The organism is Endobacterium panacihumi (assembly GCF_050847465.1).
Taxonomy (GTDB): Bacteria; Pseudomonadota; Alphaproteobacteria; order Rhizobiales; family Rhizobiaceae; genus Neorhizobium; species Neorhizobium panacihumi.
In genome coordinates, this window is record NZ_JBOZRA010000007.1 from 227,411 (window position 1) to 276,608 (window position 49,198).

Genomic DNA, 49,198 nt, shown 5'->3' on the forward strand with positions numbered 1-49,198 from the left:
GACGCCCTTGTGGTAAGCCCACAGGTCGAGGTCTCGCGAAATGAATTCACTGCCATTATCGACACGGATCGATGCAGGATACCCGACCTGGCGGCACACCCGCTCGAGCGTCTGAACCACATCCTCGCCCTTGTAATTGAAGCGTGCATCGACCGTCGGCGAGAAGCGCGAGAAGGTATCGACGACCGTCAGAACCCTGATCTTGCGGCCGGTGGCCAGTTGGTCATGAACGAAATCCATGGCCCAGACATGGTTCGAATGCGTCGGCTCCGTGCGGTCGGCCCGCAGCTTCGCCTTCACGCGGCGCTTGGGAACCTTGTTGCGGAGCTGCAAGTCCATCTCTTTGTAAAGGCGATAGATTCGCTTTGGATTGACGGGCCATCCGTCGCGCTTGAGCAGGACATGGACGCGACGGTAACCGTAGCGCACACGTGTCTGGCAGATGTCCTTGATCTTCAGCTTCAGTTCGGCCTGCTCGCCGCGCCTGGCCTCGTAGACATAAAGCGACCGGTCGATCTTCAAAACCGAACAGGCACGCCGGATCGAGACCTTCCAATCAACCTTGATCGTGTCGACAAGCTTGCGCTTTCGAACAGGCCTCAAAGCTTTTTTGACAGCACATCCTGCAGCATGGCCTTGTCCAAAGACAGGTCAGCCACGATCCGCTTCAGCTTGGCGTTCTCGTCTTCGAGCTGCCGCAACCGCTTCATCTCCGAAGGCATCAGCCCCGCGTATTTTTTGCGCCAGTTGTAGAAGGTCGCATCGGAAATCCCGGCCTTGCGGCAAACCTCGCCGATCGGCGTCCCATCCTCTGCCTGCTTCAACACAAACGCTATCTGCGCTTCTGAAAACTTCGAGGCCTTCATCGAATTCTCCTCTTCTGCCCAGCGGGATCATAAGTGGAAAATTCCAGTTCCAAATGGCCTAATTCACAGGGAGCACGTCACAGCACTAAACCGTTTTTCGGTAGGGCTCCAAAGCCGATTTGATCAGTTGTCCGAAACAATACGTCACGGCCGTTCAATATTGTATACGCAGAAAATACAATTCCCTTGACGACCGTCATTTTCTCCATCAGTCTTGCCTACAAGAAGGCCACAAGGCTGCAGTGCACGAGCACGGGGAACATTGATGAAGAACGGGAAGAGCAGCCTCTACGAAGAGCTGAAGCGCGCCATCCTGACGATGGAGCTCAATCCGGATGAAGATCTGGATGAGGCCAGTCTGAGCGAGCGCTATGGTCTGTCGCGAACACCTGTCCGCGAGATCTTTCGCCGGCTTGCAGGCGAAGGTTACATCGACATTCGCGAGAACAGAGGTGCTCGCGTAGTGCCGATGAACCATTCCACGCTGAGGAATTTCTTCCTCGTTGCGCCCATGGTTTATTCGGCGATCGGACGTTTGGCGGTGCAGAATTTCAAACCGCATCAGCTTGCGGATCTGAAGGATACGCAGGAACGCTTTCGCAAGGCCAGTCACGAGATGGACGCTTTCGCGATGGTGCTCGAGAACAATCGGTTCCACGAAATCTTCGGCGAAATGTCGGCCAACGTCTATCTCCAGCCGAGCCTCAGCCGCCTGCTGATCGATCACGCGCGTATCGGCCATACGTTCTTTCGCCCGCGCAGCGACGACATGAAGCGGCGCCTGCATCTGGCCGTCGATCACCATGATGCCTTCATCGATGCCTTGTCCGCCCACAATGAGGATGCCGTGGTCGATCTGGTGTTCGAGCACTGGGAACTCTCGCGCGAAAACATGGAAATGTTCATCGCGCCACACGGCATGAAGTCCGACGCGCAGATCGGTGCGCCCGTCACGCAATCACTGGAGAAGTCATCGTGAAGTTCGAGGGTATCTATACGCCGGCGATCACGCCGCTGGACCAAAATGGCGGGATCGACCGGGCAGCCTTTGCCGATGTGCTCGAATCTCTGGTCGAGGCGCGTGTGCACGGCATCATCATCGGCGGATCGACCGGCGAATATTATGCCCAGACGGCGCAGGAACGTTTCGATCTGGCATCCTATGCCAAGGATGTCATTGGAGCGCGCTTGCCGCTCATTGTCGGTACCGGCGCCACGCGGACCGAAGATTCCGTCGAATACGCCAAAGCCGCCAAGGAAATAGGCGCGGACGCCATTCTCGTCTCCAGCCCACCTTACGCACTGCCGACGGAACGTGAAAACGCTGTTCATGCACTGACGATCGATCGCGCCGCCAATCTGCCGATCATGCTCTACAACTATCCGGCCCGCATGGGCGTGGTGATGGGCGAGGAGTATTTTTCCCGCGTCGGCCGATCGAAGAACGTCGTCGCGATCAAGGAAAGCTCCGGCGACATGGGCAACCTGCATCTGCTCGCTCGAAAATTTCCGCATATCGCGCTGTCCTGTGGCTGGGATGATCAGGCGCTGGAGTTTTTCGCCTGGGGCGCACGCAGCTGGGTCTGTGCCGGTTCGAATTTCCTGCCGCGCGAACATGTCGCGCTCTACGAGGCCTGCGTCATCGAGAAAAATTTCGACAAGGGTCGCGCCATCATGACGGCCATGCTGCCGCTGATGGATTTCCTCGAATGCGGCAAGTTCGTCCAGTCCATCAAGCATGGCTGTGAACTCATCGGCCTGAAGGCGGGTGCCGTCCGCGCGCCGCTGCGACCGCTGAATTCTGAAGAGAAACGCGGTCTCGAAACCGTCTTTACCGCTCTGAAGCGCACCGTTGCCCAGATCACCTCGGGAGCCAATCATGCATGATCCATTGACCGCCGCCGAATACAAGGCGATTGCCGCTTCTCTCCAGTTTCCGGCCAACGCTTTCATTGATGGTGCATTCCGGCCTGCCGCTTCTGGCAAGACGTTTGCGTCGACCAATCCGGCAACCGGCGACCTGCTTGCCGACATCGCGGCCTGCGATACCTCGGATGTCGATTATGCCGTCGGCAAGGCCCGTGCCGCATTCGACAATGGCCGTTGGCGGCTGCGCTCTCCCGGCGAGCGCAAGGCAGTTCTCTTGAAATTTGCCAGGCTGATTGAGGAAAACCGTCATGAACTGGCGGTGATGGAAAGCCTCGACAGCGGCAAGCCGATCCGCGAATGCCAGACTGTCGATATCCCGGATACCATTCATACCATCCGCTGGCATGCCGAACTGATCGACAAGCTTTACGACAATACGGCCCCGGTCGGCGCCAATACGCTTTCCATGATCATCCGTGAACCTGTCGGTGTTGTCGGCTGCGTTCTGCCCTGGAACTTTCCGCTGCTGATGCTCGCCTGGAAGATCGGCCCGGCGCTCGCTGCCGGCTGCTCGGTCATCGTCAAACCGGCCGAGGAAACCACGCTGACCACGCTGCGGGTGGCGGAACTCGCCCATGAAGCGGGCATTCCGGCCGGCGTCTTCAACGTCGTCACCGGAGGTGGCAAAGAAGTTGGCGAACCGATCGGCACCCATATGGATGTTGACATGGTGGCCTTCACCGGCTCCACTCCGACCGGTCGCCGTTTCCTGCGTTATGCCGCCGATTCAAATCTGAAACGTGTCGTGCTCGAATGCGGCGGCAAGAACCCGGCAGTCGTGCTCGCCGATGCGGAAGATCTCGATCTCGTCGCCGAACAGGTGGTCAACGGCGCCTTCTGGAACATGGGCGAAAACTGCTCGGCTACATCCAGGCTGATCGTCCAGTCCGGCATCAAGGACGAATTGCTGGAGCGCATAGGCGCCTATATGCGCGAATGGCGTACCGGTGATCCGCTCGATCCGGACAACCGCATCGGCGCGCTTGTCAGCAAGACGCATTTCTCCAAGGTCAACGCATTTCTCGATGAAGCGAAGAAGGGAAAGCTGACCATTGCCCATGGCGGCGCAAGCCGCGACGGCATCTTCATCGAACCGACGGTGGTGGACGGCGTGCCATCCTCCAGCAAGCTGTTTCGCGATGAGATTTTTGGACCGATCCTGTCGGTGACCACGTTCGAGACGCTGGCGGAAGCCGTATCTCTTGCAAACGACACGAATTATGGACTGGCGGCATCGGTCTATACGGGCAACCTGCGCAACGCCATAAAACTGTCGCGTGACATCCGTGCCGGTACCGTGACCGTCAACTGCTTTGGCGAAGGTGATGCCACGACCCCGTTCGGCGGCTACAAGGAATCCGGTTTCGGCGGGCGCGACAAGTCGATCTTCGCTCACGACAACTATTGCGAACTGAAAACCGTCTGGATCGACATTTCCGATCGCTCTGTCGACGAGACCATCAGATGACACGCCACCTGATCAACCGGCTTCCCAGTGATACCGGGACATCCGGTTGGGAGGCAATTGGAGAGCGAAGTTTCGCTCTCACGCCGCTCGAAGGTGACATCGCCGCCGACTGGCTGATCATCGGCGCAGGTTTCGCCGGCCTGTCGGCGGCGCGGCGTCTTTTAACGCTGCGGCCGGATGACCGGATTGTCATCCTTGAGGCAGGCGAAGTCGCCAAGGGGCCGGCCGGTCGCAATTCCGGCTTCATGATCGATGTGCCGCACAATCTGTCCTCGGGCGAATATTCGGTCGCGGACGAGACGATGACGGCGGCCGAGATCCGCCAGAACCGGCTGGCAATCAATTTTGCCAAGGACATTGCCACGGAATTCGGCATGTCGCGTGATGTCTTTGATCCGTCGGGCAAGGTCAATGCGGCGGCCTCGGCGCGCGGCATGGAACTGAACGGCAAATACGCCCGGTCTCTTACGCGGATCGGCGAGGCCCACACCATGCTCGATGCCGGGCAGATGCGGGACATGACGGGGTCGCATTATTATCGCGGCGGTTTGCACACACCGGGCGCGGTGATGATCCAGCCGGCACGTTATATCCGCACATTGGCAGCGGGACTCCAGCCGAAAGTGTCCGTCCACGAACAATCGCCGGTGCTGGAGCTGTCCAGGGCAGGACGAGAATGGGTTGCAAAATCCAGCCGAGGTTCCGTTACCGCGCCAAAAGTCATTCTCGGGGTCAACGGCCATATCGAGAGCTTTGGTCATTTTGCCGGGCGCCTGCTGCACATCTTCACCTATGCGTCGATGACCGCGGCGTTTTCGCAAGACGAGTTCGGTCACGGCGTCAGCGGCGCGGATCGCTGGGCCCTGCTGCCGGCCGATCCGATGGGCGCAACGGTGCGCAAGATCACTTCGGAGGGGCGATCGCGTATCGTTATCCGAACCCGCTTTACCTATGATCCGTCATTGAAAGTTTCCGAACAGCGTGTCGCCGGTATTGCCGCCGAACAGCGCAAATCCTTCGATGCGCGGTTTCCGGACATGGCAAGGTTACCGATGGATTACAGCTGGGCGGGTGCGCTTTGCCTCAGCAAAAACCATGTGCCGGCCTTCGGCGAGATCGAGGAAGGTCTTTATTCCGCCTGCTGCGAAAACGGGCTGGGTACGGTCAAGAGCACGCTCGCAGGGATGATGGCCGCCGATCTCGCGACCGGGAGCAAAAGTGCGGAACTGGATCAATACAGAAACCAGCCGGAGCCGAGCAGGCTGCCGCCACAGCCGTTTGCATGGCTGGGCGTCAACTCGGTCATCCGTTTTCAGGAATTGCGTGCAGGCCGAGAGGGTTGATCCGGCCACGTAATGTGAAGCGCGAGAGCGCTTCATCGGGAATGGCATAAAAATGAAAATGGGAACCAAAACTAGGAGTGACGGAAATGAAGGGTATGTGGAAGGCGCTCTGCGCCGCTGCCATGATCGGCATGAGCATGCTTCCGGCTCGCGCGGAAGAAAAAACCATCAGCATGGGCACCCTGTCCTGGGAGGATCTGACGCCGATCACCGGCATCACCAAGAAGGTGCTTGAAGACGCCGGCTACACCGTAAAGGTCACCGAATTCTCCGAATGGGGCATTGCCTACGCAGCCCTCGCCAAGGGCGACATTCAGGTCCTTGCGTCGCAGACCGACTATGTGGCGCACGACTACTGGAACAAGAACAAGAACCGTCTGGAAAAGATTTCCCCGGTCTCACACGGCCTCTATCAGGGCATCGCCGTTCCGAAATACGTGCCGATCGATACGCTCGAGCAGCTCAACGAAAACAGCGACAAGTTTTCCGGCAAGATCATCGGTATCGAGCCGGGCTCCGGCCTGATGCGTGATGCTTCGAACGCCGTCAAGGATTACGGCATCAAGCTGCAGCTCGTTGAAGGCAGCACGGCGGCGATGACAGCTGCACTGAAGTCGGCTTATGATCGTCAGGAATGGATTGCCGTAACGATCTGGGAGCCGTCCTGGATGGTCCAGAAATACGAGGTCAAGTACCTCAAGGACTCCAAGGGCGTCTTCCCGCCGCCGCAGGGCTATTACTGGATTGGCCAGAAAGGCTTTTCCGCGGAAAATCCGCATGCCCGTGAAGTCATGGCCAGCGTCTACGTTCCGATCGCCGACATCACCGCTATCAACGGCGCGGTGAAGGACGGCAAGACCATGGATCAGGCTGTCGCCGATTGGGTTGGCGCACATGCCGATCTCATCAAGCGCTGGGAAAATATCAAGAAGGATTGATGCGACCGGCGGCCGCCCTTTGCCGGGCGGCCGCTCCCGACACGAAGAAAGAAGCCAACCGATTGGCTCGAGGGGTCCGTTATGAGTGTTGCAAATATCGGTGCCGATGAGGTCCTGATCGATTGCCAGTCGCTTTTCAAGGTTTTTGGCGACAAGTCCGAAGCCGCGATGAAGGCGATTACCGAGCGTGGTCTCGGCAAGAAGGATGTGCTGCGCGATTACAGTTGCGTGCTGGGTGTCAGCGACGCGAGCCTGAAGGTGCGGCGCGGCGAGATTTTCTGTATAATGGGCCTTTCCGGCAGCGGGAAATCGACACTCATCCGGCTGCTCAACAAGCTGATTGCACCGAGTGCCGGCAACGTCTTCGTCAAAGGACGCGATATCGCAGCGCTGTCACCGGCCGAATTGAGGGAGATGCGGGCGAAAAACATCGGCATGGTGTTTCAGAATGTCGCTCTCCTGCCTCACAGGACCGTTCTCGAAAATGCCGCCTTCGGCCTCGAAGTTCAGGGCGTCGCCAAGACCGAACGCAATCGCATCGCCACGGAAGCGCTGGAAAAGGTGGGACTCGGCGACTGGCTGAACCGTTACCCGCGCGAACTGTCCGGCGGCATGCAGCAGCGCGTCGGTCTAGCGCGGGCGCTCGCTTCCGATCCCGAAATCATTCTGATGGACGAGCCGTTCAGCGCGCTCGATCCCCTGATCCGCCGCCAGTTGCAGGATGAGTTCCGCGAACTCACCAAATCGCTTGGAAAGTCCGCCGTTTTCATCACGCATGATCTCGATGAGGCCATCCGCATCGGCGACCGTATCGCCATCATGAAGGATGGCGCGATCATCCAGACAGGAACGGCGGAAGAGATCATCCTTGATCCGGCCGACGATTATGTCGCGGAATTCGTCGCCGGCATTTCCAGACTGCACCTGATCAAGGCCCATTCGGTGATGGTGAAGCTTGCAGATTACGAAAAGACCAGACCCGGCAGCGATGTCGGCGCATTGAAACGCACCTTGCCCGGAGCCGATATCGATGAACTGATCACGTTGATGATGCAATCCGAACAGGATGCGCTGGCGGTTGCCGATAATGAGCGTGTTCTGGGCGTGGTCACTGCGCGAAGCCTGCTTCTGGGGGTCAAGGGTGGAAACCCGAATGACCTCAAGCATGTGTAAGGGAGGGGATGTCTGATGGACATGTCCGCCTTTACCGATGTCTTTGACGAATGGACGGATACCGCACTCGAATGGGTGAGCGAGAACGGAGAGTTCCTGTTCGAATATCTGCGCTGGATGCTCGAAGGGCTTTATGACGCCATTCTCGGGCTTCTCCAACTGCCACCATTCTATGCAATCGTGGTTGTCGTGATGCTGATTGGCTGGCGCCTGGTCGGCGTCTGGTTCGCAATCATCGGCGGTCTGGCGCTGGCGCTGTGTTTCTCCATGGGGCTGTGGTCCGAAACGATGAGCACGCTCGCTCTCGTCCTGACTGCGACCACCTTCGCGCTCCTTATCGGTATTCCAGTCGGCATTGCCGCCGGTTTTTTCACCGGTCTCGACCGTTTCATGGAGCCGGGCCTCGATCTTATCCAGACCCTTCCTCCCTATATCTACCTTCTGCCGGCCATTGCCTTGCTCGGTTACGGGCCGGCAACCGCGCTCGTCGCCACTGTCATCGTTGCCATGCCACCGGTCATCCGCCTGACATCGCTCGGAATTCGCATGACGCCCAATGAGTTTCTCGAACTCGGACAGGCGAGCGGCATGACGGCAAGGCAGATGTTCTTCAAGATCCGTCTGCCGTTCGCACTTCCCAGCATCATGACAGGCATCAACCAGAGCCTGATGATGGCTTTCGGCATGGTTGTCATCGCCGGCATCGTCGGTTCCGGTGGACTTGGCGAAACGATCTATGGCGCGATCCGCACGCTGGATATCGCCACCTCGATCAACGCGGCTATCGCCATCGTTGTGCTGACCATGGTGCTCGACCGAATTACCCAGAGTGCCGTCCGGTTGCGCAAGGGGAGGCAGGCATGAACGGTTCGAACCTCCAGATTTCGCCCGGTGCATTTCTGGCGCCAGCGGTGGATTGGCTGAATGCCAATCTGCATCCCCTGTTTGCTGCGATCAGTGTCATCATCGAAGCCGTTCTCGGCGCTATCGAGGCCGGGCTGTTGTTTGCGCCGCCTTTCGTGGTGATCGGTGTGGTGGCGCTACTGTCCTTCTTCGCCATCGGTTGGCGGGCAGCTGTTCTATCCGTCTGCTGCCTCGGTTTCTGCCTCATCGTCGGGTTTTGGACCGCATCCATGCAGACGATTGCACTGGTCGCCGTTGCAGTGCTGATATCGGTCGCCATCGCCTTTCCGCTTGGTGTCCTCTGTTCGCGCCACAAGATGCTCGAAACCTTTGTGCGCCCGGTGCTCGACATCATGCAGACGGTGCCGCCCTGGGTCTATCTCATTCCGGCGGTGATGATCTTCAGCCTCGGCCGGGTGCCGGCGATCATCGCCACGATCGTGTACGGCATCCCGCCGATGCTGCGTTTGACAACGCTTGCGTTCAATCAGATCCGCCATGAATTCCGGGAACTTGGCAGCGCCATCGGTGCGCATCCGCGTGCCATCCTGTTCAAGATCGAATTGCCGCTTGCCACCCGCACGCTGTTGGTCGGCCTTAACCAGTGCATCCTTCTGTCGCTTGCCATGGTCGTTCTTGCGGGGCTGGTAGGAGCCGGCGGTCTGGGGGCGGAGGTCACACGCGGCCTGACGCGCATGGAAATGGGGTTGGGCCTCAGAGCCGGCCTTGCCATCGTCGCGGTCGCAATCCTGTTCGACCGTTTGTCGCGTGGTCTCTTGGACCGCAGCCCCGTGCCTCAAGCACGATAGGACGGAAAAGACTATGAGACACAGCTTCTTCTGCATCGACAGCCACGCCTGCGGCAATCCGGTGCGACTGGTTGCCGGCGGCGGCCCCTTGCTGCCGCATTTGCCGATGGCCGAGCGCCGGGACATCTTCGTGCGCGAGCATGACTGGATCCGCAAGGCACTGATGTTCGAGCCGCGCGGACACGACATCATGTCCGGCTCGATCATCTATCCCGCCTATCGAGAGGATTGCGATTTCGCGGTCTTGTTCATCGAGGTCAGCGGCTGTCTGCCGATGTGCGGGGCAGGGACGATCGGTACGGTGACCGCTGCCATTGAAGAAGGATTGGTAACACCGCGCCAACCGGGACGCGTGGCTATCGAAACGCCGGCCGGGCGTGTCGACGTGACATATGAGATCGCGGATGGCCACGTCAAATCCGTCCGCCTGCACAATGTTGCAAGTTATCTGCACGAAGCCGATGTCGAGGTCGATGTGCCGGGCATGGGACGCCTCAGCGTCGATATCGCCTATGGCGGCAATTTTTACGCCGTCATCGAGCCGCAGCAGAACTGGCGTGGTCTTGACGGCATGAGCGCTTCGCAGATTGTCGAGTGCAGCCGTAACCTTCGGGATGCACTTGCAGGCATCTGCGATCCCGTCCACCCGGAAAATCCTCGTATCAGGGGTGTCCATCATGCCATCTGGTGCGACGTGGTCGCGAATGAGTGCAGCGACGGGCGCGGTGCGGTGTTCTATGGCGACAAGGCGATCGATCGATCGCCCGGCGGCACCGGAACCTCGGCGCGTATGGCGCAGCTTCACGGAAAAGGGCGCTTGAAAGCCGGCCAGACATTTCGCAACCAGAGCCTGATCGGCACGGTGTTCGAGGGGCGCGTCGAAGCCGACGTGATGGTTGGGACATTTAACGGCATTTTGCCGAGCATAGGCGGATGGGCGCGGGTTATCGGACACAACACGATTTTTGTCGATGACCGTGATCCTCTCGCCCACGGCTTTCAGATCAAGTAAACTGCGCATTGTCGCCACGGCAAAGGGGAGAGAACCAGTGCGTCCGGATCAAAAAAACTGGCAATCCGCTTCGGCGCCGGCGAAGCGCCTCAAGGTTGGCTTGGTTCTGGCGCGGTCTTTCACCTTGTCTGCCTTTGCCATGTTCGCCGATACCCTGCGCCTTGCCAGTGACGAAGATGATCGTTCTAGCCGGGTGCATGCCGACTGGCCGGTGCTGGGCAGCACACGCCACATGATCACCTCAAGTTGCGGCATTCAGGTTGCCCCGACATCGGATTTCGTCGATCCCAGCCGCTTAGATTACATCGTCGTTGTCGGTGAAAGAGTCCACCGACTTCGAGACCGTAAAATGCCTCAAGCGTGCTGCGGAGCAGAAGATTCCACTGATCGGGCTTTGCACCGGCACGTTTATTCTGGCCGAAGCCGGCTTGATGAAGGGACATGTAACCTGCGTCAGCTGGCTGCATGCGCGGGCGTTCCAAGAGCGTTTTCCCGATCTTCAAGTGCGGTCGGATCGTATCTTCAACCTCGATCGTCGCCGCGGATCATGCGCGGGAGGCAGCAGTTCGGCGGACATCGCGGCGGCTTTGGTGCGTCGGCATATCAGTTTGCATGCGGAAAGAAAGGCGCTCGAGGTTCTACAAATCGTCAAGGCTCGCTCACCGGCGGATATCCAGCCGAGGAGAGCCTTGATGGAAAGATTTGAGGATGACCGTATCCGGGCGGTGATGAACCGGATGGAACAGCATATCGATGGGGATCGGGATATCGCGGATCTGAGCAGTGGTGTCCGCTTATCCCAGCGGCAGCTTGAAAGACTGTTTCAAAAGACGGTTGGCACGTCTCCCGCAAGGGCATTCGGCCGCATTCGCATGGAGCGCGCCAAACTGTTGGTATCGCAATCGGCGGCACCGCTGATCGAAATTGCACTTGATGTCGGGTATCGCGATGCCGCGCATTTCGCGCGGGCATTCAAGCGAGAGTTCGGTCATACGCCTTCAAGTCTGCGTTCTCGCAAAAACGCAGTAAATTGATTCTCCATACCGCAGGTACTGTGAATGCATCTGGCGTTGCCTGCGTGGAGCTGTGGCACCATGCATTGGTAACGCCTCAAGTCGTCCTTTGCAGATAGCGAAACGAAGGTCGCTTGCACTACCGTGCGGTGGAATGATTGCACGACAGGCCCTTGGTCAGGTCCACCCATGGTGTCACCTCTGCAGCGCGCGGAATGATGGTGGTCTCGATGGCGTTGCGAAAGACATCGATGACATCCGGCATAATCGAGTTGAGTTCGTTGCGCCGATAGACGAGATAGATTCGTCGGTTGCTGACCGGAGGCGGAAGCGGCAGTGCGGCCAGATCCATTGACGATGAATGCGCGTGCAGGAGGCACATGGGCGTTGCGATCGCCCAGCCGAGGCCGTTGGACACCATGCGCAACACCGCTTCGCTTGCATCGAATTCCATGGTTCGTGCCGGAGCAAGTCGACGCTGGCTCAGGAAATATTCAACGGTCTGGCCGAGATTGGATCTGGCGCTGAAGCGAACGAGTGGCAGGGCCGAACAGATTTCGGCCAATGTCATCGTCGTGCAACGATCCATTTCGGAATTCGGCACCACCGCAACCAATGGCTCTTGCAACAGGCAAACGCGCTCGAGTTCCGAATTTGCGGCCATCGGATCATTGGAAACGATGACGTCGACGGTGCGGTTCAGCAGTTCGGCCGAAAGCATAGGGGTGATACCGGACCACATTTGCAGGTTTTCGACACGACGGCTCAGCGATTTCATCACATCCGGCCCGGCCGTGGTGGCGAAGGTATCGATCATGCCGAGCCGGAGCATGGGAAGCCCCTCCGTCTGCACCGCGCGGACATCATGGAGTGCCCGCCGCGCCTCTCCCAACACGCTACTGCTTCTTGCCTTGAGGATGTCACCTGCCCGGGTGATGAGGAGTGGACGATGAGAGCGATCCGTCAGCGTTACGCCGAACAGACGCTCAAGCCGTCCAATCGATTGCGAAACGGCGGATTGGGTAACGCCCAATTGCCGTGAGCAGGTGGTCAGATTGCGGGTTTCCGCAAACGTTGAAAATACGTGCAAATCCCAGAGGCTGATGTTCAGGGATATGTCGCTCGCCGATTTCATGTGCGGTCTCGCGTTGATCTCGATATGTCGGCAGCATTAGGGTTTCTAATGATAAAACCAATAGTCTTTAATTTGGTACGGTGCCAGAGCGACCTGATCCAAAAGCATGATAGAAGCCGGCCGGGCACGATGAAGAGATGGAAAGAGACAAACGCATGGCAGGCATTCGTGTAGAAACGGACGGATTGGGGCGCGGGGAGCTTCCATCGGACGCACTCTATGGAGTGAACACACTGCGCGCGGCGCAGAATTTTCCGCTTTCAGGCCGCACGATCGCGTCCATCCCGCATTTTGTCTGGGCCTTGGCGGTCGTCAAACAGGCCGCCGCACAGGCCAATCTGGAGCTTGGTGCCCTCTCGGTGGACAGGGCGGATGCAATTGTTGCGGCATGCCGTGACCTCGGAGAAGGGCTGCATGACACGCATTTCGTTGTCGACGCCTTGGAAGGCTCGGGCGGCACATCGACCAACATGAACGTCAACGAGGTCATCGCCAACATCGTCGCCTCGAAACGGGGTGAGGCGCTGGGGGACTATGCGTTTGTTCATCCCAATGATCACGTCAATCTCGGGCAGTCCACCAACGATGTCATTCCGACTGCCATGAAGCTGGCGATATATCGGGCGCTGGCCGATGCCGATGCCGGTCTTGGCGAGCTTGCCGACACTTTCTCGGCAAAGGAGCGGGAATACGCGGCCCTGCTGCGTCTCGGGCGGACATGCCTGCAGGATGCACAGCCGATGACCCTGGGGCAGGCTTTTGGCGGATATGCTGCGGTCACGCGGCGGCACAAAGAGCAACTGGCCATTCTCAGGCAGCAGTTTCTGCATCTGCCAATCGGCGGCACCGCCATCGGCACCGGGTTCGGATCATTGCCCGGTTATCGTGACGCGGTCGTTCGGCACATTGGCGCACTGACCGGCGAGGCGTTCACATCGATCGCCAATCCTTTCGACGGCATGCAGAACATGGACACTTGCGCACGTCTGTCGGCCGAACTGCGCAATACCGCGAACTCGTCATGGAAAATCGCCAACGACCTCATCATCCTTTCCTCCGGGCCAGCTGGCGGGCTTCAGGAGATAACGCTGCCGGCCGTGCAGCAGGGATCGTCGATCATGCCCGGCAAGGTCAATCCGGTTATTCCCATGGCGGTCTGCCAGGTTGCTTTCGCCATAACTGGCAATGATGCCGCGATCGCAATGGCATGCCAGCAAGGTCTGCTGGAAATCAACCACTACGAACTTCTGGTCTGCGACAGGCTGCTGGACAGCATCACGCTTCTCGCACGGTCGGCGGATATGTTCGCCGGGCGCTGCATCAACGGTCTTGTCGCCAACGAGGCCACCTCACTCGATCACCTGATGACTTCGAGTGCCCTTGCGACGGCACTCGTGCCCAGTCTCGGCTACGCGGCGGTGTCAAACATCGTGCGCACATCCCTGGCGCAGGGCCGGTCATTCGTGGAGGTGGCGGCCGAGCAGGGATTGCTGAACGAGAGCGACATCGTTTCGATCCTCGCCAAGGCGGCAGGCAGCACGGAACCGCAGGACTGATATCGCTGCCTTGCTTTCCGGAAAAAGGACCGGGTATCAGTAGTTTTCATTTCAAGGTGACGTCTGATGCGTAAGTGAAGGCAGACATACATCGGTTTGAACACCGTCATCGCACTGTTACGCGCATGACCGGAATAGATCAAAATACGTCCAAATAAGACAAGATTTAATCGTGCCTTTTGTCAAATTCAACATCAGCTAAACAAAAGGGAACGGACATGAAAAGACTGCTTGCTCTGACGATGGGACTGTTGACGGCCACGACGTCCGTGAACGCCGCCGAGTGCACCAATGCCACTCTCAAGCGCATTACGGAGCGCGGTGAGATCGCGGTCGGCGTGAAGGCCGATTATAAGCCCTTTGGCTTCCGTGATCCGAATGGCGAGATCGTCGGGCTGGAAATCGACCTCGCGAAGGAAGTTGCCGCAACAATGGGCGTGAAGCTGCGGCTCGTGCCGGTGGTCGCATCCAACCGCATGCAGTTCGTGGAACAGGGACAGACGGACCTGATGATCGCCACGATGACGGATACCAAGGAACGCCGCAACATCGTCGGCATTCCTGGGCCGAATTATTACGCGTCCGGCACCAACATCCTTTCCCCCAAGGCGCTTGCATTCAAGGACTGGAAGGACCTGAACGGCAAGCCGGTTTGCGGCATTCAGGGCGCGTTCTACAACCAGTCCGTCTCCGATAAATATGGCGCCAAGATTTCGGCCTTCACCAATGCCGCCGAAGCAAAGCAGGCGCTCCGTGATCGCAAATGCGTGGCTTTCCTCTTCGATGACGCCTCCATTGCATCCGACCTCGCTTCGGGTTCCTGGGGAGAATTCGAAATGCCGCTGCAATCGGAAGATCAGGCGCCCTGGGGCCTCGCTGTTGCAAAGTCCGAAGAAGCCTGCGCCTTCGGCGCGATGATTTCGGGCATGGAATACAACTGGCACCGCAGCGGCAAGCTGCTGGAGCTTGAGAAGAAGTGGGAAATCAAGTCGACTGGCTATCTGCAAGCCATGCATGACAAGTTGGCTGATCCGGTCAAGTAAGGGCGTCGGATGAACGTCCTGTCAGACTATTTTCGTGATCTTGCGCAGAGATCACCGCGCTGGGACTTCATTTGGTTGTACGATGGCAGCGCCGCAGACCGGATTCTTTCCGGTCTGTGGGTGACCATCCAGCTCAGCGTCATTTGTGTCATCGCCTCGCTTGTCATCGGCTTCGCGGGGTCCATGCTGCAGACCTCCCGATACAGGGTCGCACGGCTGTTCGTCAGCGGTTACCTGCAGATCTTCCGCAACACGCCGCCGCTCGTTCAATTGCTGTTCTTCTATTTCGCCTTGGGACAGTTTACCCCGAGCTACAGCCCTGATGGCTGGACGCAAGTTCCGCTCATCTCGAATGTCGGCTGGGCAGCCATCGCGCTGTCGCTTTTCGGCGCGGCCTTCAACGTCGAGATCTTTCGCTCCGGCCTCGAGGCGGTTCCGAATTCGACGATCGAGGCGGCAGATGCGCTCGGCATGAGCCGTTGGCTGATTTTTTCGGAAATACAGTTCCCGCTGGCGCTCAGGGTCTGCCTGCCGGCGCTCAGCAGCAACCTGATCAATCTGGTCAAGACGACATCGCAGGCCTTTGCGATCGCGGTGCCTGAATTGCTTTATCAGTCCGCCTCCCTGTGGAACGACCACCCGGCTGCACAGAACCCGACCATGCTCATGTTGCTGGTGGTCTATGTCGGGCTTGTCGGGCTGTTGTCGCTCGGTCTCAGGTTCATGGAACGCAGAATGAGGGTGCCCGGTTATGGCGTCTGATATCGACAAGCGCGGGCAGGGGGCACATCCCCGTCGTAGCGATATGGCGGTCCTGTTGCCGCTTCGTCCCGCCCCGCAGATGGATAGCCTGTCGCTCACGACATGGCTCGCAAAACTTCGTTGGTGGCAGGTCATGCCGCTTCTGCTGGTCTGGCCGCTGCATGCGTTTGCGCAGGGAACGGTCACCACCGAGAGCGCTGTCGCAGTTCTCTACAAATGGGCGCCGTTTCTGCTTATGCACGGCTTTCTCTTCAATGTCGTGATCTCGGTTCTCTCGATGGCGCTCGGTACCGGTCTCGGCGTGCTGCTCGGCCTGACGCTGATCTCGAAATGGTTTCCGCTGCGTTTTCTCGGCAATACCGGAACGGCGTTCTTCCGTAACGCCCCCTGGCTCGTGCTGCTCTTCGTGGTACTTCTGGCGTTTCCGTTCGAGTTTACCATTTTGGGAACGCGGGTGCCGTTGCCCGGCTGGATCAAGGCGGTCATCGGCCTTTCGCTTCCGGTTGCCGCAAACATCGCCATCATCGTGCGCGGCGCGATACAATCGGTGCCATCTGCCCAATGGGAAGCCGCCGAAAGCCTGAGCTTCAGCCGCATGCAGACGCTCTGGCAGATCATCATTCCCCAATGCATCAAGCGGATGATCCCGCCATGGATGAACTGGTATGCGATCCTGACGATGGCGACGCCGCTGTGCTCGATCCTCGGCACGGAAGAGATGGTGACGCTCACCCGCCAGGCGATGGAGGCGGAAGGTAACAAGCCGGAACTGCTGATGCCGTTCTACGGTTTCATCCTCGTCCTGTTCTTCCTCTACTGCTACCCGATTGCAAAACTCACGGTGCGCCTTGAGCGCAAGTTCGCCGTCAAGCTCTAGGTAAAGATATGTGGTCTCCCAGTCTGCCCATCGTGGCGATGAAAAACGTGATGAAATCCTATGGTGATTTCGACGTGCTGAAAGGCATCAGCATGGACATCATGAAGGGCGAGGTGGTGTGCATCATCGGCCCTTCCGGTTCCGGAAAATCGACGCTGATCCGCTGCATCAACGGTCTCAACGATATCCAGCAAGGCTCGATCACCGTCGAGGGGCAGGAGGTACATGATCCAAAGCTTGACAAGCGGCTTTTGCGCCGCAAGGTCGGCATGGTTTTCCAGCAATACAATCTCTTCCCGCACAAGACGGCGCTGCAGAATATCATGATGGCGCCGTTGAAAGTGTTGAAGGAGCCGCGTGCGGACGTCGAAGCTCGCGCCCGTGCGCTCCTGAAGAAGGTGCGTCTGGAAGGCAAGGAAAACAGCTATCCCGGCGAGCTTTCAGGTGGCCAGCAGCAGCGCGTCGCCATTGCCCGTTCGCTTGCCATGCGCCCGGATATCATGCTGTTCGACGAAGTGACGGCCGCGCTTGATCCCGAAACGGTCAAGGAGGTTCTGGTCACGATCAAGGAACTGGCGGCGGACGGCATGACCTGCATTCTCGTCACGCATGAGATGGGATTTGCAAAGGAGGTGGCCGACAAGGTCTATTTCACCGACCGTGGCCTTATCGTCGAGGAAGGGCATCCGAGCGAGATTTTCAGCAATCCCAAGGACCCGCGCACCAAAGCGTTTCTCAGTCAGGTTCTCTGACGTTGTTGCCTTCGCGCAATGAACCGCCTCAAGGGCGTTCCTTGTCGAAGGCAACGGCTCTGGCGGCGACACGCATGGCTTTCGGTGTCGTCGCGAAACGGGCCTGAAAGATCTTGGTGAAATGGCTGGCATTGGAAAAACCCGTTGCCAGCGCCACTTCGGAAATCGGCAAGACCGTCTGCCGCAGCAACTGGGCTGCGCGGTCGAGGCTGATATGGCGGTAGAACTCCATCACGCTCATGTCGAGCGTTTCCACGAAAACCCGGTTCAGCTGTCGGGCGCTGATATGCGCCCGACCGGCGATCTCCTCAAGCGTCAGCCGGTCCGCCAGGTTGTTGTGCATGAGTTCGACGGCTGCCAGCGCCGCCGGGTGATGAATGTTGTATTTCTGCTCGAGGCCGGCCTTTTGCGGCGCTTCGGAAAGCCGCGTTTCGGTATGCATGAACCAGTCGCTGACCTGCTGGGCCAAGACGCGGCCATGGTTTTTCGAGATGATGTTGATCAGCAAATCGAGCGTGCCGGTGCCGCCAGCAGATGTGTATCGATCGCGGTCGATCACGTAGAGTGATTTTTCCAGGTTGAAGTCCTGAGACATCTCCTTGAGCGAATCAAAATGTTCCCAATGGATGGTGAACCGGCGATGCCGCATCAACCCGTAGCGTGCAAGGATGGCAGGTGCGCCCGAAATGCCGCCCAGCGGCACGTTCTGCCGCGTCAGTCGTTTCAGGTAACGCCCCAGTTCCACATTTTCGTAGAGGATGGGGTTTCCGCCCGCCACGAGGAAGACAAGATCGAAATCGACAGGCGCGCTTCGCATCTCGATGGTATCGAATGTGATGCCGATTGAGGATTGCGCCCGATCGCCTTCGGCGCTGATGAAGGTAAAATCATAAAGCCTGGTCTTCGACAGGATGTTGGCCGCGCGCAGCGGTTCGACCGTCGCAGCCAGCGATATAAGCGCATAACCATCGACCAGGATGACGCCGATCCTGCGGATACCCTGTTCCGAAAACAGCGCGCTGTGGTGATAGACCTGTGTGCTCATCGCTGAATTCCGGTCATTGGGCTGTGCGAGCGCGAGCAATACTCTGCAAAGCGATACTTGACAACGGATCGGTATCCAATTTGTATACGGATGAGGCTCACGATATCGGGATATGATCGCATGTATGACTTCAGCGGCAAGATAGTGGTGGTAACCGGCGGCGCCGGCGGCATCGGTGAATCGACAGCCTATGCCTTCGCGCGCTCCGGGGCAAAGGTGATCATCATGGATCGCTCGCTGGATGTTCTGGACAAGGCCATGACACGCCTGTCCGAAGCCGGTGATGTCAGCAGCGTCGCGGTCGACGTCGCTGACCGTGATGCCGTCGAGGCGGCGTTCAACGACATTGCGGCACTCGGCGGCACGGATGTACTGGTCACCAGCGCCGCAATCGTCAAGACCGGACTGATCCTCGATTTCGACCCGCAGGATTGGGAGCGCATCCTGTCGGTCAACCTCACCGGCACGTTCAATTGCTGCCAGTTTGCCGGGCGGCAGATGGTGGCGAAAGGCGTCGGGCGCATCATCACGGTTAGTTCGGTCAACGGCCAGATCGCCAATACGGGGCGCGGGGCCTATTCCTGCAGCAAGGGCGCGGTGGACATGCTGACACGCCTGCTGGCTGCCGAGCTTGGCGACAAGGGTGTGACCGCCAACGCCGTGGCGCCGACGCCGGTCGATACGCCGATGATCCTGCAGGTGCATGGCCCCAAGGACCGTGCCATCTGGGATGCACAAATTCCGGCCAAGCGTTACGCCAAACCGGAGGAAGTCGCCGCCGCCATCCAGTTCCTCGCGACGCCGGAAGCTGCCTATATCAACGGGCACATCCTCAATATTGACGGCGGCTTCATGGCCTCCGGGGTGCTGATCCGCTAACCTGTCCGGACGAGATATCGCAGCGCTGCGGCCGGGTAATGCGCCACTCGGCCGGTTGCTTGCCTTGTAAAATTCTTTGTACTACCACTTTTGCGATAAGGCATTGCTTTGTCAGTTTAATTGAAAGCGGGAATATGAGCGAAAGAGATGCTTGGAAAGTAGCAAAGGAATTGCGAGAGGCCATATTGCGGCTAGAATTGCGTCCCGGCCGCAGTCTTGATGAAGCGGCACTGGCCGAATCTCTTTCGGTATCTCGTACGCCGGTCCGCGAAGCAATCATCCAGTTGATCGCCGATGGACTGGTCGTTCGCGAAGGGCGCTCCGCCAAGGTTGCACCGCTCGATTTCAATGATCTGCCTAAACTTTACGATGCCCTTCTCGTGGCAAGCAGGGTCATCCATCGTCTGGCCGCACAGAACCGCACCGACCAGGATCTCAAAAAGATCTCGGACCAGATGAGCCTCTTCAAGCGGGAAGTCGCTGCGGGTGAGGGGGTCGGCCGCTCCGAAACCAATTTCGCCTTTCACATGGCGATCGCCAATGCTGCCGACAACCGGCATTTCGCAGCCTTCTACGAACAGACGCTGATCGGCTCGATCCGCATTGCACGGGCCTGTTTTGCCGGCAATACCACGGATGACGAAAACGATATCCGTACGCATCTGGATGAAACGGTGCGCCAGCACGATCTGATCTTTGATGCCATCGTCGCGCGCGATGCCGACAAGGCCGATGAATACGCCACTCTCCACCACAATCTGACGAAACAGCGTATCAAGCGCATCCTTTTCGCCGGTTCGCCGGTGCTCGGTGACGATCTAGATCTCACCAGCGAATGGAACCTGCCCTGACAGCCATTCTATGAATGTCGATGTGGCTCGCGTAAGGCGCCGCTGCTGGTTGGGAACCACATGCAGCGCGACCGGCAGGATGTCGCCGGCGCCGAAAGGCGCGGCCAGCCGGCCGGATGCCAGATAGGCGCTGGTATAGGACGACATTGCGGCCGTAATGCCGCCGCCACTGGCGCAGATTTCCAGCGCCGTCGCCGCATTGTCGACCTTGATCGGCGCCTGTTGCGGCGAAAGCGCCAGCTTTTCCTTCTGCACCCACAGATCCAGCAATTGCATGCGCCCCTGCACGTGAATGAGGCGTGCGGCATTAACCCACTCCGCCGTCGGTTTTTTGGCGGCCCGTTGCGCTGTCTGCGGATCGCAAAGGAGCATGAGCCTCTCGCTTCCCAGGCGAACGGAGCCGGGCGGCGGATTGGCGACGCTCAGCGCCAATATGCTCAGATCCGCCAGTTCGACATTGGGATCCGTCCAGATCGTGCTGTTCAGGCGCACTTCCAGCTGCGGGTTGGCGGCGGCAAAGCCATGCAGATTGCGCGCCAGCCACAAGGCGACGAAACTCAGCGGTGCCGAGACGGTTATGCTGGTGTGCATATGTGCGCCGAGAAGACCCTGCGTCGCCATTTCTGCCCGGTCCAGTGCTTCGGCAACGCCCGGCAGATAGGCCGCGCCCACTTCGGTCAGTTCAAGCCCGTTGCTGCGTCGATGAAAAAGCGGGCGCGCAAAAAAGCGCTCTAGTGCACGAACCCGCTGGCTGATGGCCGCCTGCGTGCAATTCAGCTCTTCAGCCGCGCGTGTGAAGCTCAGATGTCGTGCGGCGGCCTCGAAGGCCTGCAGGTAGTCGAGATGGGGAAGATTGCGCATGGCTGATACCGTTTGAATTTTCCATGCATTACAAAAACGGGGTCACTGGGTAAAGAACGATTTCTTGTTTCTGTTTGGCCAGAGGGCATTCTGGGAGCCATCAAAGCCACATCAAGGCGCAGGAAAACAATGCCCTTCTCCCTGTTGAAATATGGTCTCCGCTCCCGGCACGTTCCGTACGGCGACATCCCGAAGACACCGGACCTGAAGCGAGCCTATGATGTGGTCATCATTGGCGGCGGTGGACATGGTCTTGCGGCCGCCTATTATCTTTCCAACGTTCACGGCATCACCAATGTCGCGGTGCTGGAAAAAGGGTATCTGGCCGGCGGTAACACCGCCCGCAACACGACCACCATCCGCTCCAACTACATGACGCCGGAATCGGTTGCCTTCTATAAGGAAGGTGTCGAGCTTTACGAGACCATGTCGCAGGATCTCGGCTTCAACATCATGTTCTCGCAGCGCGGTCAGCTGACGCTTGCCCATTCCGAGGCGACGCTGCGCAGCTTCCATCTTCGAGCCGAGATGGGCAAATACATGGGCACCAAGATCGAGGTCGTGGACGTCCAGACGGTGCGCGACCTGTGCCCCGATCTCAATCTCGATATCGGCGGCCAGCACGAAATTCTCGGCGGTCTCTGGCATGCCGATGGCGCGACGGCCCGTCACGATGCGGTCGCCTGGGGTTATGCCAAGCATGCGGCGGCGCGTGGTGTCGAAATCCACCAGCGCACGGAAGTTCTGGGTTTTGGAAAGACCGGAGATCGCGTCACCGAAATCAAGACCAATCGGGGCACGATTGCCGCCGGTCAGGTTCTGCAGGCGGTCGGTGGTCTCAATGGCCAGGTCGCCGAAATGGCCGGCATCAAGCTGCCGATCCGGTGTTTCCCGCTGCAGGCGATGGTCACACAGCCGCTGAAGCCTTTCCTCAACACGCTGGTCTCTTCCGCCAACCTGCATACCTATCTTGTCCAGTCCTCGCGTGGCGAAATCGTCATCGGTGGTGGTTCGGATCCGTATCAGCTGGCCTCGACCCGCTCGACGCTTGATCAAAAGGAGCACCTGGCCGAAGGCGCGCTGCATCTCTTCCCATTCCTGCACAAGGTCAAGCTCCTGCGCCAGTGGGCAGGCATTACCGACATGACGCCGGATTACAGCCCGATCATGGGTGCGTCGCCGCTCGCCAATTACTGGCTCGATTGTGGCTGGGGAACCTGGGGCTTCAAGGCGACACCGGTGGCCGGCAAGCGGATGGCGGAAACCATCGCCACCGGTCGGGTGCCGGATATCCTGAAGCCTTTCGACATGCGCCGTTTCGACAATTTTGCCCTTCTCAACGAAATGGGCGCGACAGCCGCCAGCCATTGACGAGGCCCTCATGAAAATCCTGACCTGCCCGGTGAACGGGCCTCGCAACATCACCGAATTTCAGTATCTGGGGCCTGTTCGCGCCGCCGATGCCGATAATCCCGATCAGCTGATCGAGTCGCTTTTCTATACGGAAAATCCGCTCGGTGTTCTCAAGGAATGGTGGCGACACACGCCGTCCAACACGATCCTGATCGCAGAACGCCACACGGTGACCGACCAGATCATCGCCACCTATCTTCCCAATCGAAAGCCTGCCTGACATGACCGAACGGCTTCCATCTCCCTGGGGTTCGCGCATCGATCGCACCCGCAAGATCAGTTTCAGTTTCGATGGCCGCACCGTCGAGGGATATTCCGGCGACAGCATTGCATCCGCCATGGCGGGCGCCGACCGCTGGATCCTCTCGCGTTCGTTCAAGTATCACCGCCCGCGTGGTGTGCTCACCATGGCCGGTCAGGATGCCAACACGCTGGTTCAGTTGCCGGACGAACCGAATGTGCGCGCTGATCTGCGGGCGATCTCCGACAACCTTGCCGTGACGGCGCAGAATGTCAGCGGCACGGCCGAAAAAGACCGTAACGCCATCCTCGACAAGTTCGGCCGCTTCATGCCGGTCGGCTTTTATTACCGCACGTTTTTCGGCCCCGGCCAGAACAGCTGGCTGAAATTCTGGGAGCCGATCATCCGCAAGTCTGCGGGCCTCGGCAAGGTCGATATCAAGGCCGAGCACGGCCATTACATCCGCGAGAACCTGCATGTCGACGTGCTGGTGGTCGGTGCGGGGCCTGCTGGCCTGTCGGCTGCCATCAAGGCTGCAGAAGCCGGTGCCGGCGTGCTGGTCGTCGACCTCAATCCGGAGACGGGCGGGGCACTCACCTATGCCCGCTTCGACGTCGAGACGAGCGAAGCCGAAACCGCTCTCCAGTCGCTTCGCAGAAAGGCGGCCGGTCTGGCGAATATCCAGATCATGGCCGGTGCCACCTGCAATGGCTGGTTTGCCGACAATTTCATTCCTGTCCTGCAGGAAAACCGGCTTTACCGCGTCCGCGCCAAGCAGGTCGTCGTGGCATCCGGTTCGCACGAGCAGCCGCTTGTGTTCCGCAACAACGATCTGCCGGGCATCATGTTGTCATCGGCATCGCAGCGCCTTCTGCGCCATTACGGCGTGCGTCCGGGCAAACAGGCCGTGGTGTTCGCCGGCAATCGCGACGGTTTCCTGACCGCACTCGATCTGGTCGAGGCCGGCGTCAAGGTTGCAGCCGTGCTGACGCCGACCGGCGGTGCAGCCTGCGAGGACCTCGTTCAATTGCTCACGCAAAAGGGTGTCTCGGTTATCCGCAGTGCGACCGTTCTGACGGCTCTCGGTACGAGCGGCAATCGCCGCATTCGCGCCGTCACCTATAGCACGCCGCAGCATGGCGAAAAGACGATCGATTGCGATCACATGGTGATGGCGACGGGATATACGCCGGGTTATCAGTTGCCCCTCAATGCCGGTGCAAAACTCGGTTACGACGATGCGAGCCGCCAGTTCACCCTCAGCAATCTGCGCGAGGATTTCCATCTGGCGGGTTCCGTCGCCGGTGTGTTCTCGCTGAACGCTGTCCTGCGTAGCGGCGAAATTGCCGGTGCGACGGCGGCGAGAGCGCTCGGTCATGACGTGATCATTCCCGATGCCGTCGCCGATGCAGAAGCCGCCGACATGAACTATGCGCAGGATCTGTCCGCGCATCCGAAAGGCCGGGATTTCATCGACTTCGATGAAGACCTTCAGGTCAAGGACATTAAGAACGCGGTTGCTGACGGTTATAGCGAGCTCGAACTGGTTAAGCGCTATTCGACGGTCGGCATGGGCCCGTCGCAGGGGCGGCATTCGGCGCTGGCAACGGCTCGTATCGTCGCCGGCTCGACAGCCCGCAGCGTCGCGCAGGTCGGCATCACCACCTCGCGTCCGCCCTTCGGCCCCGAAAAGCTCGGCCTGCTCGCAGGTCCCAATCATGTGCTTTACCGGCACACGGCCATGCATGATGAACATGTGGCCGCAGGTGCGAAAATGACGCCGGTTGGGGCATGGTGGCGTCCATTCCATTATGCCGGCAAGGGTGATGTCGCCAAGGCGATCACTGACGAAGTTGCACTGGTTCGCAACAAGGTCGGCATGCTGGATGTCTCGACGCTCGGCAAGCTCGCTATTCGTGGTCCGGATGCCGCGGCCTTCCTCGATCGCATCTACACGATGGCGCATGCCAAGCAGCCTGTCGGCCGCGTGCGGTATTGCCTGATGCTGAACGACATGGGCTCGGTCATCGACGACGGTGTCGCCTTCCGCATCTCTGAAAGCGAATTCTACGTGACAGCCACCACCGGTGCAGTTGCGCGTGTGTTCAGTGAAATGATATTCCTGAACGCCAAATGGGGCATGCAGGTCGATATCCAGAACATCACCGCGGCTTTTGCGGCGATCAACGTCACCGGTCCTGCCGCGCGCCACGTTCTGGAGGCTCTGGATGGCGATATCGATCTTTCGCCGGAAGGTTTCCCTTATCTGAACGGTCGTGTCGGCACGATCGGCGGCTGCCCGGTGCGCATCATGCGTATCGGCTTCACCGGCGAACTCAGCTACGAACTGCATGTGCCGCAGTCCTACGGTGCTGCTCTATGGCGGAAACTTCTGGAGGTTGGCGCGCCGCACGGACTGCGTCCCTATGGTCTCGAAGCCTCGCGTATCCTGCGTCTGGAAAAGGGTCACATCATCATCGGTCAGGATACCGACGCGCTTTCGACGCCGGAAGAACTGTCGATGGAATGGGCGATTTCCAAGACCAAGGCCCGTTATGTCGGCAAGACCGGGGTCGAGGCGCGCGCGAAGCTGGAAACCAAGCGCAAGCTTTGCGGTTTCGAAATCACCGGCGAGGATGGCAAGCATCTCGGCGAATCCAATCTCGTCTTCCGTGACGGCCGGCCTGCCGGTTTCATCACCTCGGCCTGCTATTCGCCGACGCTCGGAAAATGGGTGGGCCTCGCCTATGTCGATCCGCGTGACACCGCGCCGGGCTCGACCATCAATATCAAAAGCTTCGGTGGCAAGGATATTCAGGCCAGGGCAGTGAAGGTTCCGTTCTACGATCCGGAAAGCAAGCGGCAGGAGATGTGACATGACCATCAGCGGACACACCAACACTGCCGAGCTGTCGCTGCGCAGCGATCTTCTGGGGCATCGGCTGGCTCTGCGGGGCAACCTTCCCGGCGCAGCCGAAAACATGGTTCTGGAATGCACGCCGGGCGAACGTTTTGGCTTGCGCGGTCCCGGAACGATCGATTGGGTCGCGGCGCAGGGGCTTGCCGTCCCGGCTGCGGTCAACACGGCCGAGCTTTCGTCCTGCGGCACGACGGTGCTGCGTCTCGGCCAGCAGGAAGTTCTGCTGACTGCTCCGTTGGGCGATGGCGGACAGAGGCTGCGCGACTTGCGGCAGGCGTGGCACGACGATCCGGGTCCGGCCAAAGGTTTCGATGCCTATCGCGACGAGGGCTGGGCATGGTTCGTGGTGTCCGGCCCTGAGGCTCCGACCTTGATGCGCCGCACCTCCATGGCGGATCTCGGACCGAAAAATCTCGCCGTCAACGACGTCGCGCAGACGCGTGCGCTTCATCTGGATGTCGTGATCGCCCGTCTGGATCGTTTTGGCGCGGTCTCCTACGACATTTTCCTCGATATCGCTTCGGCCAAGTTTGCGCTGGACGTGCTTGAGGAGACGGCTCGGGAGCTTGATGCCGGCTTCCGGGTTTCGGCGCTGCGCACGGCCGCCTGACGGCCGCTTTCGGTTCCACATGTCATGGCGGGTCACCATCAACCCGGGTCGGTAGACCCGGGCGCGGTGTCCTGCGCTCCGATGAAGGAATGAAAACAAATGGTTGCGGTAAGAATCGATGGAAAGGCCTTTGCCGAGACGGTGCGACGCGATGTTGCCGCACAGGTTGAAAGGCTGCAGTCCGATTACGGTATCACACCCGGCCTCGCCGTGGTTCTGGTCGGTGAAGATCCGGCATCCGAAGTCTATGTGCGCAACAAGGGCAAGCAGACGCGTGAATGCGGCATGGCCAGTTTCGAGCACAAGCTGGCGGCGACGGCATCCGAGGCGGAACTGCTGGACCTGATCAGCTCGCTGAATGCCGATGCGGCAGTGCACGGAATTCTCGTCCAGCTTCCATTGCCCGCGCATATCGACAGCGACAAGATCCTCAACGCCATCGACCCCGCAAAGGATGTCGACGGCTTTCATGTTGTGAATGTCGGCCTGCTGGGAACCGGACAGAAGGCAATGGTGCCCTGCACGCCACTCGGCTGCCTCATGCTGCTTCGGCATCATCATGGCAAACTTGATGGCCTCAACGCCGTCGTGATTGGCCGCTCCAATATCGTCGGCAAGCCGATGGCGCAGCTTCTTCTGCGCGACAATTGCACCGTGACGATTGCTCATAGCCGCAGCCGCGATCTCGAAGCCATCGTGCGTTCGGCCGATATCGTCATTGCCGCCGTGGGCCGGCCGGAGATCGTCACCGGCGCATGGATCAAGCCCGGCGCGACGGTCATCGATGTCGGTATCAACCGCGTGGAGCGGGACGGCAAAAAGAAACTTGTCGGTGACGTGCATTTTGAAAGCGCGGCGGAAGTGGCCTCCGCCATCACTCCGGTGCCCGGCGGTGTCGGGCCGATGACCATTGCCTGCCTTCTGGCCAATACGCTGACGGCCTGCTGCCGTGCGCGCGGCCTTCCCGAACCCTTGGGCCTGACAGCCAGATCCAAAGACAGCGAGCAGCCCGGTTCCGCCGGCGCCCGACCATCCTCCAGGAGTTCCGATGACACAGTTTTTCCTGACCGTAACCTGCCCCTCGACGCGGGGCATCGTTGCGGCAATCACCACCTATCTTGCCGAAAGCGGCTGCAACATCACCGACAGTTCGCAGTTCGACGACAGCGAAACCGGCAGGTTCTTCATGCGCATCAGCTTTCGCTCCGAAACCGGTGCCGACCTTGCTTCGCTGCGGGAAAATTTTGCGGAACGGGCCAAGGCTTTTGGCATGACCTATGCCTTCCATGACGAGACCGAGAAGATGAAGGTCGTCATCATGGTCTCCCGTTTCGGCCATTGCCTCAACGATCTGCTTTATCGCTGGCGCATCGGCGCCTTGCCGATCGACATCGTCGCCGTCATCTCCAATCATATGGATTATCAGAAGGTCGTCGTGAACCACGACATTCCCTTCCACTATATCAAGGTGACGAAGGCCAACAAGGCGGAGGCCGAAGCCCGTCAGATGGCGATCATCGACGAGACGGATGCCGATCTGGTCGTGCTTGCCCGTTACATGCAGGTCCTGTCGGATGAGATGTGCCGCAGGATGTCGGGTCGCATCATCAACATTCATCACTCATTCCTGCCGAGCTTCAAGGGAGCGAACCCCTACAAGCAGGCCTATGAGCGCGGCGTGAAGCTGATCGGCGCGACCTCGCATTATGTCACGGCCGACCTCGACGAAGGCCCGATCATCGAGCAGGACACGATCCGTGTCACCCATGCGCAGAGCCCTGACGATTATGTTTCGCTTGGGCGAGATGTGGAAAGCCAGGTTCTGGCGCGTGCGATCCATGCCCATATCCATCGTCGCGTTTTCCTTAACGGCAATCGTACGATCGTATTCCCGGCTTCGCCCGGCTCCTTCGCCTCGGAGCGCATGGGCTGATAATGGTGTGAACGGCAAAAAGCCCTGCCAATCGTCTCGATCGAGACGGCTGGCAGGGCTTTTTTGTTGGTATTTAAACCGCAGCGATCAGCTGGATTTCCACCGGCGCATTGCCGGGCAGCGTCGCGACGCCGATGGCGGCGCGGGTGCCGATGGCAGCGTCGCCGAGACAGTCTTTCAGGAATTGCGAGGCGTAGTCCGCCAGCTTCGAATGTGCGGTAAAACCCGGCTCGGCCGCGATAAAAACCGTGAGGCTGAGGATGGCGGAGATCTTTTCGCCGGGGTGCAACTGAGCTTCGGCCGCTGCCAGCGCGTTGCCGCAGGACAGAATGACGGCCTCGGCATGCTGCGCCGGATCGGCAGAGGCGGTAATGATGCCGGTAAACTGAAGAACACCTTGATCACGGGGTGTCATTCCGGCCGTAAAGATCATGTCTCCGCGGCGAACCGCAGGGACATAAAGCCCCTGCGGGATCGGCAGGCCATTTCGGGCCTTGTCCGGTGTCATGCGCGATATCGGTCAACGAGAGCGACGAGACGCTCTGCTGCGGCCACTGCGGCGGCATGATCCTGCGAGAAGTTCAAGCGAACGCTGCTGTCGCTGAAGGGGCTGAACTCTGTGCCCGGCGTCGCGATGACACTCGCCTGCAGACGCAGAATACGCACGAAATCCCGGCCGTTGACGGCGAGCTTCGGCAATTGCGGGAAGATGTAGCTTCCAGCTTCCGTGGTGCGTACCTTAAAACCTTCGCTGGCGCGGAAAGCCTTGAGCAGGTCGTCGCGGATCGCCTCATGCTCACGAACGCGCTGCGCCATCCAGCCCTCCGGCTCATTGAACCACGTGCGGAACACGGCTTGACTATAGCCACCGGCGCGCAGGGAAACGATCGCCTGCAGCTTTTCCATGCGCGTGATGATGGCCTTCGAGCCGAAGGCGACGCCGAGGCGGTAGCCGCTCAGCGACTCGGTCTTGGAAGGACCCATGATGGTGATGACGTTTTCGGCATCGATGGCTTCCGCCCGCAGGTGCGCGTAATCGACGCCGGAATAGAGCAGGCGGGAATAGAGCTGGTCGACGATGACGGTTGCGCCATAACGGCCCGCCAGCGCCGCGATCGATTTGATCTCCTCGCGGGAATAAACCACGCCCGCCGGATTGTTCGGATTGGAGAACAAGAAAACCTTGGCGCCCGATTTGAACGCGTCTTCCAGCTGGCCGAGATCAATGCCGGCGCGGCCTTCGACATTCAGGTAATCCATCTGGATGGGCATCATCTGCCCTTCGCAGAATTCCACCAGCTTGCGGTTGGCAAAATAATCCGGCTGCACGACAGCAACCTTGTCGCCATGCGCGACGGTGGAGGCGACGGCGAGGAACAGGGCGCCCTGTGTGCCGGGAGTGAGGATCATGCCGTCGGCGGCATCGACCGGCGCGCCGGTAAAGCCGGCGATCGCGGGTGCGAGCTGTTCACGAATGGAGATGTCGCCGCGGTACTCCGTATAGGCCTGCTTGCCGCCCGCTTCGACACCGGCGGAAAACACCTCGAAGGAACCCGGTGTCGGGGTGAAGGCATCCACGTCGCCATGGGAAAAATCGACCTGGCGTCCGGCGATCTTTTCGCCGCGCAGCAGGGCCTCGATATCACCAGTCTGCTGGCGCACTTCCTGACCCGGCGCGGCATCGGTGCCCATGCGCTCGAATTTGGCTTGAATAGTCATTGAAACTCCTATCATCGGCACTCGGCCGCAAAACTGAAGGCTACGGTAACCGGGTTTTAAAGCAATAAAATATGCTTGCCAGTTTCTTCAAAAGATAGAAAAACTATCTTATGGACACAAAATTCCTGGAAAGCTTCCTCATCGTCGCTGAATGCGGATCCGTTGCCGAGGCTGCACGGCGTCTTAACATGACGTCGGCTGCGGTCGCGCAGCGCATCAGAGCGCTGGAGGCGGAGCTTGGGCAGGAACTGGTCTCGCGGGTGGGGCGCACGGTCCGGCCGACGGCCGCGGGCCTTGCCGTGCAGCGCCATGGGCCGGCGCTGGTGCGCGGTGCAAGAGATCTGCAGGCGATTGCCGCCGGAGACCTGCCGAGCGGCCAGCTTCGGTTGGGGGCGACTGCGACGGCGATGACCGGGCTTATTCCGCATATCACCGCAAGCCTCAGCGAACGGTTCCGGCAGATCGACTATTTTCTGCAGCCGGGCTCTTCGGTCAATCTCTATCACGCAGTCCTGTCGGGCGAACTCGATGCGGCCCTGATCATCGAACCGCATTTTCCGATCCCCAAGGCATTCGGCTGGGCGACTATTCGCCGGGAGCCTCTTTTGCTGCTGGCGCCCAAGTGCCTGCCGATCGGAGATCCTCATGAGGCGCTGACCTCGCAGCCGTTCATTCGGTATGACCGCAATCAATGGGGCGGACAGATCGTCGATCGTTATCTACGGCGCCATTCCATCACGGTGCGGGAATGGGCGGAACTGGATGCGCTCGATGCCATCGCAGCGCTGGTCGACCGCGGACTTGGGGTTGCCCTCGTGCCCGATTGGGCGCCACCCTGGCCGGAGGGACTGCAACTTCAGAAGCACCGGATTGCGGATGGGGATCTTCGCAACATGGGTGTGCTCTGGGCAAATTCAGGTCCGAGGATTGCCGCCATCCGCGCATTTGTGGAGGCATGTGGCGAAATTTCAGAAAACAATGTCAACGAATGACTATGGCAGCAAATTCGAATTTTTGCATTATGTGGTGGTAATCATTGACGAATGTCGATTTTTTCTGTCGGGGTTCATGCTTTGTGTCTCTATGCGGGGTCATAGATCGACTAAAGAAAATGCTTAAAGAAGCCCATTGACAGGCGTTTCAGTATACGTAAGGTATTCTGAAAGACGGCCGAGGAAGAGTATCTCCCGCCGATAGCAAAGAGAAGCACCGCCGCGTCACTGGGAGACGCGGCGTACATTCAAAAAGAACTCCGGCCATCGAATAAAGCCGGCGATGAAGTTTCGAGACGGCGCGGCAGACGCGGCGCCGTGCACGCAATGGTGCGCGCCTCGACAAGGCGTCATTCCTTTATGAAAGGGTTCAAGGCGCGCCAGCGCATGCATGTGAATACACACGCTACAAGCAGCGAATACATCCAACGATAGAGAATAAGGGGAACACAATGACTCGTCGTCGCATGAATCTGCCCATGATCAATCGTCGTAATTTTCTTGCCAAGGCCGGCCTTGCAACGGCTGGTGTGTTAGCCGCACCTTACGTCAGCACCAGTTATGCGGCGACGAAGGAACTTGTTCTTGTCACCTGGGGTGGAAACTACCGCCAGGGCATGGAGGACGGTCTCGTCAAACCGTTCATGAAAGAGACCGGCATCAACGTCACCGTTCTCGATACGCCCGACATGGCCAAGGTCAAGGCGCAGGTCATGACCGGCAATGTGCAGTGGGATGTCTTCGATGCACCCGGTTCGATGGGGGCCAGCGGTGCCGCCAACGGCTATTGGGAAAAGCTCCCATCCGGTCTGTTCGATGAAGAAGACCTGACGCTCAAGTCCAAGGAATTCCTTGTTCCCTTCTTTACCTTTGCCGGTGGCGTCGCGTTCGATCCCGAGCGTTTCCCGGAAGGCAAACGTCCCAAGACCTTCGCCGACTATTTCAACGCCGAGGCATTCCCCGGTCGCCGCACACTCAGAACCCGCGCGATGGAGACGCTGGAAATTGCGCTCCTCGGTGATGGCGTCGCTCCGGCAGAGCTTTACCCGCTCGATATCGATCGCGCCTTCAAGGTGCTGGAAAAGATCAAGCCGCATGTCGCCAAATGGGTCGAGGCCACACCGCAGACCGTCACGCTGCTGCAGACAAAGGAAGCGGATTTCAGCTTCACCTATGCCAACCGTATTCAGGCCAGCAACCGAGATCAGGGCGTCAAGCTTGGTTTCTCGTTCGATCAGAACCTCAACGGTGTGGAATATCTCGCCGTCCTGAAAGGCGCGCCGAACAAGGAAAATGCCTTCAAGTTCCTCTCCTTCGCGATGAAGCCGGAATATCAGGCATCCTGCATGGAGGCGAAGGGCGGCGCGCCGATTAGCCGCAAGGCCTATTCGCTGCTCAAGCCGGAATCGCTGGAATGGCTGCCAAAACTCGATGCCACCAACAATGCCTATATCAATGACGAATGGTGGTCGACGAAGCTCGAGGCAACGGAACGCCGCTTCAAGGAATGGCTGCTCGGTTAATCCCAGTCCCGATTTCAAATCGCTGGTTTAAGCCTAGAGGACATTTCAGTGACCGTTATCGCATCCAAGGGTGCCGGACCGTTCATTGCCCCAGCCGCGATCCTTTCGCTGCTGGTGGCACTGGTCCCCGTCATCTTCATTTTTTACAATAGCACGGCCGGTGGCACGTCCACAGAAGCTTTCACCAGCATTCTTGAAAGCAACCTGTTCCTGCGCGCGATGAGGACGACGTTGGAGGTTTCGCTCCTGGCCAGCCTCCTCAGTGTCATTCTCGGTTATGTCGTGGCCCTTCACTTAGCCCGACAGTCGGCGCGGCGGCGTGCCGCGCTGATGGTTCTCGTGCTCCTGCCGTTCTGGACCAGCATTCTCGTGAAAAGCTATGCTTTCACGATCATTCTGGGCCGCGAAGGTATCGTCAACAGCTTCCTGTCCTGGGCTATGGGCGCGGAAATCGTTCTGCCGCTGATCTTCAATCGCGTGGGCGTCATGGTCGGCATGACCAATTATCTGACACCGCTCGTGGTCTTCCCGGTTCTCGCCAGCCTGCTGGCGATCGATCCCGCGCTCTACCGTGCCGCGGAGATCATGGGTGCCAAGCCGGCCCGTATCTTTCTGACGGTGACGTTGCCGCTCAGTGTGCCAGGCGTGCTCGCCGGTGCGCTCAGCGCCGCCGTCATGTCGCTCGGCTTCTTCATCGTTCCGGCCCTTATGGGCGGCAAGCAGGACATCATGCTGGCCAATCTGGTCGACTTCTACACACGCGAGGTTCTCGACTGGAATGTCGCGTCTGCGGTGGGTGTCATCCTGTTCGCTCTCGTGGCCATATTCGCGGTGCCGGCAATGCTGATGCGCGGCAAACAGCAGGGAGCACGCTGATGACCGCTCACATCAAGGATGTCCGAAAGGTCGCCTATCGCTGGATCGGCACGGTTCTCGCCATCTGTGTCTATATCTTCCTGCTTGCGCCCAGCGTCATCGTCATTCCCGTGTCGTTCGGCTCGCAATACGAACTCAGCTTCCCGCCACGGCAATATTCGCTCGATCTCTATCGCATCTTCTTCTCGAGCGATGCCTGGATGCAGCCGTTGTTCCTCAGCCTGCGGGTCGCTTTGATGACAACCGTCATCTCGACGGTCATTGCGGTGCCGGCCGCCTATGCCATCGTGCGCTTCAGTTTCATCGGCAAGAAGCTCCTGATGGGCCTGATCATGAGCCCGCTGGTCATTCCCTCGGTGGTTTTCGCGCTCGGCGTTTATCTCTACTTCTCCTATCTGAGGCTTACCGGCACCACGACCGGACTGGTCGTCGCCCATACGATGTTCGTTCTGCCCTATGCGCTGGTGATCATCAGCGCCGGCATCCAGAAACTCGATCCGAACCTCGAATTCGGTGCGATGCTGATGGGAGCGGGACGTTTCCGGATGATGATGACGGTTGTCCTGCCGCAGCTTTATCCGTCGATCGGGGCAGGGGCGCTCTTCGCCTTCCTCATCTCCTTCGACGAGGTCGTGATCTCCTGGTTCCTCGCCGGTCCCAGCACCACGACGCTGTCGGTCAAGATGTTCAGCGCGATCCAGTGGGAAATCTCGCCGGTGATTGCCGCCGTCTCGACCATTCTCACGGCGATCTCGCTTGTCGTCTGCCTGGTCAACGTCATGCTTCAGAAAAAGGCCGACGTTCCGGCCTGAGGTGACTGATCGCCTTGCACAACAGATCCGCGCCGGAGCCTTTGCTCCTCCATGCGCCAAGGAAGATTTTATGACTACTACCGAACCGAACATGATTGAACTGCAGGGGGTATCGAAGGAATTCGGAACGTTCCTCGCGCTTCGTCCCACGGACCTGAACGTGCGCAAGGGCGAGTTTCTGACCCTGCTTGGTCCCTCCGGCTCCGGCAAGAGCACGCTTCTGAACCTGATTTCCGGCGCTTTTGCCGCAAGCTCCGGCAAGATCCTGCTCAATGGCGCGGATATTACCAATGCACCGCCGCGCAAACGCGGTATCGGCATGGTGTTCCAGAACTACGCCCTGATGCCGCATATGACGGCGTTTGAAAACGTCGCCTATCCCCTCAAGGTGCGTGGTGTTTCCAAGGCTGACATCAAGGACAAGGTCACGGATGCCCTGAAACGCGTCGGTCTTGCCGGTTTCGAACATCGCAAGCCGAAACAACTGTCCGGCGGCCAGCAGCAGCGCGTCGGTATCGCCCGCTGTATCGTCTATTCGCCGTCGATCATCATGATGGACGAGCCGCTCGGCGCGCTCGACAAGAACCTGCGCGAGCAGATGCAGGACGAGATCAAGACGCTGCATCGCGAGATCGGCACCACCTTCATCTACGTGACGCATGATCAGGAGGAAGCGCTCAACATGTCCGATCGCATCTGCCTGATGAACAATGGCGGCGTCGTGCAGCTCGGCACGCCGGATGATCTGTATTTTCGCCCGGTCAACACGTTCGCGGCGCAGTTCATCGGCGAATCCAACCTGTTTTCGGGCAAGGTGGAGGCCGATGGGCTCCTGAAACTTGCCAGTGGTCATGCGCTCGCGCTTCCGGCAAATGCCAAGCTTGCCGCCGGACAAACCTGTCAGGTCATGCTGCGCCCTGAACGCGTCAAGGCCGTGATCGCCGGCGAGGTGCCGGCATCGGCAAACACCCAGTCTGCTTCGGGCCGCGTCGCCAATGTTTCCTTCATCGGCAGCATGACCTCGCTTGCCGTCGAACTGGCGGACGGCACGCTGATGAAATTGAAGCTCACCTCGCTGCCGCTGCAGAGCCGCTACAAGGTGGGGGATGCCATCGAACTGCGCTGGGATGCCGAGGATATCGTCGTTCTGCAGGACGAAGCCTGATCGGGACCACGGCGCAGAGCCGCTACGCATAGGGCTCCTTGCATGAGAGCCGGACTTTTGGAGACTTAATATGGATATCCGCAATCTTTCCGGCATCGTCACAGCGACGCCGACCCCCACCAAGGACGGCAACGTCGACGTCGCTTCGGTGAAGGAACTGGCGCGTTACCTTGTTGCCAATGGCGCGACCGGCCTCGCGCCGATCGGCGGAACGGGTGAATATATCTCGCTGAGCGAACAGCAGAAGGTCGACATGGTTCGCGCAACCGTGGAAGCCGTCGATGGTGCCATTCCGACGATCGCCGGCCTGATCGCTCCCGGCCTCGGAGAAGTTTTCGATAGCGGTAAACGCATCCTCGATGCCGGGGCCGACGGTCTTCTCGTGACCACGCCCTTTTATGTGCGTCCGACGCAGCAGGGGATCATCGACTATTTCAAGGCGATTTCCGACACGCTCGATACCGATCTCGTACTCTACGAATTCCCATACCGCACCGGCGTTTCGCTGACGGCCGAAACGGTTCAGGCGCTGGGTGAAACGACCCGTATCGTGGCGATGAAGGCGTGTAACGCCGATGCCGGCTTGCAGATGCGGGTACTCGAGGCCGCTGGTGACAAGATTTCCATCCTGTCCGGCGACGAGGACGTCTATCCGCTGCATCTGGCGGCCGGCGCCAAGGGCGGTCTGTTCGCATCGTCCTGCATCATCCCCAAGGTCTGGAACAGGATCACCGAACTCGGACAGGCCAACAGGACAGCCGAGGCGCTCGCCTTGCATGCGAAGATCAGGCCGTTCCTGAAACTGCTGTTCTGCGAGCACAATCCGATCCCGCTCAAGGCTGCCCTGCGCATTCTTGGCAAGCCTTGCGGTGAAGCGATCCTGCCACTTTTGAGCGCGAGTGCCGAGACCGAGGCCCAGCTCGTCAAGATGCTGCCGGAGATGCAGGCGCTCGAAGCCTCCATCTGATCGGGTGAGGTGGCGATCAACCGTTGCCACCTCGCTCAGCCTGGAATTATTCGACCATATGCGTGCACGGCAAATTTGCCGACTGGAAGTGAAACATGGATATCGACAAGCAGATCATTGCCGAAATCGAGGCGCGGATCGGGGCGAAAAACGTCAGGACCGGTGCCGATGCCGAAGGTTTCCTCGAGGATTTCTGGGGACGTGCGCGTGGCAAGACCCTGTGCGTCGCTTTGCCCGGCAGCACGCAGGAAGTGTCGGAAATCCTGTCGATCTGCTTTGAACACAAGATCGCGGTCTTTCCGCAGGGCGGCAATACCAGCACCTGCCTTGGCGCCGTGCCGGATGGTTCCGGCCGCTCCATCGTCCTGTCACTGTCGCGCATGAACCGCATCCTGTCGATCGATCCGCTTGATGCCTCGATTACCGCCGAGGCCGGCTGCATTCTCGCCGACATTCAGGAGGCGGCCGCCAAGGTCGACAAGTTTTTCCCGCTCAGCCTCGGTGCGGAAGGCAGCTGCCAGATCGGTGGCAACGTGTCCACCAATGCCGGCGGCACGAGTGTTCTGCGTTACGGCAATACCCGCGATCTGGTTCTCGGCATGGAGGTCGTGCTGCCCGATGGTCGGATCTGGGACGGCATGCGCACGCTTCGCAAGAACAATACCGGTTATGACCTGAAACATCTTTTCGTGGGCGCGGAAGGGTCTCTCGGCATTATCACCAAGGTGGCGCTGAAGATCTTTCCGAGCCTCGGGCACCTGACATCGGCTTTGATCTCGTTCGAGGATATTGCCCATCTGACGGCCTTCACGGAGCCGCTGCGGCGCGCTTTCGACACCTCGATCATCGCCATGGAGCTGATTTCCGGCAGCGAGGTGCGCATCGTCAAAACGATGATGCCGGACCTGAACATTCCCTATGACCAGAATGTCGGCTGGTTCCTGCTGGTCGATCTCGTTTCTGACGGGCAGGGCGATATCGCCGACCGTCTGCAGGAGGTTCTCGGCGACGCGATGGAAAGTGGACAGATCACCGACGTGCTGATCTCCGCCAACGAAGCGCAGCGGGCGGCCATCTGGAAGCTCCGGCATTCCGTCACGGAATCCCACAAGAAATACGGCATGGGCATGTCGCATGATATCGCCGTGCCGATCGGCGATATTCCGCGGTTCATCCAGATCGCGAAGGCGAAGGTCGATGAAGCCTTTCCGCAGGCGGAAATCGCCATTGTCGGCCATGTCGGCGACGGCAATCTCCACTACAACGTGATTTTCGAAAAGTCCCGCTGGAATGCCATTCCCGACCAGCCGCAGATGCGCAAGGACGTCTACAAGGCAGTCTATGACATCGCGGCGGACATGAACGGCACGTTCAGCGCCGAACACGGCATCGGTGCCCTGCATGTGGGCGAGATGAAGACGTATAAATCCGACATCGAGCTGGGAATGATGAAGGGGGTGAAGGCCCTTTTCGACCCCCGCAACATCATGAATCCAGGCAGAATACTGCCGGATTGACGAACGGCCTGTCTCGAAACAGGCGCCGGATGTGCCGGGCGGTTCATGCCGCCGTGACCATCTGATCGATCACAGACCTGACGTTTCACACCTTCGCCTGCTTCAGGCGGAGCAGGGCACGGCTGACCGCATTCAGCCGAATCCGTCTTTTACCAACAGGCACAGAGAGGAATTCGCACAGAAAGACCGCAGGCAGCCGATTAGAATTTTTCCAAGTATCCGTTCTGGATGCGGAAATTAAAAAGGGGAATGCCATGAAAGTCGTCAATGCCATCAACGTATCCCTGTTCCTGAGCGTTTCCGTGTCGGGAGCGGCTTACGCACAGGAAGCGCCGAAAGATCTCAGAATAGGCACGTCGCTGACCCAGATGCCCTGGGGCTTTTTCGACGAAAACCAAAAGCCGACTGGCGTCGATGTGGCGCTCTGCGGCGCTATCGCCCAAAAGCTGGGTTCGACCGCCGAATTCATTAGTCTCGATTTCAAGGGGCTCATCCCCGCATTGCAGGCCGACCGTTTCGACATGGTCTGCGCCGCCATGTACATCACGCCGGAGCGTGAGCAGGCGATCGCGATGGTACCCTATATCCAGGCAAGCCAGACCGTCGTCACCAAGAAGACAGCCCAGATCGAAGGTCTCGACGGCCTTTGCGGCCATTCGGTCAGCGTGCTGCAGGGATCGGGGTCGCTGAAGGTTCTGCAGGAAGCCAGCGGCAAATGCGAGGCTGCCGGCAAGCCGGCCGTGACCATCCAGGCATTCGACACGCAGCCAGTCGCCATTCGCGCGCTCGAAAACGACAGCGTCGAAGGCTTCATCGCAACGGACTCGCTCGTTTCCTACTACATGACCAAGAACGACAGCCTGAAGAAGGTGGCGACGGGCATCAGCCCCACCAAGCTCGGCATCGGTTTCCAGACCGGCAATCAGGCCTTGGCCAAGCTTGTCGCCGATGCCCTGACCGCCATGAAGGCGGATGGATCCTACGACGCAGTCCTGAAGCAATGGGGCATCGAGAGCGCCGCTCTCAAATAGTCCTGACCAGTCCATCTGGCCGACGGCGGCTGGTCGTCGGCCCATTTGTTTCCAGCAAGAGAGGAAGAGGCATGAAAAGCGACCTCAAGGGTATTATCAGCGCAATTCTCACACCATTCACCAAGGACGGCGCGTCCATCGACGAGGCGGCCTATGCCCGTCTGGTCCGTTCGCAGCGCGACGCCGGCATTCATGCCGTTGTGGCCAGTGGCTCGACCGGTGAGCATCCGGCGCTTTCCGTTACCGAACGCAAGCGTCTTTACGAAATCGCGGTCGAGGCTGCCGGCGACGGGATGGATGTCGTTGCCCATGTCGGCTCCAACAATGTTCGCGATGCTCTGGATCTTGCCCAGCATGCCCGCAATGTCGGCGTCGATCAGATGCTTGTCCTGACCCCGTACTTCGAAACCCTGAAGTTTGCTGATGTTCAGCGCTTCCTCGACAAGATCGTTAAGATCTCCGGCGGCCCGATCATCTATTACGACAGCCCTGCGAACACGCGTCTCGATATCAGCGAAGACCAGATGGTGACCCTGAAGCGTGATGGTCTCGTGTCGCACATCAAGGACAGCCCGCAGAACTTTACCCGCACCATGCGCATGCTCTCCAATCCTGAGGCGCCGACTGTTCTGGCCGGCTGCGATCCGGCCCTGCTGGCCGTACTCGCCCATGGCGCTCCGGGTTCGATCATCGGCGCGTCGACCTTCATCCCGGAACTGTGTGTCGAACTGTATGACCGCATTTCCGTCGACAAGGACTGGAATGCGGCTCTGAAGGTCTGGGACCGCCTGTGGCCGGTCCTCAACTTCATGCTGCTCAACGGTTACGTCCCGCTTGCCAAGGCCGGCTCGGACATCCGCGGCCTGCCGCTCGGCAATCCGCGCGAACCGATGGCGCCGTCGTCGCCAGAGCTTCGCGAACGCCTGAAGACCGTGCTGGAAGCTTCCGGCATCAAGTCTCTTCCGCTGGCAGCATAAGGAGAGAGACCATGAACGTCTGGGACTGGTCCGTATTTTTCCATAATCTGGTTCATCCGACCATCCTGGCGGGATTGTGGACAACGATCTGGCTGACATTGCTGACGCTGTTCCTGGCCATCGTGCTGGGAACGGTCGTTGCCCTGATCGGCCGGATCGACAGCTTTGTCACGCGTGGCTTCTACCAGGGGTATGTCGCCTTCTTCCGGGCGACGCCGCTTCTGGTGCAACTGGTGTTCCTGTATAGCGCCCTGCCGCAAATGGGCATCCGGTTGTCCGTCGTGGAGGCCGCGATCATCGGCCTGATGTTGTCGGAAAGCCCTTATGTGGCGGAAATCGTTCGCTCCTCCCTGTCTGCCGTGCCGACGGCACAATGGGAGGCATCGCGGGCCATCGGCATGCGGCCGCTCACCATCATGCGCCATATCGTTTTTCCGCAGGCGTTGCGCATCGCCGTGCCGCCGCTCGGCAACGAATTCGTGCGACAGTTGAAAAACACCTCGCTCGTTTCGGTGATTTCGATGACCGAGCTGTTCCGTGCGACGGACAATCTCACGCAGGCGAATTTCCGCGTGCTCGAGGCCCTGTCCGTCGCAACACTCTATTACCTCGGCGCGACCGCGATCTGGACGCTGCTCCAGAACGCCTTTGAAAAACGCAATTCCCGCTGGTTCGCAGATACCGGCACCCAGAAGACGGAAAACCTCAAGACGGTGGCGGTGTGATCATGGCGATGGCAACAAGCAATACCGGTTCGTTTCTGCAGCTTCGTGATGTGGTGAAGACCTATGGTCACTATGTCGCCCTCAAGGGTGTTTCCGTCTCCGTTGAAAAGGGTCAGGCAATCGCTCTGATCGGACCTAGCGGATCCGGAAAAAGCACGCTTCTGCGCTGCATCAATACGCTGGAGACCATTTCTTCCGGCACGATCACGGTCGGCGACGAGGAAATCGGGGCGACCACAACATCATCCGGCCGCAAAAAACTCAGCGAAAAGGTTCTGGCCCGGCAGCGGGAAGAGATCGGCATGGTCTTCCAGAGCTTCAACCTCTTTCCGCACATGACGGCGCTCGACAACGTCACGTCCGGCCCCCGGCTGGTCCGCGGGCAGGATGCTGGCAAGGCCCGGAAACTCGGGATGGAACTGCTTGCCCGCGTTGGTCTCGCCGACAAGGCAGGCAATTTTCCACGGCAGCTTTCGGGCGGACAACAGCAGCGTGTCGCCATCGCACGGGCGCTCGCCATGCAGCCGAAGATCATGCTTTTCGACGAGCCGACCTCCGCGCTCGACCCGGAAACGGTGCAGGAGGTTCTGAACGTCATTCGTGAGGTGAGGGATTCCGGCATGACGATGCTGATCGCTACCCATGAAATGGATTTCGCCCGCCACGCATCGGACCGGACGATCTTCATGGAGGGCGGTCAGATCGTCGAGCAGGGGGCGTCAAGCAAGGTTCTGTTCGAGCCGGAAACGGAGCGTTGCCAGCGGTTTCTAGCAGGGCTGACGGGCGCTGCCGCGACCACACACTGAAGGCGGAAGAGGGGACGGACAGTCCGCAAATGGATTGTCACATAAAATTCGAAAACCCCTCTTCTTTTGTTTGCATTTCAGTATTCAATATGGATACTGAAATTCGATAGCCCTGATGGGCATTCAAAATCGGAAGCGAGAAAACAGCATGGCTGACTGGATTGTCGGTGTGGACGTCGGTGGGACGTTCACGGATTTTTCTGCACGGGATCTTCGCACCGGTGCAGCGCATATTCACAAGCGCCCTTCCACGCCGGATGATCCTTCGCGGGCCATTCTCGAAGGCTTGAAAGAACTCCAGCACAAAACGGGTATTCCGGGTGAGGATATCGTTCGTTTCGCGCATGGCACGACCGTTGCCACCAACGCGCTTCTGCAGCGCCGTGGCGCCGCCATCCGGCTGATCACCACCAAGGGTTTTCGTGATCTGGTCGAAATCGGCCGGCAGGTTCGTCCACTGATCTACGATCTTCAGGAGGATGCGCCGGCACCGCTGGTCTCGCGCGTCAACCGCCTGGAAGTGACCGAACGCATCGGTTCACGCGGCGAAATCGTCGTCGAACTGACGGATGCCGAAATCGAAAAGCTGATCGCGGAGCTGAAGGCGGCACCGCAAGTGGAAAGCATCGCCGTCTGCCTGCTGTTCTCCTTCCTCAATCCGATTCACGAGCAGCGCATTGCTGCCGCCATTCGCGCGGCCCTGCCGGATGTCTATGTCTCGATATCGAGCGAGGTTCAGCCGGAATTCCGCGAGTTCGAACGTTTCTCGACGACCCTGATCAACGCTTTCCTGCAGCCGGAAGTCGGCCGCTACATGGAGCGCCTGAAGGGGGCGATCAGCGAGGTCGCGCCGAATGCCAAATTCGGCATCTTCCAGTCGAGTGGCGGCCTCATGTCTGTCGACAAGGCGCTGGAATTTCCGGTGCGCACCGCCCTTTCGGGCCCGGCGGCGGGTGCTGTCGGCGCTGCGGCAGCCGGTGGAAAGTCATTGATCGGCGATATCATCACGCTCGATATCGGCGGCACCAGCACCGATGTCTGCCTGATCCGTGACGGCGAAACCGAGATCGCCCATGTGCGCGATATTGCCGGCTTCCGCATCCGCTTGCCCATGGTGGATATCCATACGGTCGGCGCAGGCGGCGGCTCCATTGCCCATATCGGCCCGGATGGGCTGATGAAGGTCGGCCCGGAAAGCGCCGGCGCGGTGCCAGGGCCTGCCTGCTATTGCAAGGGAGGCACCAGGCCGACGGTGTCCGACGCCAATGTCGTGCTCGGACGCTTGCCGGCATCGCTGGCTGGCGGCGGCCTGATGATCGATCGCGACAAGGCGGTCGAGGCGGTCAGGTCGATCGCGGAGCCGCTAGGCATTCCGGTCGTCAAGGCCGCACTCGGCATCTGCGGCATCGTCTCCTCCAACATGACGCGGGCGATCCGCGCCGTCTCCACCCAGAAGGGGCATGATCCGCGAGACTTCGCTTTGATGCCGTTCGGTGGAGCCGGCGGTCTCCACGCCGCCGATGTGGCAAAGTCGCTCGGCATCCAACGCATCGTCGTGCCGGCCGCACCTGGCATCCTGTGCGCCGAAGGCCTGATCGAAGCGGATCTTCAGGAAAATTTCGTCTTCACCTGCCGCACGCCGCTCGATGGTTCGCTGGCGCCGATCGAAACGGCCGTGCAGCAGCTCGATGAACAGGCGAAGGCTTGGATTGCGCTTGAGGCCGACGGTGCCGAGGGGGCCTATCGTCTCCTGACGCTCGACATGCGGTATGTCGGACAGAATTACGAGCTACCAGTCACGCTTGGCCAGGCCGGCGACGAGCCGCGCCTGCCGGATGTCGAGGCGCTCAAGGAGGCATTCTTCGAGGCGCATCAGCGCAGCTACGGCCATGTCGATAGGGAAGCGCCGATCGAGATCATGAACGTCCGCATGAAGGCGGTTGCCCGCCTCAGCCAGATCACCCCGGTTTCCGAAAAACCGGTCGGCCCCGCCAAGGCCTCGGAACATCATGACGTGTGGTTCGACGAACACGCGCCGGTCTCGACGCCGATCTATCCGCGCAGCACGCTGGAAGCCGGCGTGCGCCTGCAGGGCCCGGCCATCATCACGCAATTCGACACGACAACCGTTGTGCCGCCATGGGCAACGCTGACGGTTGACCCGGCGCTCAGCCTCATTCTGGAGATCGACGATGCTCAATAAAATCGGCCTTGACCCCATCGCGCTCGAAATCAGCTGGAATGGCCTGAAGTCGATCACCGACGAATGTTTTCTGACGATCATGCGCAGCGCGTTTTCGACCAATATCAAGGAACGCCACGACCATTCCACCGCCATTGCCGACGCGCAAGGCCGGCTGGTGGTTCAGGCGGAACACGCGCTGCCGATCCATCTGGCTTCGATGGCCGGTCTGATGACGCATATCCTCGACCAGTATGGCGACACGATTGCGCCCGGTGACGTCTTCATCGGCAATGATCCGCATGTCGCCGGTGGTACGCACCTGCCGGATATCAATCTCGCCATGCCGGTGTTCGGCGATGGTCGTCTTGTCGGCTTCGTCGCCAACATCGTTCATCACGCCGATGTCGGCGGCGCGGCGGTCGGGTCGATGTCGGGCGGCCTCGACGAAATCTACAAGGAAGGCCTGCGCATTCCGATCGTGCGTCTTTTCAGCAAGGGCGTGCTGCAGGATGACATGATGCGCATCCTGCTTCTCAACATGCGTCTTCCGGAGGAGCGCAAGGGCGATCTCAACGCGCAGATCGCCGCTGCTCGCCTCGGCGAACGCCGCCTGCAGGAGTTCATCGGTCGCCACGGCGCTTCTTACATGGAAGCGGTGTTCGACGACATCATCCGCCGCACCAATCTGCGCATGCGTGCCGCCATCGCCAAGCTGCCGGATGGCACCTATGCGTTTTCCGACGTGATGGACGACGATGGCGCCGGTACGGAAGACATCAGGATCAATCTGGTCATCACCAAGTCGGGTGAAAAAATCCTCTTCGATTTCGAGGGTACGGACAATCAGGTTCCCGGCAATTTCAACCTGACGTTCAATGCCACCCAATCGGCCGTCTGCTTTTCGCTGAAGGCGCTTCTCGATCCGGAAGTCCCCAACAATCACGGCATTTTCGACGCGATCGAGATCCGCGCGCCGCTCGGCTCATTCATGAACTGCGTCGCGCCGGCCTCGGTGGCGTTGCGCGCCAACACCTGCCAGCGCGTCGTCGATATCGTCATCGGCGCATTGGCGCAGGCATTGCCCGATCAGGCGATCGGGGCTGCCAACGGCGCCAATACCAGCGCCGTGTTCGCCGGCATCGATCCGCGCAGCGGCAAACAGTACATCTATCTGGAAACGCTGGGCGGCGGCATGGGCGCACGGGCGACCAAGGATGGCAAGGACGGCGTTCAGGTCAACATCACCAACACCTCCAACCTGCCGGTCGAGGCGATCGAAATAGAATATCCGCTGCGTGTCGAGGAATATGCGCTGGTAGAGGATTCGGGCGGCGCCGGCCGGTTCCGCGGTGGCCTCGGCATCCGTCGCACCATTCGTCCAGTCGATCATGACTGCGAATTCAACGGTGTGGGTGAGCGTTTCCGCAATCGGCCCTGGGGCATTTTCGGCGGCACGGCCGGTCTGCCGGGGCGTTTTCTGAAGCTGGATGGCGAAGGCGGAGAAGAAAGCCTGCCTTCCAAGGCCAACCGGATCCGTCTGACACCGGCTATGGCGGCGGTGATCGAAACACCCGGTGCGGGCGGCTACGGAAAACCGCAGGAGCGCGGTCAGGACATGTTGCAGGAAGACGTCGAGAGCGGCAAGTTCACGCCGGAATTCGTGGCCTTCAACTACCGCAAATAAGCACGAAAGAGCGGAATGAAATGAAGAGGTTGCTGAATTCAGCCAATTTCAGGGAGGTGGCACGACGCCGTCTCCCCCGCTCCCTGTTTGAATATATCGATCGCGGAGCGGAAGACGAACTGGCCTTGTCGGATCTCCGCCGCAGCCTCGATGATGTAAATTTCATGCCGCGCATGCTGACCGGACACGCCGAACGGGATCTTTCCACCACGGTGCTCGGCCAGTCTGCGCAGATGCCGGTCATCGTTGCGCCGACGGCGCTTGCGGGCCTCGTCTCCCACAATGGCGAGGTCAAGATGGCGCGGGCGGCAACCGCAGCCGGTATTCCCGTCTGCATTTCCACCCAGTCGATCACGACGATCGAGGACATCCGGGCCGGCGCACCGGAGGCTATGCTCTGGTTCCAGCTTTATGTATGGAAGGATCGAAACCTGACCCGGCGCTTGCTGGAACGGGTGGCGGCCGCGGGCGTAACCACGCTGGTGCTGACGGTGGACACGCCTGTCGTGCCCAACCGCGAATACAACATGCGCAACGGCTTTTCGATCCCGATGAAGATCACGCCGCAGGCGACGGCTGACGTGTTGCTTCATCCGCGCTGGCTGTTCGGGGTTTTGCTGCGTTACGTGATGACGACAGGCATGCCCGTCTATGGCCATTATCCGCAGGAGTTTCGCTCCGCGATAACCCGGCCGTCCGTGGCCGATGCCGTCAAGCTCGAAAGCCGTCTCAATTGGGACGACTTACGCGACTTGCGGCAATGGTGGAAAGGTCGGCTCGTCGTCAAGGGCATTTTCTCGGTCGAAGATGCGCGCAAATGCCGGGAAATCGGCGTGGACGGAATCGTCGTCTCTTCGCATGGCGGACGCAATATCGACAGCGCCCCGGCGACGGTAAGGGTTCTACCCGCCATCGCCGATGCCGTCGGTAATCATCTCCAGGTGATGGCGGATAGTGGCGTACGGCGCGGCAGCGACATCCTCAAATATCTGTCGCTCGGCGCGAGATCGGTCATGCTCGGTCGCCTGCCGTTGTGGGGGCTTGCCTGCGGCGGAGAGGCGGGAGCCAGCGCCATGTTCTCGGTGCTCCGAACCGAAATGGACACGACGCTGGCGCTGCTTGGCGCCCGAACGCCTGATGACGTTGAGTTGCTGTTGCCGGGAGGTTAGGGTCGAACCGTCAAGGCATGCCCGGTTCCGGAAAACAGGGCAGCCCGAACATCGAACAAGTGCAGGTGGAATGATGAAATACAGGTCTATCGGAATTATCGGCGCGGGCGTGATCGGCAAGAGCCTGTTCGACCATGTCAGCAGTCTTGATGGCGTGGACGTTGCCTATGTCCTCGTCTCCGACAAAGCGAAATATGCGCAGAACGCCAATCTCGCCGCAGTGCTGATCGATGATCCGGCAAAAGCGCTGGAAGCGAAGGCTGATCTCGTTCTCGAAGCCGCGACGCCTGCGCTTTTGAGCACGCTCGGTCCAGACATCCTTGCCCATTCCGACCTCTGCGGCTTCAGTTGCTCGGCGCTGGCAGACAGCGCGGTGGAAGAGGTCATGCAGGCGGTGGCCAAACAAAGTGGACATCGGCTGTTCGTGCCGCACGGCGCCGTTCTGGGACTGGACGGTCTGCGTGACGGTCGCGATCAGATCGAGCAGGTTATCATCACCACCACCAAAAGCGGTACCAGCCTCGGTCAGGCGGCCGATGCTTCCGGAACCCTGTTCGAGGGTTCCACCCGCGAGGCCTGCATGCGTTTCCCGCGCAACGTCAATGTCCATGCCGCCGTCGCGTTCGCGGGCATCGGTTTCGACCGCACCCGCAGTATCGTCATCGCCGATCCGAATACCAAGGCCATGCGCCATCATATCAAGGTGTCGGGCAAGGGCCTGGACTGGGAAATCTCGATCAGCTCCCAGTCTCTGGGCGGCGTGACCGGCTCCTACACACCGGCCTCGGCGATCGGCTCTCTGAAGAGAATTCTCGGCGACGACCTGTTCGCCAATGCCTGATAATCGATGGCTGCCTAGTGGCAGCCATCCTCCTTTTCCAGGAATATCCCGATGAAGATCCTTGTGCCGGTAAAACGTGTGGTCGATTACAACGTAAAAATTCGGGTGAAACCGGACAATACGGGTGTCGAACTGACCAACGTGAAGATGTCGATGAACCCGTTCGACGAAATCTCCGTCGAGGAGGCGCTGCGTCTGAAGGAAGCCGGCAAGGCAGAGGAGATCGTCATCGTTTCGATCGGCCCGGCCAAGGCGGAAGAAACCATCCGCACCGCGCTCGCCATGGGCGCCGATCGCGGCATCCTGATCGAGACCGACGAAGCCGTCGAGCCGCTCGCCGTCGCAAAGCTGCTGAAGGGCGTGGTCGAGGCTGAGAACCCGGGTCTCGTTATCGTCGGCAAGCAGGCGATCGACGACGATTCGAACCAGACCGGCCAGATGCTGGCAGCCCTCCTCAACTGGGGTCAGGCGACGTTTGCCTCCAAAATCGAGCTTTCCGCCGACAAGGCGACCGTGACCCGCGAAGTCGATGGCGGCTCGCAGACGCTCGACGTCAAGCTGCCGGCCATCGTCACCTCCGACCTGCGCCTCAACGAACCGCGTTACGCGTCGCTGCCGAATATCATGAAGGCGAAGAAGAAGCCGCTCGACAAGAAAACGCCGGCCGATTTCGGTGTCGACATCGCACCACGCCTCATGGTCTTGAAGACGAAAGAGCCGGGCGGCCGCAAGGCCGGCATCAAGGTCAAGTCGGTTGAGGAGCTGGTCTCCAGCCTCAAGACCGCCGGCGTGATCTAACGGTAGGACAGGAGTATATCATGACCATGCTTCTTCTCGCCGAACACGACAATGCCAGCCTCAACGACCAGACCGCCAAGGCACTGACCGCGGCCAGCCAGATCGGCGGCGATGTGCATGTGCTGGTCGCCGGTTCCGGCGCCAAGGCTGCCGCCGATGCGGCTGCAAAGCTTTCGGGCGTCGCAAAGGTTCTGCTGGCTGACGGCGCCGAATATGCCAACAATCTCGCCGAGCCGCTGGCCGACCTGATCGTCTCGCTGGCCCCTGCCTATGACGTCATCCTCGGACCGGCTTCGGTTTCGGTAAAGAACGTCCTGCCGCGCGTGGCAGCCCTGCTCGATGTCATGCAGATCTCGGAAATCGTCGAGGTCGTCTCGGCCGATACGTTCAAGCGTCCGATCTATGCCGGCAACGCCATCCAGACGGTTCAGTCGGGCGATGCCAAAAAGGTCATCACCGTGCGCACCGCGTCCTTCGCGGCAACGGCTGAAGGCGGTTCGGCCTCGGTCGAAAATGCGGCTTCCGCCGGCAATGCCGGTCTGTCGACCTTCGTCTCCGACGCACTGGCGGAATCGGAACGCCCGGAACTGACCTCGGCCAAGGTGATCATTTCCGGTGGTCGCGCGCTTGGTTCCTCGGAAAAATTCCAGGAAGTCATCCTGCCGGTGGCCGACAAGCTGGGTGCTGCCGTCGGTGCGTCCCGCGCTGCCGTCGACGCCGGTTATGCCCCCAACGACTGGCAGGTCGGCCAGACCGGCAAGGTGGTCGCACCGCAGCTTTACATCGCGGTCGGTATTTCCGGCGCCATCCAGCATCTCGCCGGCATGAAGGATTCAAAGGTCATCGTCGCCATCAACAAGGACGAGGAAGCGCCGATCTTCCAGGTCGCCGATTACGGCCTCGTCGGCGATCTGTTCGAAATCCTGCCGCAGCTGGAAAAGGCACTCTGAGCGACATGACCGAAGCGACAGAGCTTCCCGAACGGGAGATGATGGAATTCGACGTTGTGATCGTCGGCGCCGGTCCTGCCGGCCTTTCGGCTGCGATCCGTCTGAAGCAGATCAACCCGGACCTGTCGG

46 protein-coding genes and 2 pseudogenes (1 of these 48 only partly in view) are annotated in these 49,198 nt (G+C 59.6%); 41 read left to right on the forward strand and 7 right to left on the reverse strand.

Going from position 1 to position 49,198, the window contains the following annotated elements:
- Nucleotides 1-866, reverse strand: a protein-coding gene (locus tag ACRQ1B_RS24570) for an IS3 family transposase (protein ID WP_432296752.1) whose coding sequence is annotated in 2 segments (ribosomal slippage) — nt 1-614 and nt 614-866 — 1,101 coding nt in all; it reaches 234 nt to the left of the window's first position. Because the reading frame shifts where the segments join, the coding sequence is not laid out codon by codon here.
- 262 nt (nt 867-1,128) lie between these two features.
- Here ACRQ1B_RS24570 and ACRQ1B_RS24575 point away from each other — a divergent pair.
- The 10 genes and pseudogenes from ACRQ1B_RS24575 to ACRQ1B_RS24620 all read left to right on the forward strand — a co-directional run bounded on the left by ACRQ1B_RS24575 (nt 1,129) and on the right by ACRQ1B_RS24620 (nt 11,475).
- The gene (locus ACRQ1B_RS24575; protein ID WP_432296753.1) at nt 1,129-1,845 is read left to right on the forward strand and encodes a GntR family transcriptional regulator; all 717 of its coding nucleotides are present in this window, start codon (nt 1,129-1,131) and stop codon (nt 1,843-1,845) included.
- Complete coding sequence (locus tag ACRQ1B_RS24580) at nt 1,842-2,753, forward strand: dihydrodipicolinate synthase family protein (RefSeq protein ID WP_432296754.1); 912 nt, start codon at nt 1,842-1,844, stop codon at nt 2,751-2,753. The genes ACRQ1B_RS24575 and ACRQ1B_RS24580 overlap by 4 nt, the downstream gene beginning before the upstream one ends.
- Nucleotides 2,746-4,263, forward strand: coding sequence for an aldehyde dehydrogenase (locus tag ACRQ1B_RS24585; protein WP_432296755.1), 1,518 nt, complete (start codon nt 2,746-2,748; stop codon nt 4,261-4,263). Before ACRQ1B_RS24580 ends, ACRQ1B_RS24585 begins: the two co-directional genes overlap by 8 nt.
- The gene (locus ACRQ1B_RS24590) at nt 4,260-5,606 is read left to right on the forward strand and encodes an NAD(P)/FAD-dependent oxidoreductase (RefSeq protein ID WP_432296756.1); all 1,347 of its coding nucleotides are present in this window, start codon (nt 4,260-4,262) and stop codon (nt 5,604-5,606) included. Before ACRQ1B_RS24585 ends, ACRQ1B_RS24590 begins: the two co-directional genes overlap by 4 nt.
- An 86-nt stretch (nt 5,607-5,692) precedes the next feature.
- Nucleotides 5,693-6,544 (forward strand): glycine betaine ABC transporter substrate-binding protein, encoded by an 852-nt coding sequence (locus ACRQ1B_RS24595; RefSeq protein WP_432296757.1) that lies wholly within the window; start codon nt 5,693-5,695, stop codon nt 6,542-6,544.
- 81 nt (nt 6,545-6,625) lie between these two features.
- Nucleotides 6,626-7,717, forward strand: coding sequence for a quaternary amine ABC transporter ATP-binding protein (locus tag ACRQ1B_RS24600; protein WP_432296758.1), 1,092 nt, complete (start codon nt 6,626-6,628; stop codon nt 7,715-7,717).
- A 15-nt stretch (nt 7,718-7,732) separates the two neighbouring features.
- Nucleotides 7,733-8,581: an ABC transporter permease gene (locus ACRQ1B_RS24605; RefSeq protein WP_432296759.1), complete on the forward strand. Its 849-nt coding sequence runs from the start codon at nt 7,733-7,735 to the stop codon at nt 8,579-8,581.
- Nucleotides 8,578-9,429, forward strand: coding sequence for an ABC transporter permease (locus ACRQ1B_RS24610; RefSeq protein ID WP_432296760.1), 852 nt, complete (start codon nt 8,578-8,580; stop codon nt 9,427-9,429). Before ACRQ1B_RS24605 ends, ACRQ1B_RS24610 begins: the two co-directional genes overlap by 4 nt.
- Before the next feature lie 13 nt (nt 9,430-9,442).
- Nucleotides 9,443-10,441, forward strand: coding sequence for a 4-hydroxyproline epimerase (locus ACRQ1B_RS24615; protein ID WP_432296761.1), 999 nt, complete (start codon nt 9,443-9,445; stop codon nt 10,439-10,441).
- Between the two features lie 37 nt (nt 10,442-10,478).
- Nucleotides 10,479-11,475, forward strand: a pseudogene (locus ACRQ1B_RS24620) (GlxA family transcriptional regulator).
- 118 nt (nt 11,476-11,593) lie between these two features.
- Here ACRQ1B_RS24620 and ACRQ1B_RS24625 read toward each other — a convergent pair.
- Nucleotides 11,594-12,589 carry a LysR family transcriptional regulator gene (locus ACRQ1B_RS24625; protein WP_432296762.1) on the reverse strand — a complete coding sequence of 332 codons (996 nt, stop codon included), beginning with the start codon at nt 12,587-12,589 and terminating at the stop codon, nt 11,594-11,596.
- Nucleotides 12,590-12,744: 155 nt separating this feature from the next.
- On the opposite strand from ACRQ1B_RS24625, the gene ACRQ1B_RS24630 reads away from it, so the two are divergent.
- The 5 genes from ACRQ1B_RS24630 to ACRQ1B_RS24650 all read left to right on the forward strand — a co-directional run bounded on the left by ACRQ1B_RS24630 (nt 12,745) and on the right by ACRQ1B_RS24650 (nt 17,579).
- Nucleotides 12,745-14,145, forward strand: coding sequence for an aspartate ammonia-lyase (locus ACRQ1B_RS24630; protein ID WP_432296763.1), 1,401 nt, complete (start codon nt 12,745-12,747; stop codon nt 14,143-14,145).
- 218 nt (nt 14,146-14,363) lie between these two features.
- Complete coding sequence (locus tag ACRQ1B_RS24635; protein ID WP_432296764.1) at nt 14,364-15,188, forward strand: transporter substrate-binding domain-containing protein; 825 nt, start codon at nt 14,364-14,366, stop codon at nt 15,186-15,188.
- 9 nt (nt 15,189-15,197) lie between these two features.
- The gene (locus ACRQ1B_RS24640) at nt 15,198-15,950 is read left to right on the forward strand and encodes an amino acid ABC transporter permease (RefSeq protein ID WP_432296765.1); all 753 of its coding nucleotides are present in this window, start codon (nt 15,198-15,200) and stop codon (nt 15,948-15,950) included.
- Nucleotides 15,940-16,827: an ABC transporter permease subunit gene (locus ACRQ1B_RS24645; RefSeq protein ID WP_432296766.1), complete on the forward strand. Its 888-nt coding sequence runs from the start codon at nt 15,940-15,942 to the stop codon at nt 16,825-16,827. The genes ACRQ1B_RS24640 and ACRQ1B_RS24645 overlap by 11 nt, the downstream gene beginning before the upstream one ends.
- 8 nt (nt 16,828-16,835) lie before the next feature.
- Nucleotides 16,836-17,579, forward strand: coding sequence for an amino acid ABC transporter ATP-binding protein (locus ACRQ1B_RS24650; protein WP_432296767.1), 744 nt, complete (start codon nt 16,836-16,838; stop codon nt 17,577-17,579).
- Between the two features lie 28 nt (nt 17,580-17,607).
- Here the strand turns inward: ACRQ1B_RS24650 and ACRQ1B_RS24655 are convergent, their stop codons facing one another.
- Nucleotides 17,608-18,624 carry a GlxA family transcriptional regulator gene (locus ACRQ1B_RS24655; RefSeq protein ID WP_432296768.1) on the reverse strand — a complete coding sequence of 339 codons (1,017 nt, stop codon included), beginning with the start codon at nt 18,622-18,624 and terminating at the stop codon, nt 17,608-17,610.
- Nucleotides 18,625-18,744: 120 nt separating this feature from the next.
- Here ACRQ1B_RS24655 and ACRQ1B_RS24660 point away from each other — a divergent pair, with 120 nt between their 5' ends.
- Both ACRQ1B_RS24660 and ACRQ1B_RS24665 read left to right on the forward strand, forming a co-directional pair.
- On the forward strand, nt 18,745-19,503 hold the full coding sequence (locus ACRQ1B_RS24660) for an SDR family NAD(P)-dependent oxidoreductase (protein ID WP_432296769.1): 759 nt from the start codon (nt 18,745-18,747) through the stop codon (nt 19,501-19,503).
- 134 nt (nt 19,504-19,637) lie between these two features.
- Nucleotides 19,638-20,354, forward strand: a complete 717-nt coding sequence (locus tag ACRQ1B_RS24665) for a GntR family transcriptional regulator (protein WP_432296770.1) — start codon at nt 19,638-19,640, stop codon at nt 20,352-20,354.
- On the opposite strand, the gene ACRQ1B_RS24670 is transcribed toward ACRQ1B_RS24665, so the two are convergent.
- Complete coding sequence (locus ACRQ1B_RS24670) at nt 20,322-21,215, reverse strand: LysR family transcriptional regulator (RefSeq protein WP_432296771.1); 894 nt, start codon at nt 21,213-21,215, stop codon at nt 20,322-20,324. The two genes, ACRQ1B_RS24665 and ACRQ1B_RS24670, sit on opposite strands and share 33 nt — an antisense overlap.
- Before the next feature lie 129 nt (nt 21,216-21,344).
- Between ACRQ1B_RS24670 and ACRQ1B_RS24675 the strand changes: the two genes are divergently transcribed.
- From ACRQ1B_RS24675 to purU, 6 genes and pseudogenes are all read left to right on the forward strand, one after another.
- Nucleotides 21,345-22,586 carry an FAD-dependent oxidoreductase gene (locus ACRQ1B_RS24675; RefSeq protein ID WP_432296772.1) on the forward strand — a complete coding sequence of 414 codons (1,242 nt, stop codon included), beginning with the start codon at nt 21,345-21,347 and terminating at the stop codon, nt 22,584-22,586.
- A 10-nt stretch (nt 22,587-22,596) separates the two neighbouring features.
- Complete coding sequence (locus ACRQ1B_RS24680; protein WP_432296773.1) at nt 22,597-22,848, forward strand: sarcosine oxidase subunit delta; 252 nt, start codon at nt 22,597-22,599, stop codon at nt 22,846-22,848.
- A gap of 1 nt (nt 22,849) precedes the next feature.
- Nucleotides 22,850-25,744: a glycine cleavage T C-terminal barrel domain-containing protein gene (locus tag ACRQ1B_RS24685; protein WP_432296774.1), complete on the forward strand. Its 2,895-nt coding sequence runs from the start codon at nt 22,850-22,852 to the stop codon at nt 25,742-25,744.
- Between the two features lies 1 nt (nt 25,745).
- Nucleotides 25,746-26,399 (forward strand): hypothetical protein, encoded by a 654-nt coding sequence (locus ACRQ1B_RS24690; RefSeq protein ID WP_432296775.1) that lies wholly within the window; start codon nt 25,746-25,748, stop codon nt 26,397-26,399.
- 99 nt (nt 26,400-26,498) lie between these two features.
- Nucleotides 26,499-27,371 (forward strand): annotated as a pseudogene (folD, locus tag ACRQ1B_RS24695) (bifunctional methylenetetrahydrofolate dehydrogenase/methenyltetrahydrofolate cyclohydrolase FolD); the annotation flags it as partial.
- Nucleotides 27,372-27,447: 76 nt separating this feature from the next.
- Nucleotides 27,448-28,332, forward strand: a complete 885-nt coding sequence (gene purU / locus ACRQ1B_RS24700) for a formyltetrahydrofolate deformylase (protein WP_432296776.1) — start codon at nt 27,448-27,450, stop codon at nt 28,330-28,332.
- Nucleotides 28,333-28,405: 73 nt separating this feature from the next.
- On the opposite strand, the gene ACRQ1B_RS24705 is transcribed toward purU, so the two are convergent.
- Nucleotides 28,406-28,840: a RidA family protein gene (locus ACRQ1B_RS24705; protein WP_432296777.1), complete on the reverse strand. Its 435-nt coding sequence runs from the start codon at nt 28,838-28,840 to the stop codon at nt 28,406-28,408.
- The gene (locus ACRQ1B_RS24710) at nt 28,837-30,051 is read right to left on the reverse strand and encodes a pyridoxal phosphate-dependent aminotransferase (RefSeq protein ID WP_432296778.1); all 1,215 of its coding nucleotides are present in this window, start codon (nt 30,049-30,051) and stop codon (nt 28,837-28,839) included. The genes ACRQ1B_RS24705 and ACRQ1B_RS24710 overlap by 4 nt, the downstream gene beginning before the upstream one ends.
- A gap of 110 nt (nt 30,052-30,161) precedes the next feature.
- Between ACRQ1B_RS24710 and ACRQ1B_RS24715 the strand changes: the two genes are divergently transcribed.
- The 7 genes from ACRQ1B_RS24715 (at nt 30,162) to ACRQ1B_RS24745 (ending at nt 37,903) form a co-directional block, all read left to right on the forward strand.
- Entirely contained in the window at nt 30,162-31,043 is an 882-nt protein-coding gene (locus ACRQ1B_RS24715) for a LysR family transcriptional regulator (RefSeq protein ID WP_432296779.1), read from the forward strand.
- Nucleotides 31,044-31,522: 479 nt separating this feature from the next.
- Nucleotides 31,523-32,566, forward strand: coding sequence for an ABC transporter substrate-binding protein (locus tag ACRQ1B_RS24720; RefSeq protein ID WP_432296780.1), 1,044 nt, complete (start codon nt 31,523-31,525; stop codon nt 32,564-32,566).
- Between the two features lie 48 nt (nt 32,567-32,614).
- Nucleotides 32,615-33,442: an ABC transporter permease gene (locus tag ACRQ1B_RS24725; RefSeq protein WP_432296781.1), complete on the forward strand. Its 828-nt coding sequence runs from the start codon at nt 32,615-32,617 to the stop codon at nt 33,440-33,442.
- Nucleotides 33,442-34,254 (forward strand): ABC transporter permease, encoded by an 813-nt coding sequence (locus ACRQ1B_RS24730; RefSeq protein WP_432296782.1) that lies wholly within the window; start codon nt 33,442-33,444, stop codon nt 34,252-34,254. The genes ACRQ1B_RS24725 and ACRQ1B_RS24730 overlap by 1 nt, the downstream gene beginning before the upstream one ends.
- A 70-nt stretch (nt 34,255-34,324) precedes the next feature.
- On the forward strand, nt 34,325-35,419 hold the full coding sequence (locus tag ACRQ1B_RS24735; RefSeq protein WP_432296783.1) for an ABC transporter ATP-binding protein: 1,095 nt from the start codon (nt 34,325-34,327) through the stop codon (nt 35,417-35,419).
- Between the two features lie 70 nt (nt 35,420-35,489).
- A complete protein-coding gene (locus tag ACRQ1B_RS24740; RefSeq protein WP_432296784.1) occupies nt 35,490-36,386 on the forward strand; it encodes a dihydrodipicolinate synthase family protein in 897 nt (298 codons plus the stop codon).
- A gap of 95 nt (nt 36,387-36,481) precedes the next feature.
- On the forward strand, nt 36,482-37,903 hold the full coding sequence (locus ACRQ1B_RS24745) for an FAD-binding oxidoreductase (protein WP_432296785.1): 1,422 nt from the start codon (nt 36,482-36,484) through the stop codon (nt 37,901-37,903).
- Nucleotides 37,904-37,988: 85 nt separating this feature from the next.
- Here the strand turns inward: ACRQ1B_RS24745 and ACRQ1B_RS24750 are convergent, their stop codons facing one another.
- Complete coding sequence (locus ACRQ1B_RS24750; RefSeq protein WP_432296786.1) at nt 37,989-38,177, reverse strand: hypothetical protein; 189 nt, start codon at nt 38,175-38,177, stop codon at nt 37,989-37,991.
- Between ACRQ1B_RS24750 and ACRQ1B_RS24755 the strand changes: the two genes are divergently transcribed.
- From ACRQ1B_RS24755 to ACRQ1B_RS24805, 11 genes are all read left to right on the forward strand, one after another.
- Nucleotides 38,158-38,934 (forward strand): ABC transporter substrate-binding protein, encoded by a 777-nt coding sequence (locus tag ACRQ1B_RS24755; protein WP_432296787.1) that lies wholly within the window; start codon nt 38,158-38,160, stop codon nt 38,932-38,934. The genes ACRQ1B_RS24750 and ACRQ1B_RS24755 overlap by 20 nt on opposite strands.
- Nucleotides 38,935-39,005: 71 nt before the next feature.
- Nucleotides 39,006-39,911: a dihydrodipicolinate synthase family protein gene (locus tag ACRQ1B_RS24760; RefSeq protein WP_432296788.1), complete on the forward strand. Its 906-nt coding sequence runs from the start codon at nt 39,006-39,008 to the stop codon at nt 39,909-39,911.
- 11 nt (nt 39,912-39,922) lie between these two features.
- Nucleotides 39,923-40,636, forward strand: a complete 714-nt coding sequence (locus ACRQ1B_RS24765) for an amino acid ABC transporter permease (RefSeq protein WP_432296789.1) — start codon at nt 39,923-39,925, stop codon at nt 40,634-40,636.
- 2 nt (nt 40,637-40,638) lie between these two features.
- The gene (locus tag ACRQ1B_RS24770; protein ID WP_432296790.1) at nt 40,639-41,442 is read left to right on the forward strand and encodes an amino acid ABC transporter ATP-binding protein; all 804 of its coding nucleotides are present in this window, start codon (nt 40,639-40,641) and stop codon (nt 41,440-41,442) included.
- 148 nt (nt 41,443-41,590) lie between these two features.
- A complete protein-coding gene (locus ACRQ1B_RS24775) occupies nt 41,591-43,645 on the forward strand; it encodes a hydantoinase/oxoprolinase family protein (protein ID WP_432296791.1) in 2,055 nt (684 codons plus the stop codon).
- Nucleotides 43,635-45,311 (forward strand): hydantoinase B/oxoprolinase family protein, encoded by a 1,677-nt coding sequence (locus ACRQ1B_RS24780; protein ID WP_432296792.1) that lies wholly within the window; start codon nt 43,635-43,637, stop codon nt 45,309-45,311. Before ACRQ1B_RS24775 ends, ACRQ1B_RS24780 begins: the two co-directional genes overlap by 11 nt.
- A gap of 20 nt (nt 45,312-45,331) precedes the next feature.
- Nucleotides 45,332-46,480, forward strand: a complete 1,149-nt coding sequence (locus ACRQ1B_RS24785; RefSeq protein ID WP_432296793.1) for an alpha-hydroxy acid oxidase — start codon at nt 45,332-45,334, stop codon at nt 46,478-46,480.
- A 70-nt stretch (nt 46,481-46,550) separates the two neighbouring features.
- Nucleotides 46,551-47,321 carry an aspartate dehydrogenase domain-containing protein gene (locus ACRQ1B_RS24790; protein ID WP_432296794.1) on the forward strand — a complete coding sequence of 257 codons (771 nt, stop codon included), beginning with the start codon at nt 46,551-46,553 and terminating at the stop codon, nt 47,319-47,321.
- A gap of 51 nt (nt 47,322-47,372) precedes the next feature.
- On the forward strand, nt 47,373-48,119 hold the full coding sequence (locus ACRQ1B_RS24795) for an electron transfer flavoprotein subunit beta/FixA family protein (protein WP_432296795.1): 747 nt from the start codon (nt 47,373-47,375) through the stop codon (nt 48,117-48,119).
- 20 nt (nt 48,120-48,139) lie between these two features.
- Nucleotides 48,140-49,069, forward strand: coding sequence for an electron transfer flavoprotein subunit alpha/FixB family protein (locus ACRQ1B_RS24800; protein WP_432296796.1), 930 nt, complete (start codon nt 48,140-48,142; stop codon nt 49,067-49,069).
- A gap of 5 nt (nt 49,070-49,074) precedes the next feature.
- Nucleotides 49,075-49,198: FAD-dependent oxidoreductase (locus ACRQ1B_RS24805; RefSeq protein WP_432296561.1), on the forward strand; the 124-nt coding region annotated here is incomplete at its 3' end.

Excerpts from the sequence above, each read along its gene's own strand:
- ACRQ1B_RS24585 (WP_432296755.1), top strand. The coding sequence starts at position 2,746 with ATGCATGATCCATTGACCGCCGCCGAATACAAGGCGATTGCCGCTTCT.
- ACRQ1B_RS24590 (WP_432296756.1), top strand. The coding sequence starts at position 4,260 with ATGACACGCCACCTGATCAACCGGCTTCCCAGTGATACCGGGACATCC.
- ACRQ1B_RS24595 (WP_432296757.1), top strand. The coding sequence starts at position 5,693 with ATGAAGGGTATGTGGAAGGCGCTCTGCGCCGCTGCCATGATCGGCATG.
- ACRQ1B_RS24600 (WP_432296758.1), top strand. The coding sequence starts at position 6,626 with ATGAGTGTTGCAAATATCGGTGCCGATGAGGTCCTGATCGATTGCCAG.
- ACRQ1B_RS24605 (WP_432296759.1), top strand. The coding sequence starts at position 7,733 with ATGGACATGTCCGCCTTTACCGATGTCTTTGACGAATGGACGGATACC.
- ACRQ1B_RS24610 (WP_432296760.1), top strand. The coding sequence starts at position 8,578 with ATGAACGGTTCGAACCTCCAGATTTCGCCCGGTGCATTTCTGGCGCCA.
- ACRQ1B_RS24615 (WP_432296761.1), top strand. The coding sequence starts at position 9,443 with ATGAGACACAGCTTCTTCTGCATCGACAGCCACGCCTGCGGCAATCCG.
- ACRQ1B_RS24625 (WP_432296762.1), bottom strand. The coding sequence starts at position 12,589 with ATGAAATCGGCGAGCGACATATCCCTGAACATCAGCCTCTGGGATTTG.
- ACRQ1B_RS24630 (WP_432296763.1), top strand. The coding sequence starts at position 12,745 with ATGGCAGGCATTCGTGTAGAAACGGACGGATTGGGGCGCGGGGAGCTT.
- ACRQ1B_RS24635 (WP_432296764.1), top strand. The coding sequence starts at position 14,364 with ATGAAAAGACTGCTTGCTCTGACGATGGGACTGTTGACGGCCACGACG.
- ACRQ1B_RS24640 (WP_432296765.1), top strand. The coding sequence starts at position 15,198 with ATGAACGTCCTGTCAGACTATTTTCGTGATCTTGCGCAGAGATCACCG.
- ACRQ1B_RS24645 (WP_432296766.1), top strand. The coding sequence starts at position 15,940 with ATGGCGTCTGATATCGACAAGCGCGGGCAGGGGGCACATCCCCGTCGT.
- ACRQ1B_RS24650 (WP_432296767.1), top strand. The coding sequence starts at position 16,836 with ATGTGGTCTCCCAGTCTGCCCATCGTGGCGATGAAAAACGTGATGAAA.
- ACRQ1B_RS24655 (WP_432296768.1), bottom strand. The coding sequence starts at position 18,624 with ATGAGCACACAGGTCTATCACCACAGCGCGCTGTTTTCGGAACAGGGT.
- ACRQ1B_RS24660 (WP_432296769.1), top strand. The coding sequence starts at position 18,745 with ATGTATGACTTCAGCGGCAAGATAGTGGTGGTAACCGGCGGCGCCGGC.
- ACRQ1B_RS24665 (WP_432296770.1), top strand. The coding sequence starts at position 19,638 with ATGAGCGAAAGAGATGCTTGGAAAGTAGCAAAGGAATTGCGAGAGGCC.
- ACRQ1B_RS24670 (WP_432296771.1), bottom strand. The coding sequence starts at position 21,215 with ATGCGCAATCTTCCCCATCTCGACTACCTGCAGGCCTTCGAGGCCGCC.
- ACRQ1B_RS24675 (WP_432296772.1), top strand. The coding sequence starts at position 21,345 with ATGCCCTTCTCCCTGTTGAAATATGGTCTCCGCTCCCGGCACGTTCCG.
- ACRQ1B_RS24680 (WP_432296773.1), top strand. The coding sequence starts at position 22,597 with ATGAAAATCCTGACCTGCCCGGTGAACGGGCCTCGCAACATCACCGAA.
- ACRQ1B_RS24685 (WP_432296774.1), top strand. The coding sequence starts at position 22,850 with ATGACCGAACGGCTTCCATCTCCCTGGGGTTCGCGCATCGATCGCACC.
- ACRQ1B_RS24690 (WP_432296775.1), top strand. The coding sequence starts at position 25,746 with ATGACCATCAGCGGACACACCAACACTGCCGAGCTGTCGCTGCGCAGC.
- purU (WP_432296776.1), top strand. The coding sequence starts at position 27,448 with ATGACACAGTTTTTCCTGACCGTAACCTGCCCCTCGACGCGGGGCATC.
- ACRQ1B_RS24705 (WP_432296777.1), bottom strand. The coding sequence starts at position 28,840 with ATGACACCGGACAAGGCCCGAAATGGCCTGCCGATCCCGCAGGGGCTT.
- ACRQ1B_RS24710 (WP_432296778.1), bottom strand. The coding sequence starts at position 30,051 with ATGACTATTCAAGCCAAATTCGAGCGCATGGGCACCGATGCCGCGCCG.
- ACRQ1B_RS24715 (WP_432296779.1), top strand. The coding sequence starts at position 30,162 with ATGGACACAAAATTCCTGGAAAGCTTCCTCATCGTCGCTGAATGCGGA.
- ACRQ1B_RS24720 (WP_432296780.1), top strand. The coding sequence starts at position 31,523 with ATGATCAATCGTCGTAATTTTCTTGCCAAGGCCGGCCTTGCAACGGCT.
- ACRQ1B_RS24730 (WP_432296782.1), top strand. The coding sequence starts at position 33,442 with ATGACCGCTCACATCAAGGATGTCCGAAAGGTCGCCTATCGCTGGATC.
- ACRQ1B_RS24735 (WP_432296783.1), top strand. The coding sequence starts at position 34,325 with ATGACTACTACCGAACCGAACATGATTGAACTGCAGGGGGTATCGAAG.
- ACRQ1B_RS24740 (WP_432296784.1), top strand. The coding sequence starts at position 35,490 with ATGGATATCCGCAATCTTTCCGGCATCGTCACAGCGACGCCGACCCCC.
- ACRQ1B_RS24745 (WP_432296785.1), top strand. The coding sequence starts at position 36,482 with ATGGATATCGACAAGCAGATCATTGCCGAAATCGAGGCGCGGATCGGG.
- ACRQ1B_RS24755 (WP_432296787.1), top strand. The coding sequence starts at position 38,158 with ATGAAAGTCGTCAATGCCATCAACGTATCCCTGTTCCTGAGCGTTTCC.
- ACRQ1B_RS24750 (WP_432296786.1), bottom strand. The coding sequence starts at position 38,177 with ATGGCATTGACGACTTTCATGGCATTCCCCTTTTTAATTTCCGCATCC.
- ACRQ1B_RS24760 (WP_432296788.1), top strand. The coding sequence starts at position 39,006 with ATGAAAAGCGACCTCAAGGGTATTATCAGCGCAATTCTCACACCATTC.
- ACRQ1B_RS24765 (WP_432296789.1), top strand. The coding sequence starts at position 39,923 with ATGAACGTCTGGGACTGGTCCGTATTTTTCCATAATCTGGTTCATCCG.
- ACRQ1B_RS24770 (WP_432296790.1), top strand. The coding sequence starts at position 40,639 with ATGGCGATGGCAACAAGCAATACCGGTTCGTTTCTGCAGCTTCGTGAT.
- ACRQ1B_RS24775 (WP_432296791.1), top strand. The coding sequence starts at position 41,591 with ATGGCTGACTGGATTGTCGGTGTGGACGTCGGTGGGACGTTCACGGAT.
- ACRQ1B_RS24780 (WP_432296792.1), top strand. The coding sequence starts at position 43,635 with ATGCTCAATAAAATCGGCCTTGACCCCATCGCGCTCGAAATCAGCTGG.
- ACRQ1B_RS24785 (WP_432296793.1), top strand. The coding sequence starts at position 45,332 with ATGAAGAGGTTGCTGAATTCAGCCAATTTCAGGGAGGTGGCACGACGC.
- ACRQ1B_RS24790 (WP_432296794.1), top strand. The coding sequence starts at position 46,551 with ATGATGAAATACAGGTCTATCGGAATTATCGGCGCGGGCGTGATCGGC.
- ACRQ1B_RS24795 (WP_432296795.1), top strand. The coding sequence starts at position 47,373 with ATGAAGATCCTTGTGCCGGTAAAACGTGTGGTCGATTACAACGTAAAA.
- ACRQ1B_RS24800 (WP_432296796.1), top strand. The coding sequence starts at position 48,140 with ATGACCATGCTTCTTCTCGCCGAACACGACAATGCCAGCCTCAACGAC.